The organism is Streptomyces sp. NBRC 110611 (genome assembly GCF_001590865.1).
In the GTDB taxonomy this organism is placed as follows: domain Bacteria; phylum Actinomycetota; class Actinomycetes; order Streptomycetales; family Streptomycetaceae; genus Streptomyces.
This window is the reverse complement of record NZ_BBUY01000011.1, coordinates 113,385-169,074: the sequence shown is the minus strand read 5'-3', so window position 1 is coordinate 169,074 and position 55,690 is coordinate 113,385. Positions and strand designations below refer to the sequence as shown.

56 protein-coding genes (2 of these 56 only partly in view) are annotated in these 55,690 nt (G+C 70.1%); 25 read left to right on the top strand and 31 right to left on the bottom strand.

The annotated features are described in order from the left end of the window. The 6 genes from AZE13_RS22685 to AZE13_RS22660 all read right to left on the bottom strand — a co-directional run. Positions 1–4,015 carry the 5' portion of a type I polyketide synthase gene (locus AZE13_RS22685; RefSeq protein WP_066934967.1) on the bottom strand. Its footprint begins 1,349 nt before the window's first position, so 4,015 of the gene's 5,364 nt are visible here — the first part of the coding sequence; its start codon is at positions 4,013–4,015; its stop codon lies off the left edge, out of view. Between the two features lie 83 nt (positions 4,016–4,098). After that, a complete protein-coding gene (locus tag AZE13_RS22680) occupies positions 4,099–4,290 on the bottom strand; it encodes a ferredoxin (protein ID WP_066934965.1) in 192 nt (63 codons plus the stop codon). Between the two features lie 55 nt (positions 4,291–4,345). Beyond that, entirely contained in the window at positions 4,346–5,560 is a 1,215-nt protein-coding gene (locus tag AZE13_RS22675; RefSeq protein ID WP_066934962.1) for a cytochrome P450, read from the bottom strand. Positions 5,561–5,589: 29 nt separating this feature from the next. After that, positions 5,590–6,648, bottom strand: a complete 1,059-nt coding sequence (locus tag AZE13_RS22670; protein WP_066934958.1) for a DegT/DnrJ/EryC1/StrS family aminotransferase — start codon at positions 6,646–6,648, stop codon at positions 5,590–5,592. A gap of 122 nt (positions 6,649–6,770) precedes the next feature. Beyond that, on the bottom strand, positions 6,771–8,147 hold the full coding sequence (locus AZE13_RS22665; RefSeq protein ID WP_066934955.1) for a glycosyltransferase: 1,377 nt from the start codon (positions 8,145–8,147) through the stop codon (positions 6,771–6,773). Positions 8,148–8,243: 96 nt separating this feature from the next. Further along, positions 8,244–9,821 carry a GMC oxidoreductase gene (locus AZE13_RS22660; RefSeq protein WP_398780200.1) on the bottom strand — a complete coding sequence of 526 codons (1,578 nt, stop codon included), beginning with the start codon at positions 9,819–9,821 and terminating at the stop codon, positions 8,244–8,246. Between the two features lie 444 nt (positions 9,822–10,265). On the opposite strand from AZE13_RS22660, the gene AZE13_RS22655 reads away from it, so the two are divergent. After that, on the top strand, positions 10,266–10,871 hold the full coding sequence (locus AZE13_RS22655) for a carbonic anhydrase (RefSeq protein ID WP_066934951.1): 606 nt from the start codon (positions 10,266–10,268) through the stop codon (positions 10,869–10,871). Positions 10,872–11,044: 173 nt separating this feature from the next. Further along, positions 11,045–11,515, top strand: a complete 471-nt coding sequence (cynS, locus tag AZE13_RS22650; protein ID WP_066934948.1) for a cyanase — start codon at positions 11,045–11,047, stop codon at positions 11,513–11,515. Positions 11,516–11,571: 56 nt separating this feature from the next. Here the strand turns inward: cynS and AZE13_RS22645 are convergent, their stop codons facing one another. The 11 genes from AZE13_RS22645 to AZE13_RS22595 form a co-directional block, all read right to left on the bottom strand. Further along, positions 11,572–12,570 carry a phosphotriesterase gene (locus AZE13_RS22645; protein ID WP_066934946.1) on the bottom strand — a complete coding sequence of 333 codons (999 nt, stop codon included), beginning with the start codon at positions 12,568–12,570 and terminating at the stop codon, positions 11,572–11,574. A gap of 135 nt (positions 12,571–12,705) precedes the next feature. Then, positions 12,706–13,266, bottom strand: coding sequence for a carboxymuconolactone decarboxylase family protein (locus tag AZE13_RS22640; RefSeq protein ID WP_066934944.1), 561 nt, complete (start codon positions 13,264–13,266; stop codon positions 12,706–12,708). An 85-nt stretch (positions 13,267–13,351) separates the two neighbouring features. Further along, the gene (locus AZE13_RS22635) at positions 13,352–13,786 is read right to left on the bottom strand and encodes a hypothetical protein (RefSeq protein ID WP_066934941.1); all 435 of its coding nucleotides are present in this window, start codon (positions 13,784–13,786) and stop codon (positions 13,352–13,354) included. Between the two features lie 36 nt (positions 13,787–13,822). Beyond that, positions 13,823–14,179, bottom strand: a complete 357-nt coding sequence (locus tag AZE13_RS22630; protein ID WP_066935057.1) for a hypothetical protein — start codon at positions 14,177–14,179, stop codon at positions 13,823–13,825. Between the two features lie 168 nt (positions 14,180–14,347). Beyond that, positions 14,348–14,617: a DUF6343 family protein gene (locus AZE13_RS22625; RefSeq protein WP_066934938.1), complete on the bottom strand. Its 270-nt coding sequence runs from the start codon at positions 14,615–14,617 to the stop codon at positions 14,348–14,350. 118 nt (positions 14,618–14,735) lie between these two features. Then, complete coding sequence (locus tag AZE13_RS22620) at positions 14,736–16,130, bottom strand: hypothetical protein (protein WP_066934936.1); 1,395 nt, start codon at positions 16,128–16,130, stop codon at positions 14,736–14,738. Beyond that, positions 16,127–16,918: an alpha/beta fold hydrolase gene (locus tag AZE13_RS22615; protein ID WP_066934933.1), complete on the bottom strand. Its 792-nt coding sequence runs from the start codon at positions 16,916–16,918 to the stop codon at positions 16,127–16,129. Before AZE13_RS22615 ends, AZE13_RS22620 begins: the two co-directional genes overlap by 4 nt. An 85-nt stretch (positions 16,919–17,003) precedes the next feature. Beyond that, positions 17,004–17,747: a UdgX family uracil-DNA binding protein gene (locus AZE13_RS22610; protein WP_079124279.1), complete on the bottom strand. Its 744-nt coding sequence runs from the start codon at positions 17,745–17,747 to the stop codon at positions 17,004–17,006. A 180-nt stretch (positions 17,748–17,927) separates the two neighbouring features. Then, positions 17,928–18,854 (bottom strand): non-homologous end-joining DNA ligase, encoded by a 927-nt coding sequence (gene ligD, locus AZE13_RS22605; protein ID WP_066934930.1) that lies wholly within the window; start codon positions 18,852–18,854, stop codon positions 17,928–17,930. Next, positions 18,851–19,870: a non-homologous end-joining DNA ligase gene (gene ligD / locus AZE13_RS22600; RefSeq protein WP_066934927.1), complete on the bottom strand. Its 1,020-nt coding sequence runs from the start codon at positions 19,868–19,870 to the stop codon at positions 18,851–18,853. The genes ligD (AZE13_RS22605) and ligD (AZE13_RS22600) overlap by 4 nt, the downstream gene beginning before the upstream one ends. Then, the gene (locus AZE13_RS22595; protein ID WP_066934923.1) at positions 19,867–20,487 is read right to left on the bottom strand and encodes a DNA polymerase ligase N-terminal domain-containing protein; all 621 of its coding nucleotides are present in this window, start codon (positions 20,485–20,487) and stop codon (positions 19,867–19,869) included. Before AZE13_RS22595 ends, ligD (AZE13_RS22600) begins: the two co-directional genes overlap by 4 nt. A gap of 317 nt (positions 20,488–20,804) precedes the next feature. Here AZE13_RS22595 and AZE13_RS22590 point away from each other — a divergent pair, with 317 nt between their 5' ends. Next, the gene (locus AZE13_RS22590) at positions 20,805–21,302 is read left to right on the top strand and encodes a DUF488 family protein (protein WP_258527928.1); all 498 of its coding nucleotides are present in this window, start codon (positions 20,805–20,807) and stop codon (positions 21,300–21,302) included. Between the two features lie 92 nt (positions 21,303–21,394). Here the strand turns inward: AZE13_RS22590 and AZE13_RS22585 are convergent, their stop codons facing one another. Continuing rightward, the gene (locus AZE13_RS22585; protein WP_066934919.1) at positions 21,395–22,861 is read right to left on the bottom strand and encodes an aminotransferase class I/II-fold pyridoxal phosphate-dependent enzyme; all 1,467 of its coding nucleotides are present in this window, start codon (positions 22,859–22,861) and stop codon (positions 21,395–21,397) included. Positions 22,862–22,989: 128 nt separating this feature from the next. On the opposite strand from AZE13_RS22585, the gene AZE13_RS22580 reads away from it, so the two are divergent. Next, positions 22,990–23,664, top strand: a complete 675-nt coding sequence (locus AZE13_RS22580; protein WP_066934916.1) for a DNA alkylation repair protein — start codon at positions 22,990–22,992, stop codon at positions 23,662–23,664. A 12-nt stretch (positions 23,665–23,676) separates the two neighbouring features. Here the strand turns inward: AZE13_RS22580 and AZE13_RS22575 are convergent, their stop codons facing one another. Continuing rightward, positions 23,677–24,084: a hypothetical protein gene (locus AZE13_RS22575; RefSeq protein WP_066934914.1), complete on the bottom strand. Its 408-nt coding sequence runs from the start codon at positions 24,082–24,084 to the stop codon at positions 23,677–23,679. Positions 24,085–24,206: 122 nt separating this feature from the next. Here AZE13_RS22575 and AZE13_RS37045 point away from each other — a divergent pair, with 122 nt between their 5' ends. From AZE13_RS37045 to AZE13_RS22560, 4 genes are all read left to right on the top strand, one after another. Continuing rightward, the gene (locus AZE13_RS37045) at positions 24,207–24,362 is read left to right on the top strand and encodes a DUF6131 family protein (RefSeq protein ID WP_181690418.1); all 156 of its coding nucleotides are present in this window, start codon (positions 24,207–24,209) and stop codon (positions 24,360–24,362) included. 93 nt (positions 24,363–24,455) lie between these two features. Beyond that, positions 24,456–25,268 (top strand): Fpg/Nei family DNA glycosylase, encoded by an 813-nt coding sequence (locus AZE13_RS22570; protein ID WP_066934912.1) that lies wholly within the window; start codon positions 24,456–24,458, stop codon positions 25,266–25,268. Between the two features lie 157 nt (positions 25,269–25,425). Continuing rightward, positions 25,426–25,752, top strand: coding sequence for a plasmid stabilization protein (locus AZE13_RS22565; RefSeq protein ID WP_066934909.1), 327 nt, complete (start codon positions 25,426–25,428; stop codon positions 25,750–25,752). A 278-nt stretch (positions 25,753–26,030) separates the two neighbouring features. Then, positions 26,031–26,234, top strand: coding sequence for a cold-shock protein (locus AZE13_RS22560; RefSeq protein WP_066934906.1), 204 nt, complete (start codon positions 26,031–26,033; stop codon positions 26,232–26,234). 38 nt (positions 26,235–26,272) lie between these two features. On the opposite strand, the gene AZE13_RS39070 is transcribed toward AZE13_RS22560, so the two are convergent. Then, positions 26,273–26,458, bottom strand: a complete 186-nt coding sequence (locus AZE13_RS39070) for a hypothetical protein (protein ID WP_309302208.1) — start codon at positions 26,456–26,458, stop codon at positions 26,273–26,275. Here AZE13_RS39070 and AZE13_RS22555 point away from each other — a divergent pair. The 4 genes from AZE13_RS22555 (at position 26,451) to AZE13_RS22540 (ending at position 31,163) form a co-directional block, all read left to right on the top strand. Beyond that, positions 26,451–27,965 (top strand): DEAD/DEAH box helicase, encoded by a 1,515-nt coding sequence (locus AZE13_RS22555; protein WP_398780198.1) that lies wholly within the window; start codon positions 26,451–26,453, stop codon positions 27,963–27,965. The two genes, AZE13_RS39070 and AZE13_RS22555, sit on opposite strands and share 8 nt — an antisense overlap. A gap of 224 nt (positions 27,966–28,189) precedes the next feature. Further along, positions 28,190–28,930, top strand: coding sequence for a hypothetical protein (locus tag AZE13_RS22550; protein ID WP_079124271.1), 741 nt, complete (start codon positions 28,190–28,192; stop codon positions 28,928–28,930). Between the two features lie 8 nt (positions 28,931–28,938). After that, positions 28,939–30,246, top strand: a complete 1,308-nt coding sequence (locus AZE13_RS22545) for a sensor histidine kinase (protein ID WP_066934901.1) — start codon at positions 28,939–28,941, stop codon at positions 30,244–30,246. Beyond that, positions 30,243–31,163: a polysaccharide deacetylase family protein gene (locus tag AZE13_RS22540; RefSeq protein ID WP_066934897.1), complete on the top strand. Its 921-nt coding sequence runs from the start codon at positions 30,243–30,245 to the stop codon at positions 31,161–31,163. The genes AZE13_RS22545 and AZE13_RS22540 overlap by 4 nt, the downstream gene beginning before the upstream one ends. A gap of 4 nt (positions 31,164–31,167) precedes the next feature. Here the strand turns inward: AZE13_RS22540 and AZE13_RS22535 are convergent, their stop codons facing one another. Next, on the bottom strand, positions 31,168–32,433 hold the full coding sequence (locus AZE13_RS22535) for an MFS transporter (protein WP_398780195.1): 1,266 nt from the start codon (positions 32,431–32,433) through the stop codon (positions 31,168–31,170). Between the two features lie 64 nt (positions 32,434–32,497). Between AZE13_RS22535 and AZE13_RS22530 the strand changes: the two genes are divergently transcribed. Further along, a complete protein-coding gene (locus tag AZE13_RS22530) occupies positions 32,498–32,950 on the top strand; it encodes a winged helix-turn-helix transcriptional regulator (protein WP_066934894.1) in 453 nt (150 codons plus the stop codon). A gap of 36 nt (positions 32,951–32,986) precedes the next feature. Here AZE13_RS22530 and AZE13_RS22525 read toward each other — a convergent pair whose 3' ends face one another. Then, positions 32,987–33,910 carry a 4-hydroxy-tetrahydrodipicolinate synthase family protein gene (locus tag AZE13_RS22525; protein WP_066934891.1) on the bottom strand — a complete coding sequence of 308 codons (924 nt, stop codon included), beginning with the start codon at positions 33,908–33,910 and terminating at the stop codon, positions 32,987–32,989. 71 nt (positions 33,911–33,981) lie between these two features. On the opposite strand from AZE13_RS22525, the gene AZE13_RS22520 reads away from it, so the two are divergent. Beyond that, positions 33,982–34,890, top strand: coding sequence for a LysR family transcriptional regulator (locus tag AZE13_RS22520; RefSeq protein ID WP_066934888.1), 909 nt, complete (start codon positions 33,982–33,984; stop codon positions 34,888–34,890). A gap of 39 nt (positions 34,891–34,929) precedes the next feature. Here the strand turns inward: AZE13_RS22520 and AZE13_RS22515 are convergent, their stop codons facing one another. From AZE13_RS22515 to AZE13_RS34290, 5 genes are all read right to left on the bottom strand, one after another. Then, on the bottom strand, positions 34,930–35,793 hold the full coding sequence (locus AZE13_RS22515; RefSeq protein WP_066934885.1) for a geranyl diphosphate 2-C-methyltransferase: 864 nt from the start codon (positions 35,791–35,793) through the stop codon (positions 34,930–34,932). A 27-nt stretch (positions 35,794–35,820) separates the two neighbouring features. After that, complete coding sequence (locus AZE13_RS22510; RefSeq protein WP_066934881.1) at positions 35,821–37,125, bottom strand: family 2 encapsulin nanocompartment cargo protein terpene cyclase; 1,305 nt, start codon at positions 37,123–37,125, stop codon at positions 35,821–35,823. Between the two features lie 13 nt (positions 37,126–37,138). Next, positions 37,139–38,548: a family 2B encapsulin nanocompartment shell protein gene (locus AZE13_RS22505; RefSeq protein WP_066934877.1), complete on the bottom strand. Its 1,410-nt coding sequence runs from the start codon at positions 38,546–38,548 to the stop codon at positions 37,139–37,141. Positions 38,549–38,975: 427 nt separating this feature from the next. Beyond that, complete coding sequence (locus AZE13_RS22500) at positions 38,976–39,386, bottom strand: flavodoxin domain-containing protein (RefSeq protein WP_258527927.1); 411 nt, start codon at positions 39,384–39,386, stop codon at positions 38,976–38,978. Then, positions 39,349–40,686, bottom strand: a complete 1,338-nt coding sequence (locus AZE13_RS34290; protein ID WP_107288403.1) for an NAD(P)/FAD-dependent oxidoreductase — start codon at positions 40,684–40,686, stop codon at positions 39,349–39,351. The genes AZE13_RS22500 and AZE13_RS34290 overlap by 38 nt, the downstream gene beginning before the upstream one ends. Positions 40,687–40,935: 249 nt before the next feature. On the opposite strand from AZE13_RS34290, the gene AZE13_RS22495 reads away from it, so the two are divergent. The 3 genes from AZE13_RS22495 (at position 40,936) to AZE13_RS22485 (ending at position 42,915) form a co-directional block, all read left to right on the top strand. Next, entirely contained in the window at positions 40,936–41,331 is a 396-nt protein-coding gene (locus AZE13_RS22495; RefSeq protein WP_066934872.1) for a hypothetical protein, read from the top strand. Positions 41,332–41,349: 18 nt separating this feature from the next. Next, on the top strand, positions 41,350–42,084 hold the full coding sequence (locus AZE13_RS22490; RefSeq protein ID WP_066934869.1) for a hypothetical protein: 735 nt from the start codon (positions 41,350–41,352) through the stop codon (positions 42,082–42,084). A 78-nt stretch (positions 42,085–42,162) separates the two neighbouring features. Continuing rightward, positions 42,163–42,915, top strand: coding sequence for a VOC family protein (locus AZE13_RS22485; RefSeq protein ID WP_066934865.1), 753 nt, complete (start codon positions 42,163–42,165; stop codon positions 42,913–42,915). 108 nt (positions 42,916–43,023) lie between these two features. On the opposite strand, the gene AZE13_RS22480 is transcribed toward AZE13_RS22485, so the two are convergent. Further along, on the bottom strand, positions 43,024–43,872 hold the full coding sequence (locus AZE13_RS22480; protein ID WP_066934862.1) for an LPXTG cell wall anchor domain-containing protein: 849 nt from the start codon (positions 43,870–43,872) through the stop codon (positions 43,024–43,026). Between the two features lie 198 nt (positions 43,873–44,070). Between AZE13_RS22480 and cpt the strand changes: the two genes are divergently transcribed. Further along, entirely contained in the window at positions 44,071–44,592 is a 522-nt protein-coding gene (gene cpt / locus AZE13_RS22475; RefSeq protein ID WP_066935044.1) for a chloramphenicol phosphotransferase CPT, read from the top strand. A 26-nt stretch (positions 44,593–44,618) separates the two neighbouring features. Here the strand turns inward: cpt and AZE13_RS22470 are convergent, their stop codons facing one another. Beyond that, positions 44,619–45,410, bottom strand: a complete 792-nt coding sequence (locus tag AZE13_RS22470; RefSeq protein ID WP_066934860.1) for an alpha/beta fold hydrolase — start codon at positions 45,408–45,410, stop codon at positions 44,619–44,621. 235 nt (positions 45,411–45,645) lie between these two features. Here AZE13_RS22470 and AZE13_RS22465 point away from each other — a divergent pair, with 235 nt between their 5' ends. Both AZE13_RS22465 and AZE13_RS22460 read left to right on the top strand, forming a co-directional pair. Further along, entirely contained in the window at positions 45,646–46,530 is an 885-nt protein-coding gene (locus AZE13_RS22465) for a LysR family transcriptional regulator (protein ID WP_066934857.1), read from the top strand. Between the two features lie 103 nt (positions 46,531–46,633). Further along, positions 46,634–48,181, top strand: a complete 1,548-nt coding sequence (locus AZE13_RS22460) for a cellulase family glycosylhydrolase (RefSeq protein ID WP_079124269.1) — start codon at positions 46,634–46,636, stop codon at positions 48,179–48,181. Between the two features lie 20 nt (positions 48,182–48,201). Here the strand turns inward: AZE13_RS22460 and AZE13_RS22455 are convergent, their stop codons facing one another. Beyond that, positions 48,202–48,897, bottom strand: a complete 696-nt coding sequence (locus AZE13_RS22455) for an AAA family ATPase (protein WP_079124268.1) — start codon at positions 48,895–48,897, stop codon at positions 48,202–48,204. Between the two features lie 666 nt (positions 48,898–49,563). Here AZE13_RS22455 and AZE13_RS22450 point away from each other — a divergent pair. The 5 genes from AZE13_RS22450 (at position 49,564) to AZE13_RS22435 (ending at position 53,453) form a co-directional block, all read left to right on the top strand. Next, on the top strand, positions 49,564–50,424 hold the full coding sequence (locus tag AZE13_RS22450) for a phosphatidylserine decarboxylase (RefSeq protein WP_258527926.1): 861 nt from the start codon (positions 49,564–49,566) through the stop codon (positions 50,422–50,424). A gap of 38 nt (positions 50,425–50,462) precedes the next feature. Beyond that, the gene (locus AZE13_RS22445) at positions 50,463–51,143 is read left to right on the top strand and encodes a S10 family serine carboxypeptidase-like protein (protein WP_066934854.1); all 681 of its coding nucleotides are present in this window, start codon (positions 50,463–50,465) and stop codon (positions 51,141–51,143) included. Between the two features lie 98 nt (positions 51,144–51,241). Further along, a complete protein-coding gene (locus AZE13_RS37040) occupies positions 51,242–51,382 on the top strand; it encodes a hypothetical protein (protein ID WP_181690416.1) in 141 nt (46 codons plus the stop codon). Beyond that, the gene (locus tag AZE13_RS22440; protein WP_066934851.1) at positions 51,379–51,867 is read left to right on the top strand and encodes a S10 family serine carboxypeptidase-like protein; all 489 of its coding nucleotides are present in this window, start codon (positions 51,379–51,381) and stop codon (positions 51,865–51,867) included. Before AZE13_RS37040 ends, AZE13_RS22440 begins: the two co-directional genes overlap by 4 nt. Positions 51,868–52,070: 203 nt before the next feature. Continuing rightward, on the top strand, positions 52,071–53,453 hold the full coding sequence (locus AZE13_RS22435; protein ID WP_066934848.1) for an alkaline phosphatase: 1,383 nt from the start codon (positions 52,071–52,073) through the stop codon (positions 53,451–53,453). Positions 53,454–53,569: 116 nt separating this feature from the next. Here AZE13_RS22435 and AZE13_RS22430 read toward each other — a convergent pair whose 3' ends face one another. Beyond that, positions 53,570–55,690: the 3' portion of a hypothetical protein gene (locus AZE13_RS22430; protein ID WP_066934846.1), read on the bottom strand. Its footprint extends 261 nt past the window's final position; the window shows 2,121 of its 2,382 coding nt (coding positions 262–2,382); its start codon lies beyond the right edge, outside the window; its stop codon occupies positions 53,570–53,572.

The window sequence follows — 55,690 nt, the reverse complement described above, 5'->3', positions numbered from 1 at the left end:
CCGAATGCCCCACCAGGTGGTCCGGCACCACGCCCCAGGACTCGAACAGCCGGTACAGGGCGACCTGGACGGCGAACAGTGCGGGCTGCGTGTAGGTGGTGTCGTCGAGGAGAGCCGCCTCCTCGGAGCCGGGAGCCGCCCACATCACCGAGGTCAGCGAGCGCTCCAGCAGCGGATCCAGCGCGGCGCACACCTCGCGCAGCGCCCGCCCGAAGACGGGGAACGCCTCGGCCGCCTCGCGCCCCATGCCGGTGCGCTGGCTGCCCTGTCCGGGGAAGACGAAGGCCAGCCCGCCGGGCGCAGAATCGTGCAGGGCAACGCCCGCGGCACGCCTGCCGCGCCCGAACTCGGCGGTCAGGGAGACCAGTTGTGACCGGTCGGAGCCGCTGACGACGACCCGGTGCCGGTGCCGGGTGCGGGTGGTGGCCAGGGCATGGGCGACGTCCTGGGCCCGTGGACCGGGGTCGGCGGTCATGTCCTCGGCCAGCCGCCGGGCCTGCGCCCGCAGCGCCGCCCGGCTGTGGGCGGACAGCACCCAGGGCACCGCCACGTCACCGGACGGCTCCGGGCCCCGAGCCGCCCCGGACGCACACCGCGCTGCCGCCGGCGCCCCTTCCGGCTCCTCTTGCGGCTCCTCTCCCGTCGCCCCGCCCGGCGCCTCCTCCAGGATCACGTGCGCGTTGGTGCCGGTGAGTCCGAACGAGGACACCCCCGCCCGGCGCGTGCGTCCGCTCTCCCGTGGCCAGGGCCGGGGCTCGGTCAGCAGCCGTACCGAACCAGCGGACCAGTCCACCTTGGCCGAGGGAGCGTCCACGTGCAGCGTCCGCGGCAGTACGCCGTGGCACAGCGCGAGAACCGTCTTGATGACCCCGACGGCCCCGGCGGCGGCCTGCGTATGCCCGATGTTCGACTTCACCGACCCCAGCCACAACGGCCGTCCCTCAGCCCGCTGTTGGCCATATGTGGCCAGCAGGGCCTGGGCCTCGATGGGGTCACCGAGCGGCGTCCCGGTGCCGTGCCCTTCCACGGCGTCCACGTCCTGCGGCGTCAGTCGGGCGTCGGCCAGTGCCTGGCGGATGACGCGCTGCTGTGCGGGCCCGCTCGGCGCGGTGAGCCCGTTGGAGGCGCCGTCCTGATTCACGGCGGTGCCCCGTACGAGTGCCAGGACACGGTGTCCGTTGCGCCGGGCGTCGCTCAGCCGCTCCAGGAGCAGCAGCCCCGCGCCCTCAGACCATGCGGAGCCGTTCGCGGCGTCGGCGTACGCCATCGAGCGGGAGTCGGGGGAGAGCGCGCGCAGCCGGGAGAAGTGCGCGAAGGGTGCCGGGGTCGCCATGACGGTGACGCCGCCGGCCAGCGCCAGGTCGGTCTCGCCCGACCGCAGGGACCGGCAGGCCAGATGCAGGGCGACGAGAGCGGACGAGGAGGCGGTGTCCACCGTCATCGCGGGGCCTTCGAGGCCGTAGGTGTAGGCGATGCGCCCCGAGATCGCGCTGGCCGCGGCCCCGGTGATGAGCATGCTCTCCCACGCGCTGGGCGTGGCGGACGCATGGGCGCCGTGGCCGCGGTCCATCGCGCCCGTGAACACGCCCGTACGGCTGCCCCGCAGGGACTTCGGGTCGATGCCCGCCCGCTCGAAGGTCTCCCAGGCCGCCTCCAGGAGCAGCCGCTGCTGCGGATCGGTCGCCGTCGCCTCCTGGTCGGACAGTCCGAAGAAGCCCGCGTCGAAGTCCCCCGCGTCGTACAGGAAGCCGCCTTCGCGCGCGTAGGAGGCACCAGGACGGTCGGGGTCCTCGTCGAAGAGCCGGTCCAGGTCCCAGCCGCGGTCCTCCGGGAAGTGGGACATGGCGTCGGTCCCGTCGGCGAGCAGCTGCCACAGGGCCTCGGGGGAGTCGGCTCCGCCCGGCAGCCGACAGGCCATGCCGACAATGGCCACCGGATCGGCACCGTCCACCGGGGTACGACACGACTCGACGTGCGAGGGCTCCACGGGGGACGACTCCACGTGCGACGGCTTTACGCGAGACGACGCCACGTGAGCCGGCTCTACGCGAGACGACTCCTCCCGGGACGGCTCCTCCTGCTCGGCCAGTACGTGTGCGACGGCCCGCGGGGTCGGGAAGTCGAAAGCCAGCGTGGCCGGGAGCGGCAGCCCGGTCTCCTCCCGCAGCAGGTTTCGCAGCCGCACCGCGCGGATGGAGTCCAGGCCGAGCTGGCGAAAGTCCGTGTCGGGAAAGTCCGCGTCGGGTGAGAAGGGGACGGCCGTGCCGCCGGTCCCGAGCAGCCGGCCGACGCCGTCGCGTACGAGCTCCAGCGCCTCCTCGACCGTGTACGGCGGGAGCGCGCCGAGCCGGGCCGGAACGGACACCTCCGAGAGGCCGCCGAGCAGCCGCTGGAGCGCCCGGCGGTCGAGCTTCCCGGCCGGAGAGACGGGCAGCTCGCGCAGGTGGACCAGTTCGAGGGGGATCTTGTGGTCGGCGAGCCCCAGCCGACGCAGGTACGCGGTCACTTCGGTCAGCCCGATCGTGCGGTCCGCGCGGTCGGTGACGACCAGGCACGGGTACTCCCCCAGCCGGTCGTCCGGTGCGCCGGCCACGGCCAGCGGGCCCAGGTCCGCAAGGCCCGCGAGCAGCCCCTCGACCTCGGTGGCGCTGAACTTCCGGCCGCCCGTGTTGATCAGTTCGGCCGCCCGGCCGTGCAGTACCACCACGCCGTTCCCGCCGATGGCCGCGAGATCGCCGGTCCGCAGCCAGCCGTCCTCGGTGAGGGCCGACCGCGTCAGCTCCGGCTCGCCGAAATAGCCGCGGAACAGCCCCGGCCCGCGGTACTGGAGTTCGCCCCTCTCCCCCGCCGCGCACACCTCGCCGCGCTCGTCGACGACCCGCACGGCCACGCCTCGGACCGGCCTTCCCACACTGCCGTCGGGGTCGTGGGCCCGGGTGCAGGTGCCGGCGCCGATCTCGGACATCCCCCAGACCACGGCCAGTTCGCAGTCGAGGACGGCGCGTACCCGGGCGGCGAGCGCGGGCGCGACGGCGGCCCCCGCCGTACGGACCTGGTACGGCGCGAAGCCCGCCGGTTCGTCCTTCCTGGCCAGCCGCGCGACGACGTCCCGCAGTTGCGCGGGCACGGCGAAGACGACACGGGGTGCGTGCTCCCGCGCCAGTTCCAGGAAACGGTCCACGTCCCAGCCGGTGAGCAGGACCTGCCCGTGTGCGGCGAACAGCGCCGCGTGCATGGCCTGGAGGCCGAACAGATGGGTCATCGGGCAGGCCACGAGGACCGTACCGCCGAAGGCGTCAGCGGCCCCGGCGGTGACGGCGGCGGTGTTCGACAGCAGACCGTCGTGGCTGTGCAGACAGAGCTTGGGCCGTGCCGAGGCCGTCCCGGAGGAAGAGATCAGGACGAGCGGCAGGTCGGGGGTGACGTCCACCGGCGCGGGCCGGTGGCCCGCCCAGGCCGCCAACAGCCCGTCCAGCGACCCGGTCCCCGGATCCTCGCACCCCGGCTCCTCGCACCCCGCCGCCTCCCACGCACCGGCCGCCAGCACGTCACGCAACGACGGCACGCTCTCCAGAAGCGAACGAGCCGTCGCCGCACTCTCGTTCCCGGCGCTCGCGGCGCTCCCGGCTGCCGACCGGACGAGGAGGACGGGTTCCGCCCGGGTCAGCAGCGCGTGGAGCTCCGGGGCGGTGGTGCCCTCGTGGACGGGCAGCAGCACCGCCCCGACAGCGGCGACGGCCAGGTGCAGGGTCTGAAGCTCCCAGCAGTTCGGCAGCTGCACCGCCACCACATCGCCGGGCGCGACGCCCGACTCCTGAAGGCCGCGGGCCAGCGCGGCGACGTCCGCGCGCCATTGCGCCCACGTCCACGAGCGGTCCCCGTCGACGACGGCCACCGTGTCGGGGGCGGACTCCACCGCGGCCTCGAACACCTCGGGCAGCGTGTAACCGCCCAGGAATTCCGCCACGTCGGCGGGCGGCGTCAGCACGTAGTCATCTGTGTGGACGGGCACCATCACTCCCGGATCGTTCTCGAGCACTCTCGTCGGTTGCGGGGACGGGCCGGGGTTCGGACACCAGCTCCTGCCCAGGTCGTGGCTCAGTTCTCGTGCACGGTGATCGCCCGGGACGGGCACAGGGCGCCCGCCAGCCGGGCCGTGGACTCCTGGTCGGCCCCGGGCTCGGCGAGGAGGGTGACGAGCCCGTCGTCGTCCTGGTCGAAGAGGGCGGGCGCGTTCAGCACGCACTGGCCCGCCCCCACGCAGCGGTCGGCGTCAACGGTGATACGCATGTCGTTATCTCTCCTGCGGTGGAATCTGTCCTGCGGTGGAGTGGCCGCCCGGCGGCTACCAGCGGACCGGCAGTTCCTTCAGGCCGTAGAGCACGCCGTCGTACTTGATGTCCAACCCGTCGACAGGGACGGCGAGTTCGAGATCAGGGATGCGCTCGAAGAGCTTGCGGTAGGCGACCTCCATCTCGACCCGCACCAGGTTCTGCCCCAGGCACTGGTGCACGCCGTAGCCGAAGGCCACATGGTGGCGGGCGGACCGGGAGGGGTCGAAAGCGTGCGGGCACGCGAAGGTGTTCTCGTCGTGGTTGGCGGCGGCGACCAGCGGCACGATGCCCTCGCCCGCCTTGATGAGCTGGCCGGCGATCTCCACGTCCTCGACCGCCACCCGCAGGGACACCAGGTCGGCGACCGAGTGGAAGCGCAGCGTCTCCTCCACGGCCCGGTCGTCGCCGATCCACTGGGGGTTCGTCAGCAGCGTGACCACGCCGAGCGCGATGTTGTTGGCCGTGGTCTCGTGGCCGGCGATGAGCAGCAGCATCAGCACGCCGGACATCTCGTGGGGGGCGATGGCGCCGGTGGCCAGAAGCCGTGTGATGAGGTCGTCGCCGCCCCACTTCTGTTTGATGTCCACCAGTCGGTTGATATAGCGCAGGAGGTCCCGGCCGGCGGCCATCCGGTCCTCGTCGGTGGAGGTGCGGAGGGAGACCAGGACCCGGGTCCTGGACTCGAAGAACTCGCGGTCGGCGGGTGGTACGCCGAGCAGTGCGGAGATCACCAGGGACGGGATGGGCAGGGCGAAGTCCGCGACGAGGTCGGCGGTGTTGCCCGCGGCCAGCATGGCGTCCAGTTGCGCTTCCACCGTGCGCTCGATCGCGGGCTTCATCGCGCGGACCCGCCGGACGGTGAACTCCGGGATGAGGGCCTTGCGGAACCGGTCGTGCTCGGGGGAGTCCATTCCCACGAACCAGCCCGGGATCTGGTCCTGCTTGGGCACGCCCAGGGTCTCCCCGACGTTGGGGAATCCCTCGTGTGCGGGGTTGGAGCTGATGCCCGGGTTGGTCAGGACGGCGCGTACGTCCTCGTGCCGGGTGACCAGCCACACCCGTTTGCCGTCGGGCAGGTGCGACAGGACCAGCCCTTTTCGGTCGCGGTAGTCGGCGTAGTCGGGCGGCGGGAACGGCACGCCGGGCTTGCGCACCGGGAAGTCGACTACCAGCGGATCCGTCTCGGCAACGGCCGGGTCCGGGTCCGTGTCCGTGTGGTGCGTCATGAGTGGTTCTCCCCTCTCGGACGAGCCGGTCAGCCGGCCCCGTAGAACGCCCGGACCCGGTCGATCACGAACTCCTGGTCCGCTGCGGTCAGTTCGGTGTGGGTGGGCAGGTACAGCCCGTCCTCGGCGAAGGTGCTCGCCCTGAGCGAGGGCCAGTCGGGGTGGAAGTACATGGGCTGCCGGCTCATCGGCTTGAAGAACAGCCGGGTCTCGATGGACTCCCCGGCCAGGAACTCCCGCAGCTCCTCGCGGCGTTCGGCCCGCAGGTCGTACATCCACAGCACGTCCCGCGGCGGCATCAGCGTGACGCCGGGAACACCGGCGAGCCCCTCGTCATAGCGCCGCTCGATCTCACGCCGCGTTGCGAGGATGTCGTCCAGGCGCTCGGTCTGGGCGAGCGCGACGGCGGCCTGCATCGCCGTCATACGGAAGTTGTAGGCGACCTTCTTGTGCAGGAAACTGTGGTCCTTGGTGAAGGCCATGGCCCGCAGATGCGCCAACTGCCCGGCCAGCTCCGGGTTGCCGGTGAGGCAGATGCCGCCCTCACCGGCCGTAATAATCTTGTTGGCGAACAGGGAATAGCACGCGATGTCGCCGACCGGGCGGATGCCGTGGGCCTCGGCGCTGTCCTCCACGACCCGCAGATTGTACTGGTACGCGATGTCCATGATCGCGTCCATGTCACAGCGGCGGCCGTAGATGTGGACGGGCATGATGGCCTTGGTCCGTGCGGTGATCTTCTCCTCGATGCCGGTGACATCGATGTTGAGGTCGTCCCCGCAGTCGACGAACACGGGCGTCGCGCCGGTGTAGGTGACCGCCCACGCCGAGGCGATCATGGTGAACTCCGGGACGATCACCTCGTCACCGGGACCGATACCCAAGGCCCGCAGGGCCAGCGTGAGCGCTGCGGTCCCGGAGGAACAGGACACGCCATGCGCGACGCCGTTGTAATCCGCGAAGGCGCGCTCGAAACGCTGGACCATCGGGCCCTGGGACGATATCCAGCCGTCGCTGACGGCACTGGTCAGATACTCCAGCTCGCTGCCGTCCAGAGCGGGCCTGGACACTGGGTACTTGAACGACATCCGCTGCCTCTCCCTTGTCTTCCTCGTAGTCCTCGTACGTGCGTGTACGTTCGCGTGTACGTCCATGTACGTCTGCCTACGTCCGTGTACGTCCCCGCACGGACGTGAATGCCGGTGCGTCCTTACGCCAGGGCCGGATGTCCGAGGATCAGCCCGGCAGCGGTCTCCCGCCCGCCGGCCGCACGCTGCAGGGCACCGAGCCGCTCCGCGTTCTCGCGGAAGGAAGGGGTCTCCAGCACCCGCGTGAGCTTGTCGAGCACGTCATCGACGTTCATGTCGCGCGGCCGGTCGAGGGTCAGGCTGATGCCGAAGTCCCGGCCCCGTACGGCCTGGTCGTAACAGTCCACCCACAACGGCCGTACCACGAGCGGCTTTCCGAAGTACACGCCCTCGTTGTAGCCATTGCCGCCGGCATGGGTGAAGAACACCTTCACGTTCGGATGGGCCAGCACGTCCAGTTGCGACGGAACCCAGCTCTCGATCCGGAGGTTCTCCGGCAACGACTCCTTCGGCGGCAGCAGATGCTGCTGTTCCGAGGGCAGCTTCCACAGCACCTGATGCCGCCCCTCGAGCCGACGGGCGACCTCCACCATGGAGCGGACCTGCTCCCGGGTGAGCCGGGTGATCGTTCCGAACCCCGCGTAGACGACCGAGGGCTGTTCGTCCAGCCATCGCGAAAGATCGTCGTCCTGCCGGCCCTCCGGCAGCGGCGGCACCATCGCACCGACCAGCCGCACCTTCTCCGGAATGTCAAAGGGGTAGTCGAGCTCGGCGATCGAATTGCACAGCACCAGATCGGCGTACTCGATCCTTGCCATCAGACTGAGCTTTCCGAGCCCGTGCGCCTGACGCCGCCGGTTCTCCTCCGCCACCGCCTTGCTCATCTCGGGCGTGCAGAACATCGCCACGTTCCACCACTTGAAGAGCGTATTGGTCACCCGCTGCGCGAAAGTCATCGGATACGGCAGCCCCGTGTGCGGCACCGGGAAGTCCCGCGGGGTGTAACCCTTGGAAAAGGGGATGAACGACGTCAGCACATTGCTCGGCACAAACGGAACGCTCAGTACGAACGGAATCCTGCGGGCCATCGCCAGCTCGATCGCGAAGGAGCTGATGCAGTCGATGACCATCAGCGCCGGCCGCACCTCGTCGACAACGGCCGCCAGCTTGCGGAATTTCTCCTCGTGCCGTCCGGGCTTGAAGGAATGCCGGACCACCGCACGATGCGCCTTGAAGCGCGAGGACTGCGTGACCTCGCGATAGACCGCGTCATCCCACGTCACCGCCGATAACTCGGTGACCACCTCACCCAGCGAGGCGAACTCCACCGGGGACCCCACCCCGATCTTCTTCACGTCCCCGCGCCGCGGCTCATCGGTGGCGAACCAGAGATCCGGCACCTTCTGGCGGGAGAGCTCCTCGGCGAGCACCAGCAACGGATTGACCAGACCGCTCTCCGGAAGACTGACGAAGAGGATCGGCCGTCGGGCGGCGTCCATTGATGTCCTTTCAGCGATGACAGACGGAGTCCGGCAAGCACGCACCGGAACGGCGGAAGCGGCGGGCGGCGGAGGCCGGGATAGCGGCAGCGGCCGCTATTGCGCGGCCCTGACGTCCTCCGCGATGATCCGCTCGATATTCCGCTCGGCCAGCGCTGTGATGGTCACGAAGGGGTTGACTCCGATGGACCCCGGTACGAGTGCGCCGTCCGTGACATAGAGGTTGCGGTAACCAGCGACCCGGCCATAGAGGTCGGTGGCCTTGCCAAGGACGCAGCCACCGAGCGGGTGGTAGCTGAAGTCGTCGGAGAAGTTCTTCAGCTGCGGCCCGAACAAGTCGTAGCGGTACATCGTCGTGTTGGCCTTGTTGATGCGGTCGAAGAGCGACTTCGCGGCGTTGACCGCGGGTGTGTTCTGGTCCCGGGTCCAGCGCAGCGCGACCCGGTCGGCGGCCTTGTCGTAGACGAAGGTGCCGCGCTCGGGGTTCTTGGTGATCGCCAGATAGAGGCTGACCCAGGTCTCCAGGCCGGCCGGCATCGGCGCGATCTCCGCGAAGACCGGGGCGGCGGGGTTGTCCCAGTCGTCGATGCCCAGGGCGGGGATCGACGACTGGTGGGCCCCGGTGGGGTGCCAGAGGTGATTGGCCCGGCCGGTCATGATGTTGCCGTTGGGGCCCCAGCCCGCGCCGACCTCGGCATTGAGGTCGGGCAGTGTTCCGGTGTCCCGGGCGCGGACCAGCAGCTCGGTGGAGCCGAGGCTGCCGGCTCCGAGGAACAGGTGACGGCAGGCGATCTCCTTGTGTCCGACGGTCTTGCCGTCGGCGTCGATCTGGTCCACGGACAGCACATAGCTGCCGTCCGGCTGCTGACGGATCGCCTTGACCTGGTGCAGGGTCTCGATGGTGACCTTGCCGGTGCCGAGCGCGGCGGCCAAGTAGGTCTTGTCCAGGCTCTGTTTGCCGTGGTTGTTGCCGTAGATGACCTCGCCCGCCAGCGCGGACTTGGGCACCTCACCGGCCGCCTCGCGCCGCATGTAGCCGAAGTCGTAGACATTGGGGACGAAGGCGGTGCCCAGCCCCGCCTTGCCCGCCTGTTCGCGCGAGACCCGCGCGAACTTGTACCACTCCGTCTCCTCGAACCAGCCCTTGTCGATGTGGTTCACCTTGAGCATGGAGTTGGCGCGCGGGAAGTACCGGTCGTACATCTCCGCGGCGTCCACCCGCGGGAGGACCTCCTCGAAGTACGAGCGCTTCGGCACGACGGCCATACCGCCGTTGACCAGCGAGCCGCCGCCCACTCCCCGCCCCACGTACACCGACATCTGGTCGAAGTGCACCTTGTCCAGCACGCCCGCGTACGGGTCGATGTCCCGGTTGATCAGATCCAGCCACAGGAACGAGCCCAGCGGGGCCTCGGTGCGCGACTTGAACCAGCTGGAGCGGCGGTCGGGCGCGAGCATTCCGCAGAAGACGTTGCCGTCGTCGGCGGGCTTGTTCCACAACTGGCCCATTTCCAGCATGAGCGTGGGAATTCCGGCCTCGCCGAGCCGCAGCGCGGACACCGCGGCGCCGTATCCCGTACCGATCACCACGGCCGGTACGAACGAGCCGCTGCCGGCCTGTGGAGCGCGCCGGTCGGCGGCCGCGGCTCGCGGGGCAGCGGAAATCGTGGTCATTCCGGCGACGGCGGCGCCGCCGAGCGCGGCCAGTCCGAGCAGGCGTCGCCGTGACAGATGCTGATTCTGTGGGTTCTGCTGGTTGTTGAACACGCTGCTCGTACCCCGACCTTCGCCGACAGGATTCTTCCCCGCAGGGCTGTTCCACGACGACGTCCCCGTGGGGATCGCAGGCCCTTTCCTTCAGCCCCAGCCGCCGCGCGCCACCATCCTGAGCGAGAAAGACTGGGGGAAATGCCAGAGATACCGGAGGCCGCGGCGAGCAGACAGCGCGGGTGACGCAGCTCCGGACGGACCAGCGAGCCGCATCAGAAACCCGAAGCTCCGAAGCTATAGATGTCAGCAATAGGAATCATGGCCAGTAACTGTTGGACACTATAGGCACAGGTCATGCACCGTTGACTGTGTTGGCCCCAGAGCCGGCAGCCACCGAAGGAGTGACCCATGCCCGACCTCGCCGACGGCATCGCCCGTTTCCAGCAGGACGTCTTCCCGGCCAAGGCGGACCTCTTCGCCCGCCTGGCCGCGCACCACAGGCCGCACACGCTGTTCATCGGCTGCTCGGACGCCCGGGTCGTACCGGAGCTGATCACCCAGGGCGAGCCGGGTGAGCTCTTCGTCATCCGGACCGCCGGAAACCTCGTCCCCGCCTACACCCCCTGCGCCAACGGGGTCACGGCGAGCATCGAATACGCCGTCGCCGTGCTCGGCGTGACCGACATCGTCGTCTGCGGGCACTCCGCCTGCGGCGCGATGACCGCCCTGGCCGAAGGCCACGACCTCAGCGGCGCGCCGGTGGTCGCCGACTGGCTGCGGCACGCGGACGCCGCCCTGGCCCGCACCGCCGGCCTGGCAGCAGGCCCGGAGAAGACCGGGGCCCTGGTACTCCAGAACGTGTACGCGCAGCTGGCGAACCTGGCCACCCACCCTTCTGTCGCCCAAGCGCTGGCGGAGCGGAAAGTGACACTGCACGGCTGGGTCTTCGACATCGCCACCGGGCACGTCGAAGCGCTCGATGCGCCCGGCACGGTCACCGCCCTCGCGTCCTGACCGAAGTCCGGCCCGAGCCCCCGCCCGGGCGCTGCCCGAGGCGTTGACACAGCCCACCCGCAGCACGGCACGCCGGGGCCATCGCCCCTGCCCCAAGAACCCGCCGTTCCGCCTCTTCCCACGCGGAACGGCACCCCCGGAAAGAACGACACTCCCCGAAAAGGAGCCCTCTCATGGTGCATGCCCAGTTCGACCCCGCCGCCCGCCAGGCCCTGGCCGCGCAGGCCGTGGAAGCCAAGACCCGCAAGGACCTCACCTGGCAGCAGATCGCCGACACGGCCGGCCTGTCGGTCGCCTTCACCACCGCCGCCGTCCTCGGCCAGCACCCCCTGCCCGAGCAGTCCGCGAAGGCCGTCGCCGAGCTGCTGAGCCTCGACGAGGACGCGGCGATGCTGCTCCAGACCATCCCCTCCCGCGGCTCGATCCCCGGCGGCATCCCCACCGACCCGACCATCTACCGCTTCTACGAGATACTCCAGGTCTACGGCACCACCCTCAAGGCCCTGGTCCACGAGCAGTTCGGCGACGGCATCATCTCCGCGATCAACTTCAAGCTCGATGTGAAGAAGGTCGCCGACCCCGACGGCGGCGAGCGCGCCGTCATCACCCTCGACGGCAAGTACCTGCCCACCAAGCCCTTCTGACCCACACCACCGGGGCGGGCCGCACCGGCCCGCCCCTCCCCCAGTCCAGCGTGACGTCAAGTCCCTTCGAAGATGCGGCGTGGGTTGTCGACGAGCATCGTGTTGATCTGCTCGTCGGTCACGCCGCCTCTGCGGATGTCCGGCAGTACCTGGTTGCCGAGGTGCAGGAAGTTCCAGTCGGGCAGCAGCGCGTGGCGCAGCTTCTCGTCGATCCAGTCGATGTAGCAGTTCACGTCGTGGGACAGGACGATGCGATCGGCGTACCCCAAGTCGCACATCTCGATCAGGGTCTTGTTGCGGGACTCGTACGTCGGAAGCCCATGGCCAGGAGGGAGGTTGACGCCGAAACGGTCGAAGCCGAGCCAGAAGCCGTGGTCGGCCAGCTCGCGCAGGTGGTCCAGCGAGGTGGTGTCCCCACTGTGTCCGAGCACCACGCGGTGCGGAACGACTCCCTCTTCGTCGCAGATCACCCTCTTGACCTCCAGCCCGGTCTTGGAGTCGGGGTGGGTGTGCACGGTGATCGGGACGCCCGTCTGGTGGTGCACTGCGGCCATGGCACGCATCACCCGCTCGATGTCCTCGGTCAGGCCGAATTCGTCGATGGCGCACTTGAGGTGTCCGGCCTTGACGCCGCCGGTGCCGGCGATGCCCTCCTTGATGTCACGGACGCAGTTGTCGATGAGCGGTTCGGGTTGGTCGATCCCCAGGCGCTGGAGCGCCGGGCGCGCGGAGAACGTGAGCGGCAGGTCACGGATGGTGTACAGGCCGGTCGAGACGATGATGGTGAGTTCGGGCACCTGCCTGGCGACCTTCTGCATGAGCGGAACGTTGCGGCCGTTGCCCGGCGCCGTACATTCGACGATCGTCTTCACGCCCTGCTGGGCGAGTTCACGCAACTGCCCGACCGCATCCGCGACCCGGTCGTCGGTGTTGCCCCACGCCTGCGGCCAGTTCTGCTGGATGTCGGGGTTGAAGACGAAGATGTGCTCGTGCATGTAGGTGCGTCCGAGGCCGGCCGTGTCCACCGGGCCGCCGATGGCATTTACCGTGGTCATCGCAGTACTCCCTTGCGGTCGTGGAACCTGCGGCGACACGTCGGGTCCGACCGCGCGCTGGTGTTTCCAGGCTGCATCGGTGACGACCGACCGGCAAGCCAAACCGCCGCGACGAGGCGTGGCGACTGCGACGCCTCACCTCTCCTCTCGCCGCGCGCGGCCCGTGTTGTCAGCGGCGGACCAGTCGGGTGGCCGCTGGTCGACGTCGACTTCGAGGTTCTCCGCAAAGATCGCGTTCAGGACGTAGTGGCCGATGAGCATGGTGGCGATCGCCGTACCTTCCTCACCCAGCGCGGCGCGGGCGGCCTCGAAGGTCGCGGCGTCGGCCTTCTGCTGGGTCACGCACTCCTCGGCGTAGCGCAACAGCGCGGCCTGCGTGGGGTCGAGGGCGGAGAGATCGCCGGTCGTGGCCGCGGCGATGTCCTGGTCGGGGACGCCCACCTGTTTCGCCCGCGGCTCGTGGTGGTGGCGCTCATAGTCGCAGCCGGTGAGGGCGGCGACCCGCAGGATCGTGAGTTCCCGCAGGGCGGGGCTCAGTGCCGCATTCTGCAGTGCGTTGCCCTGGCGCAGGAAAGCCTCGGTGATATCGGGGTCCGCGACGAGCATGGCCCGTACCAGGTTGATGGGGAACAGGTCGTAGAGCTCCCGCTCGCGCGGGGTCATCGTGGCGGGGTCACGAAGCGCGATCCGAGCCATCGTGGGCCTCCTCCGTCGAGTCTGCGCGGCCCCCACACAACCCGGGGCACACCTGCTCCCCCGGCGCCCGGCTCCTGCGTATTTCTCACGTTACATTCCCCGCTTCCGGCGACTCCTCGGGCACGGGCAGCGACCGCCACAGCCCACCGCCGGCAGCGGCGACGAGGTTCGGTGCGACACTGCGCAGCCAGGCCGCCGTGGCGTCGGGATCCGGTACGGAGACGACGAGGAGCCGGAAGGGCGAGGGCGCCAGCAGCCCGATGCACAGCACCGGCGCACCGGGCCGTACCGCCACAAAATCCCTTCCGGCCACGTGCCGGCGTACGCCGACGCAGACCACTCCGGGCGCCCAGACGCCTCGTCCGCACCTCCCCCGGAGGGCACGCCACCAGTCCGGTTCGATCACCGCGGTGCGCACAGCGGAGAGCGGCACACGCACCCGGCCGCGCCTCGCGGCCACCTTCTCCGACCACGTCAGACGGAGGATGAGCTGATCCCCCTTGATCGTCGGCTGTGCCATCACCCAACAGCCCCCAGTGACGTCCGGCAGGCCCCGCTACGACACGAGCGTGACCCACTGGCCGCTGTCGGCCGTGTTGACACATCTCTGGTACGGATTCGGATCGCCCTGCCGCTCCTGGCATCTCCACGTGGCATCCCCGACACGGACCAGGACACCTGAGTCACCGGCGCTCTTCCACACCTTGGTGTAGGCACTCGCCACCTGGAGCGCGGTGGAACACGGCACGGCTTCGTCGGCCATCACAGCGAGCCCGGAGACACGCTCCGTTCCGCAGACCACGCTGGGGGCCGCGGCCGCGCTCTGTTCGGCGGGCACCACGGCCGGAGCCGAAAACACCAGTGCGGCGACGCCCATCAGACCTACCGCCACTGCTGTCCTGGTCGTATACATCTTGAGCCTCCAAGACATGAACGACTCAACCCACTGGGCGGGACGAGGCTGTCTGTCGAAGCAGGTGTCCCGAAGCGCGGACACGTGCCGTCCGCCTTCGCGCGGACGCACACGTCTTCGTACTCCATCATCGCCCGACGAGCCCGGCCCTGCCGCTCGAACAGCCCCTCATCCGCCCGGACGCTGCTCGCGGCGGCAGCGGCGCAGGATGACGACGAGGTCCAGTGCCGCGACGAGGGCGAGCACACCGCAGACGACGGAGAGGGCGAGAAGGACGGTGGGACCGGGTGAATCGTTCGGCTGGGAGGCGCGCGCCCAGCTCGCGAAGCGGATGGTTCCCGTGGCGAAGACCACCAGGGCGCCGGACGCGAGGATCAGCCGGAGCCGTAGCGCACTGCGGGCAGTGACCGGTTCGGTTCCCGTGCGTGAGCGTTTCATGACCGCACTCCCTCAGGCACGGCTCGCCACGAGGCCTCCCTTTCACTCTGGTCCTCCACTACGAGCGGGGCAAGTGCTGCTGCCCGCACCCGAGCCGGCGCGCACCTGGGTCCGGCGGTCACCTGGCCGGCCGCCAGATGACCTCGTCACGGTTCGTCAGAACGGCGGCGGCGTCTGCCGTGTCCAGCGGCAACGGCATCGGATAGCGGGTGCGGATCTTGCGCAGCTCGCGATGCGCGCGGACCAGGCTGGCGAAGTCGCGTGGGTAGGCGGTGGCGTCCATGCCGGTCAGCACACCGATCTTGCGGGCCCGAGCGGCCGTGCGCCGCCAGTCGTCCGCACTGGCCAGGCCGATGGATTCGGTGCCGTGGTTGAACAGCAGGACGCGGATCTCGTCATACGGATCGGTGGAATCCAAGTACGCCTCGAGGCCCGCGCGGAACGTCTCGGTGCCGAAGACGGCCCAGTACGGCACCGAGCCGGTGCGCAGCGCCTGCCAGGGGTCGAGCAGCAGGAACGACTCGACGAGGAGGCGGTCGGCGGGCAGGTTCCGGCCCGCGTACCAGGAGCGGTAGAGGTCGGCGACGGCAGGGCTGAGACGTTGTGGGGTGTCGAAGCGCAGGAGGTCCAGGTCGAGCCGGTGCCGCTCGGCGAAGGAGGAGAGGTCGTCGAGCAGCGCCGGCTGCATGCCCCACTCCGCCTCGGGACTCTCGCCGTCGGCGGCGGGCGGGTCCCAGCGGCGCGCTGTGGCGCCGTAGCGGGCGAGCAGGTCGGTGACGCGAGGACCGCCCCGGCGGTACTCCTCCGGTGTCGCGTCGCCGAGCGCACCGAACTGGAACACATACCGGTCATCGACCCTGGTGGTGGGCCAGGTCAAGGTGCAGTCGACGGCGACGATCCTGCCGCCGGGGGCGAGGTGGTGGCGGATGAACCGGCGGTACGCCTCGGGCAGCCGGCACCACTTGGCCCGGAAGTACGTCATTCCGGCGATCATGAGCCGGTCCTGGTTGGGGTCGTGCATGTGATGCAGTACGAAGTCGGGGTTGGCGGCGAGCAGCGCTCGGCCTGCCCCCTCCACCGCGGCGAGGTCGCCACATGGATCGTCCGGGGAAACGCCACGGCGGCGCACGGGCAGCAGAAGCGTCTGCGGCAGCCACGCCGCGTCGAGCGCGGCGGCGAGGTGGACCAGTGCGCCGTTGGCGGACCCGACGAAGATCACGGGATAGCGGCGGCGGGGGTAGTGACGGGTGACCCATGTGGCGAGATCATCCGCACGCACATCGCCGACCCTGCGCAGCGGGATGGCCTCGGCCCAGCCGCTCGCCGCGTACACCCACTCCCTGGCCTTGACCGGCAGCCGGTTCACAGCGCCGAGCAGTCCGGACATCGGCAGCTCGAGTGCGGCCGGGACCTGGCCGATGGCCGGCACGTCCCGGCCCGTGTGGAAACGGGACAGGGCGCGCAGCATGCCGGTGGCCGAGTCGAACGCGGCGACGGCGCTGGACGCCTTCATCCCGCTGCCCTCCTGTCCCCCGGCCGTGTTCCGTCGCCCGCCCCGCCGCCCTCGCATTCGTGGGTGAGGAAATCGTCGACGAGGCCTGCCAGCGCATGCGGCCGCCGGTAGGGAACCATGTGGCCGGCGTCGGGTACCACCGCCAGCCGGCCTGCGGGAAGCAGCCGGGTCACCTCCTCCGCCCAGTCCTGGGGGACCATCCGGTCCCTCGCCCCTCGGACCACCAACGTCGGCACGGTGACACTCGGCAGCTTGTCCTCCATACGGTCACGCAGCGTTTCGACGAAGGCGCCGACGACGCGGCGCAGGCCCGCGTCGCGGTAGTCGGCGAGGTTGAGCGGTGCCATCGAGAGCCGCTCGTGCGGGGAATTGCGCATCCAGCGCAGCAGTTGGCGGGCGAAGCTGCGCGCCGCGGGGTCGACGGTCGGTCCCACCAGCACCAGGCCCGCGATACGGTCCGGGTGCCGGACAGCGGCGTCGACGGCCACCTGACAGCCGAACGAACCCCCGAGAAGTACGGCCTGGTCCAGGTCGACAGCGGCCAGCCACTCGACGACCGCGTCGGCCAGCGCCCGCAGGACGAGCGGGTGCGGAGGCCTGCCACTGGCGCCGAACCCGGGGAGATCGACGGTCCACGCGTCACGGTCACGGCCCAGCACCTCGACGAACGGCTGGAACTCCCTGCTGGACACTCCGGCGCCGTGGAGGCAGACCACCGAGGGACGCCGCCCGGCACGTCGCCAGGCCACCATCGGGCAGCCGCCCACCATCGCCGTGATGCGTTGCATGTTCCCTCCGTACCCCGATTCCCCGACAGGCGCGCGCGGAGCCGCGACGAAGCCCCACGGACGGGGCACCGGAAGCAGAGGCCGGCTACCGGGCCAGTGCCCCGGCAGCCACCCGCAGATCCGACACCAACCCCTCATACGGTTTCCTCCGGTCCTCGGCACGCAGAATCGCCGCCGGGTGGACCGTCGCCACGACATACCCCCCTTCGCCTGCCTGACCTGTCCTCCTGCCTCCCGGTTCGTGCTCCTCCGGCAGGGGGATGAGCGCGCCCCGGTCCTTCGTCACCCGGAACGACGGCCCCAGCAGCGCCTTGCCGGCGGTAGCCCCGAGCGCCACCACCACCTCCGGGCCGACCAGGCGCAACTCGGCAGTCAGCCAAGGACGGCAGGCCGACATCTCCCGCAGGCTGGGGGGCTTGTGGATCCGACGCTTGCCCTTCGTCGCGAGGGTGAACTTGAAATGCTTCACCGCGTTGGTGAAGTACGCCTGATCCACGTCGAGGCCGGCCTCCCGCATCGCCTTCTTCAGCAGACCGCCGGCCGGCCCGACGAACGGCTCGCCCTGGCGGTCCTCCTGGTCACCCGGCTGCTCGCCGACGAACATGGCGCGGGCCGAGGCATCGCCCGCTCCGAACACGGTTTGCGAAGCGTCCTGGTACAGCGGGCAGCCCTGGCAGTCCTCCGCGGCACGCCGAAGAGCCGCGATTCCTCCGCGCCGGGGCACGTAGGGGCCCGCGTCGTACCGCTGCCCGGCGGAGCCGGGACGTGCCTCGTCGCGCCGTGAGAAGCGTTCGGCGGCTGCCCTGCGGTCCGAGGTCGGCTCTGGCATGACGTCCCTGCCGTATCCCGAGCTGTGCGGCTGTCCTGTGGTGATGGTGCCTCCGATTCCCTGTGCGGGACGCGCGCCACGCGGCAGCAGACCGTGGTCTGCCCCCAAGGTCTGCCCCAACAGCCTCATGTCCGCCGACACCGGACGGCCGTTCGGCCGCACTTCCCATGGGGCAGGCGGTCACCCGGCGCGGCACAGGCGCGCCAGGCGGCGGCGGGCGGGGGTGAGGGAACGGCCGCGCCGCAGGCTGTCCCGCCAAGGGTTGTCGTGCAGGCGCTCGCCGATCGTCTCCAGCGTCCACCGTTGCGCGGCGAGGCCGGGTTCATCCAGTTCCGGCCAGGCCAGTGGTGTGGCGATGGGGGCGCCCGGCAGTGCGCGCACGGCGTACGGTGCGACGGCGGTCTGGGCGTAGGCGTTGCGCTGTACGTCGAGGTAGAGCCGGTGGCGCCGGGCGTCCTTCCTGGGTTCGGTGGTGAGGCGGTCGGGGTGCCGGCCGGCGAGCAGCTCGGCGGCATCGCGGGCGAAGGCACGGACATCGTCGAAGGGCGTGCGACGGTCCAGCGGGACCAGGACGTGCAGGCCCCGGGATCCGGTGGTCATCAGGGCGCTGGGCAGGCGCAGTTCGTCCAGGAGGTCATGCAGCAGGCCGGCGGCCTCCCGTACCGGGGCGAAGTCGTCGGCGGGCGGGTCCAGGTCGAACACCAGGCGGTCGGGGCAGTCGGGGCGGTCGGCCTTCGCCAGCCAGCGGTGCGGTGTGATGCACGCCTGGTCGGCGAGGTAGAGCAGGGTGGCCGTGTCGTCGCAGAGTACGTGGGTGACACTGCCGTCCTCCTTGGGCAGCTCGGCCGTGTGCACCCAGTCGGGGAAGTAGTCCGGCACGTCCTTCTGCATGAAGCCCTCGCCGTCGATTCCGTCGGGGTGGCGCTCCAGCATCAGCGGGCGGCCGCGCAGGTGCGGCAGCATCGCCCGGGCGGCGCTGCGGTAGTACTCGGCCAGGTCGGCCTTGGTGAGGCCGTCCCGGGGGAAGAGCACCTTGTCCGGGCGGTTGATCTCCACGGTGCGGCGTCCGGCCCGCAACTTCCGTGCGGGGCTCGTTGCGGCGCTCATGACGTCCCTCCGGCCGGCCGCTCGCGGATCACGTCGGTGGCGTGCTTGTCGTCGCGCAGCCCCAGGAAGCGCGGGTGACGCAGCCGGCCGGCCCGGGTCCACTCGGTGAAGTCGAACTGGCCGACCAGCCTGGGCCGCACCCAGTGCGCCGTCCGTTCGCCGACCTCGTCGACGAACGGACAGCGGGACCGGACCAGGCCGTCGAGGCGGCGGCGCAGCTCGACGAGGGTGGCGGTGTCGTAGCCGGTGCCGACCTTGCCCGCATACCGCAGCCGGCCGTCCTGGTAGTAGCCCACCAGCAGGGCCCCGAACCCCACACGGCTGCCGGCCGGTTCGGTGAAGCCGCCGATGACGAACTCCTGCCCTGCGCTGCATTTGAGCTTCAGCCAGCTGGTGGAGCGCTTGCGGACGTAGGCGTCGCCGGCGCGTTTGGCGATCAGCCCCTCCCAGTCACGGGCACATGCCTGGTCCAGCAGGTCCTGGCCGCCCTGATTGCGGTGCGGCGTGAACCGCAACGGAGCGCGGAATTCCAGGGCGTCACGCAGCAGCGCCTTGCGGGTGCGCAGCGGCAGCCCGGTGATGTCGTAACCGTCCAGGCGGAGGAGGTCGAAGAGGTAGTAGTGGACCGCGACGCGGCTGGCCCGGACAGCGGCCGGATCCGTCAGCCCCATCCGCTGCTGCAGCAGGGAGAAGTCCGTGCGGCCGTGGCTCAGCGCGACGATCTCACCGTCCACGGTGAAGTCCTCGCAGTCCTGTGCGGCCAGCGCGTCGACGAGTTCGGGGTAGGTGGCGTTCAGCGGCTTGCCGCTCCGGGACGTCAGGCGCACCTTGTCGGTGTCGCGCCGGGCCAGGGCCCGGACACCGTCCAGCTTCCGCTCGAAGAGCCAACCGTCGTCGAAGGCGCGGCGGTCGCTGAGGACGGCCAGCATCGGCGGCCCGGTCGACCGGGCGCGCGGTGCGTGGCGGAGCAGCTGCCGTTGCCGCTCCGGCACGCGGTCGAGGAATCCCGCCCTCACGTGCGGTCTCCCGGAGCTTCGGCCGCGAGCTGTTTCAGCGTGCGCCCGCTGCGCACCGACCGCGCGCGGCGGGGGTCGGGCGTGCCGTGGGCGGCGGCGCGCTTGCCGTCGTGCTTCACCAGCAGCCAGGCGGCACGGTCGCCGGCCTGGCCCGTTCGGATCCTGGTGAGCGCGTAGTCGCCGTGCAGCTTGGATCCGTCGAGCCGGAACGACGCGTGCCCCTTCTCCAGGGCGTCGGCGAGGCCGACCTCCTCGCCGTGACGGTCGGTGGTGAGGTTTCGGTAGGTGCCCTCGTCCCAGATGATGACGGTGCCGGCGCCGTACTCGCCCTCGGCGATGATCCCTTCGAAGTCCCGGTACGCCAGCGGGTGGTCCTCCGTCGGCACGGCCAGTCGCTTGTCGTGCGGATCGTCCGAGGGCCCCTTGGGCACCGACCACGACTTCAGTACTCCGTCCGCCTCCAGGCGGAAGTCGAAGTGGAGTGTGCTGGCATCGTGGATCTGCACCACGAAGCACGGACGGTCACGAGAGGTGCCGGCCCGGTCACCCTTCGGCTCCCCGGTCTTCGCGAAGTCACGTTTACGGTGGTACTCCGCCAACGCCCTGGTCGCTGCCATGGTCACCGTCCCGCCGGAAACGCCCGGGCCGCAGCGAGCAGCAGAATCCCCGGAACGCACATGGTCAGCCCCTTCGACGACATCACACTTCCCACTGTGACACCGGACGGATCCGCCGTCCTGGGCGCGTCCTGGTGGACCCGCAGGGGAACGTGGCACAGGACGGAGAGGAGCCACTGTCCATGGCTCGGTGTGAAGACCAAGACCGGCCTGCCGATGCCCCTGATGCCGCTGGTGCCGCGTCGCGGCGCACTGCCGGGGCCGGTGCTCCCGTGCACCTGCTGACGTTCGGCCATGGCACGGCCGATGCCACAGAGATGACGCGCTTGCTGCGGTCGGCCGAGGTGCACCGCCTGGTAGACGTGCGCAGGGCACCCGGCAGCCGGTACAACCCTGACGCCGGACGCCACCTCATGGAGCAGTGGCTGCCGCAGGCCGGTATCGCCTACCGATGGGAGCAGCGGCTCGGCGGACGGCGGACGGCGCGGCCGGACACGCCCGACACCGCGCTGCGCAACCGGGCCTTCGCCGGATACGCCGCACATATGCGCTCCCCGGAGTTCCTCACCGCGGTCGACGACCTGCTCGCCGACGCCGCCGCGGAGCGCACCGCGGTGATGTGCGCCGAGTCCGTGTGGTGGCGCTGCCACCGCAAAATGATCGCCGACTTCCTGGTCCTCGCCCGTCAGGTCCGGGTGCTGCACCTGATGCACGACGGCACCCTGCGCCCGCACCTGATCAGCCCGGAGGCACGGCTGTGGCCCGAACGCCGCCTGCTGATCTACGACGCGGGCCAGCAGTTCCTGCCCGGCTGACGCCGACTCCCCGTGGGGCAGCTGTCCGTCCAGGGACCGGCCGGGCGCAGGCGCACTCCTGCCCGGCCGGGCACACGGAAACGGCCTGCGTTTCAGGCGACGACTCTGACCGTCCGCAGCTCGGTGTCGGCAGCGTCGGGGATGTTCATGCCCGCGGCGATTCCCGTACGGAGGTAGCGGATCACGGGCGCGGTGATGAGTTCACCGGGAAGCACCACCGGAATCCCCGGCGGGTACGGAGTCAGCATCTCCGCAGCCACCCGGCCGACGGCCTGGCCGGCCTCCACATCCTCCACGTCACCGAAACATGCGTCCCTCGGCAGGCATGTCTGCCGCATCCGGAGCTCCGACGGTGCGGGGACCTCCACCCGCCGGGCGCGGCGCAGGCCCGGCGCCGCGGACGACAACGCCCGCAGCGCTTCGACCAAGGCGTCCGCGGTCTCCTGGTCGTCGGCATGGGTGAGCTGCGTGTTGATCCGGCGGTGGTCGGAGAGATGGACGTCGATGTCGCGGTGGGCTCGCAGCCAGTCCGCCGCCTGGTATCCCGTTGTTCCGAGCCCGCTGACGTCGATGACCACGGGCAGCGGATCGAAGTCGTCCGCCAGCCCCGGTCCGCAGAAGTCCGCGCGATCGTGCACGTGGACTCCCCCGATGCTCTCGATGGCCGTCCGGACGCGCGCCGCCAGGTCGAGGGCGCGGGTGAGGAGGTCCCGACCGTGCTGAACCATCTGCCGACGCCAGCCGTCGAGTCCGGCATAGATCAGGACGGAGGGGCTGGTGGTACCGAGCAGGTCGGCCCGGGAACGCAGAACGGTCGGATCGATCAGGTCACCCCGCAGGTGGAAGACGGATCCCTGCTCCAGGCCGCTGCCCACCTTGTGGATGCTGGTGACGCAGACGTCGGCGCCGGCGTCCATCGCCCAGGACGGCAGCGCATCGTGAAAGGGCAGATGCGCGCCCCAGGCTTCGTCGACGACGAGTGGCCGTCCCCTGCGGTGGCAGACGTCAGCGATGGCCCGCAGGTCCGCACAGCTTCCGTACGGTGTCGGGCTGGTCACGAGCGCTCCCCTGGCATCCGGGTGCGCCCGGAACGTCTCCTCGAAGTCTTCGGCGGACGGAGGGTGCGCCAGATGCAGGTCGGCGTCCCATCGCGGATCGACCCACACGGGTTCGATGCCGGAGAGAATCAGCCCGGAGACCACGGATTTGTGCGCGTCCCTGCCGATGAGCAGTTTCTCGTGGGGCCCCGCGACGGCGAGCATGGCGGCCTTCACCGACAACGAGCTGCCACATGTGGAGAAGAAGGTGTGGGAGGCGCGTACCGCGTCCGCCATCAGGCTCTCGGCACGTTCGAGCACCCTGCTGCGGGTACGCCTGTCGTCCAGGCCTCCGGACGCCAGGACGTCCCCGAGGAAGACGGCGTCACCCAGTACCTCACGTACGCGGGGATCGGCGCCCCTCGCCTGCTTGTGACCAGGCGGGCTGAACGAGAGGCGGCCCGTTGCGTGGTACTCGGCCAGCGCTTCCAGCACCGGAGCCTGACTGTGGTCGACCGACATGGCACACCATTTCCCGACGGACCCGCGGCTTAACCGGCTGTCGGCGGCCGCCGCCGAACGGCGTGTCGCGGAAGGGGGCCGGCTTCCGCCGTAGGCTGCATCTCGCACCCGAGGGACAGGAGGCTGAGATGGCCGGGACGACGGTGTCCGAGGTGATGGCAGAGCTGGCCGAGCTCGAGGATCCGAAGACCCGCGCGGTGAACGAGAAACACGGTGACGATCACGGGGTGAACCTCGGCAAGCTGCGCGCGCTCGCGAAACGGCTCAAGACCCAGCAGGAACTCGCATGCCGGCTCTGGGAGACGAAGGACACCGCGGCGAGACTGCTGGCGATCCTGATCTGCCGCCCGAAGGCGTTCGAGCGTGACGAGCTGGACGTCATGCTGCGCGAGGCGCGCACGCCCAAGGTGCACGACTGGCTCGTGAACTACGTCGTGAAGAAGAACCCGCACGCCGAGGAGCTGCGCGTGGCCTGGTCCGCCGATCCGGATCCGGTGGTCGCGAGTGCCGGCTGGGCGCTGACCACCGAACGCGTGGCGAAGCGGCCCGAGGGCCTCGACCTCGCAGGACTGCTCGACGTCATCGAGGTGAAGATGCAGGGCGCCCCGGACCGCCTGCAGTGGGCGATGAACCACTGCCTGGCCCAGATCGGTATCGAGCACGCTGAGCACCGCACCCGTGCCATCGGCATCGGTGAGCGCTTGGAGGTGCTCAAGGACTACCCGGCTTCCCCGGGCTGCACCTCTCCGTTCGCGCCCATCTGGATCACCGAAATGGTGCGCCGGAAGCACAGCAAAACCTGATCCCAGCAGTCGTCAGCCGGGAAGTTCGACGGTGTAGTCCTCGTAAGCGATGGTGACCACCTCGGTTGCCGGCTCGGCGTTGGATGCGTCTTCCTCCAACGGCTTCCGGCTCGAAGCCCGTGCATGGATGAAGCAGTGCCGCGCTACGAACTCGTGGTATTCGCTGTCGTACTCAAGGACGGTGATGACTTCCTGGTGGGTGGATCCGCGATCCGTCCGCCTCTTCCTCTTGAGGCTCTTTGTCTGGAGGCCGGCATCGACCCAGGCCGTGAAGAGCGGGCTGCGGTCCAGGCCACGGATGATCGTGAACTCGCCCGGTTGAGAGTGCGTCGGAAGGGTCACGTTCTGGACCGTCTCCACCTCCCAACCACCGAGCTCGATACTGAAGACGCCGGATGGATTTACGTCGCCGGTGGCCATGACGGGCTCCTCACCTCTGAAGCAAGCCTAGGGTCACGGGAGCGTGCGCGATCCGCTGTTGCCCAGGGGGCCGGAGCGGATCACAGTGTGAGTAGGGCATTCTCGCGAGAACGGAGAATGTTGTGATCATTCTTGGCATCGTCCTGCTTCTGATCGGCTTCGTGCTCAAGATCTCCATACTGTGGACCATCGGGGTCATCCTGGTCCTTGTCGGAGCTGCTCTGTGGGTCCTCGGCGCCGTCGGCCACGCCGTCGGCGGACGGCGGCACTACTGGTAGCCGGCGAGCCGCGCCCGTCGGCGGGCCGGGCAGCCGGGCAGCCGGGCGGCGGGGCGGCGAATGGGGTGGACGGGGTGGATGGGGGGATGACGCATGCCCGAACTGCCCGATGTCGAGGCGTTCCGCAGGATCCTGGCATCCTGCGCGCAGGGCCGCGTGATCCGGCGGATCGAGGTCCGCGACCCGGGCGTCCTCCACGGGATCGGCGCCACTCGGCTGCGGCGTGCGCTGGAGGGCCGCAGGTTCGGCCGCCCCGAGCGGCACGGGAAGTGGCTGATCGCCCGCACCGGCGGCCCCACCCTGCTGCTGCACTTCGGCATGACCGGAGAGCTGGTGTGCGCCACCCCGGGTGACCCGGTCCACGCCCATGACCGGGTGGTGTTCACAGTCCGCAAGGACCGTCAGCTCCGCTACCGCGACCAGCGCAAACTCCAGGGCCTGTGGCTGGTCGACGACGACGGACTGACCCGGATGCTGGGTGACCAGGGGCCGGACGCGGCGACGGCGACCGCTGCGGACCTCCGGGGCGCGGTCGCCGGACGGCACGGCACCGTCAAGTCCGTCCTCATGGACCAGTCGGCGCTGGCCGGGCTGGGCAATCTGCTCGCCGACGAGATTCTCTGGCGCGCCCGGCTGCACCCCGCCCGCCGGGCCCGCGGCCTGACCGACGACGAGTGCACGCGCCTCCACGCGGAGCTGCGCCGGACCCTGCGTGCGGCCGTGCGGGCCGGACGCGTACCGCCGCGCAGGTCCTGGCTGACCGGACACCGCGACGACCCCAACCCGGCCTGTCCGCGCTGCGCCGCCCGGTTGCACCGGGGGCGCAGCGCCGGACGCGGCACGGTGTGGTGTCCCCGGTGCCAGCCCGACCCGACCGCTCGTCACCGCCCTCAGCGGTCGCGGTGAAGACCAGGGCAGCCGGGCCGTCCCGCACGGTCGGGCCGCTCGTGTCGCACGTACGCGTCATCAGCGGTGAACTGGAGAAGTGACCGGCGGTCGCGCCATCGTGCGCGCCTCCCGGTGACATGTCATCGCCGACCGGTCAGGCACGTCAGGAGTCGTCATGCCCGCAGGGTCCAGCAAGAAGCGTGAGCGTCAGTACGAGCACATCAAGGAGAGCGCCGAGCAACGGGGCGAGTCCACCAAGCGGGCGAAGGAGATCGCCGCCCGCACCGTGAACAAGGAACGTGCCCGCTCCGGCGAGTCCAGGACCTCCAGCAGGGTCTCCACCCAGGACCGCAAGTCCGCCTCGCAGCGGGGCGGCGAACGCTCCCACAGCGGTTCCCAGGGCCCGACGAAGGACCAGCTGTACGAGGAGGCCAAGAAGAAGAACGTCGAAGGCCGCTCCCAGATGAACAAACAGCAGCTCCGCAACGCCCTCGGCCGCTGATCTCCGCCGACCTGCGCTGACCTGCGCTGATCTCCGCTGGCCTCCGCTGGCCTGCGCGCCGTGGCGGCCAGGTGACCATCACGATCACCGAGAGGCTCTGGGCTCTGGGCTCTGGGGAGCCCCCCCGGGCGCGGGTCGGCGTGCTGTGCTACGGTTCCGAGGTTGCAGTTGTGGTACCCATGAACCTATGTGCGCCTGACGGGAATGTTTCTCCTTCAGGCGCATTATTTGTTTCCGGCATCTCCGGATGGGGCCTCTGCCTACAGAAGGAGAACGTCATGGCACAGGGAACCGTGAAGTGGTTCAACGCCGAAAAGGGTTTCGGCTTCATCCAGCAGGACGGCGGCGGCCCCGACGTCTTCGCCCACTACTCGAACATCCAGGCCCAGGGCTTCCGTGAGCTCCAGGAGGGCCAGCGGGTCTCCTTCGACGTCACGCAGGGCCAGAAGGGCCCGCAGGCGGAGAACATCGTTCCCGCCTGATCGCCGGACACGTAATCCACTCGCCGGGGTCCGCACTGTCAAGGTGCAGACCCCGGTTTGCGCTGTTCCAGGAAGGCAGATAACCGCATGTCCCGCAGGCCCCAGAAGTCGAACCGGCGCTCCTCGTCGCCCTCGCCGTCCCCCTCGTCGCCGAGGGAATTCCGGCTCCCGCACAGCACGACACCCGCACTTCCCGCCGTCGAGGACTTCGCTGATCTGGACATGCCCGCGGGGCTTCTGAAGACCCTCACGGCACAAGGCCTGACCGCCCCTTTCCCCATCCAGGCCGCCACGCTCCCCAATTCACTCGCCGGCCGTGACCTGCTGGGACGGGGACGCACCGGCTCCGGCAAGACCCTGGCGTTCGGGCTGCCGCTGCTGGCCCGCACGGCCGGACTGCGCGCGGAGTCCAAAGCCCCCCTCGCCCTCGTCCTGGTGCCCACCCGTGAACTCGCCCAGCAGGTGACGGACGCCCTCACCCCCTACGCGACGGCGGTGAACCTCCGGCTGACCACCGTGGTCGGCGGGCTGTCCCTCACCAAGCAGGCCGCTGCGCTCCGACGCGGCGCCGAGGTACTCGTCGCGACGCCCGGCCGGCTCAACGACCTCGTGGAACGCGGGGACTGCGTACTCACCGACATACGCATCACCGTGCTGGACGAAGCCGACCAGATGACCGACATGGGCTTCCTGCCGCAGATCACCAAGCTGATCCAGCACGTACGGCCCGACGGACAGCGCATGCTCTTCTCGGCCACCCTGGACCGCAATATCGACCGCCTGGTGCAGCGGTTCCTCACCGACCCCGTGGTGCACTCCGTGGATCCGTCCGCGGGAGCGGTGACCACCATGGAGCACCATGTGCTCCACGTCCTGGACGAGACCGACAAGAAGGCCGTCACCACGCGCATCGCGGCCCGTGACGGCCGGGTGATCCTCTTCCTCGACACCAAGAGGTCCGCCGACCGGCTCGCCAAGCGACTCCTGGCCGCCGGTGTCCGGGCGGCGGCGCTGCACGGCGGCCGCTCCCAGCCGCAGCGCAACCGCACCCTGGAACACTTCAAGAACGGCCAGGTCACCGCCCTGGTGGCGACGAACGTCGCGGCCCGGGGCATCCACATCGACGACCTCGACCTCGTCGTGAACGTCGATCCCCCCACCGACCACAAGGACTACCTCCACCGGGGCGGCCGAACGGCCCGCGCCGGCGGCTCCGGCAGTGTGGTCACGCTGGTCCTGCCCGACCAGAAGCGAGCCGTCACCCAGCTCATGTCGCACGCGGGCATCCGTCCGCGGACCGCCCGCGTCACGTCGAGCGACCCGCAGCTGGCCACCATCACCGGCGCCCGCGAGCCGTCCGGCGTGGCCGTCACCATCGAGGTCCCCCAGCCGACGGCGCCGGCCTCGTCCCGCCCCGGCCGGAAGGCCGGCACCCAGCCCGGTAAGCGGTCCGGCCGCCGACGCCGCAACGGCGGCGAGGCCACGGGTGGTGCTGCCGGCGCGGGCGGCCGCAATGCCGACCGGCGGGCCGCGTCCGATGCGGCGGACGGCGGCCGACGAGCAAGCGGCAACCGGCGAGGCACGGACGGCGGCCGACAAGCCACCGGCGGCAACCGGAGAGCCACGGGAGGCGACCGGCGGGCCACGGGAGGCGACCGGCGGGCCAGGGGCAGCGCTGCCACCGGAGGCCGCGGCTCGGACCGAGGGAGCCGCCGCACCTCTGCGAGCTGATGCCGAACGTCGACGCGGCCCGCGAGCGGGGCGGCCCCACGCACCGGTGATCGCGCGCGACGACCGGGCGGGCAGCCGACCGGGCAGGCGACCGGGCAGGCGACCGGTGGTGTGACGGATCACACCACTGGTTCCCTACAACCGCTGGGTTACCGTGTGCAGACCTGTCGAACAGCCGCAGAGCGTCGCGGAGAAGGTGTTTGCCCCCGTACGTCCCAGCCGCCATGCCTCCCGAGAACAGCGCCGTCCCCCTTGTCCGTGGCCTGCGCTCGCGCCGTGCCGCCGTACGGGCGGTGGCGCTGGTGACCGCGGTGGCGGGCACGGCGGCCCTGCTGGGCGGGTGTGCGGAGGCCGGTGCGCCGCAGGGTGCGGGACACGCGTCCGCCGTGACCGGTCCGGAACAACTGTGGCCCGACCACAAGCCCGCGCCGCCGAGCTCACCGCCTCCCGGAGGGGAGGAGTCGCCCCAGCCGCTGACCGCGCTGCCGCGGGTGCCGTCCGGGGACATCCGGAAGGTGTCCGCGCGCTCCGTCCTCCTGGCGCAGATCGACGCGGACAAGCGCCGCGACATCGAGGTCTTCGAGCAGGACGAGGAGCGCACGATCCGCGCCTGTGCCGGCAGGCCGGGCCCGCGGTCCTGTCCGGTGCGGGCCCCTGAGTACCACGACCTGACCGGCGACGGGAAGGACGAGCTGATCGTCGGCATCGACAGTGCGGACCATCTCCTGATCACCTACGCCTACACGCTCAAGAACGGGGTGGTGAACTCGATCCTGGACGCCACCAGCTACCCGCAGTCGGTGGAGGTCGCCGACCGCAAACTGGTCTTTCATGAGCCCGGGGACGCGCCCGGCTACGAGAGCCGCACGGTCTACGCGTGGGATGCGCGGCACCAGCGCATGACGATCGAGGACGTCGGCTACGCACGGCGCATCCCGTCCCCGGCAACCCCCTCGGGCGGGTGAGCCGGGCCGTGCGCACTCTCCGGCTGCGTCCGCCGCGGTGGCTGCCCGCCTGGACGGCGACGCTCTACTGGAAGACCGCCGTCTTCATCACCGTCATGTGCTGCCTACTCGCCACGGTGATCGGCATCCTGGTGCACGTCCTGGTCGACCGGCAGACCCAGGACCGTGCCCGCAACACCGCGCTGTCGGAACTGGACCGCAGCATGTCCGCGTACGTCGCCGGGGACCCCCTCGACCGCAACGTCGCGGTGGACCCGCCGGACCTTCCCGTACCGCTCCGTGAGATGACCGTGCGGCGGCACGAGCGCGGGACCCAGCTCGCCACCCACCGGGGCCACCCCGTGATGTGGGCCACCACGCCCGTCGCCGGGGGCAAAGTGCTGGCGGTACGGCTGGACTACAGCGAACAGGCGGCGTCCCTGCGCGGCCTGGACGGGGCCATCATCGGCTCCTCCGCCGCGGCGATCGTCGTCACCCTGGGGGCCGGACTGGTCTCGGTCTCCCGTATCACCCGCCGGCTGCACCACACCGCCCGCGTCGCCCGGCGCATCAGCACCGGCGATCTCGACGCCCGTGTGCACGACCCCCGCGCCCGGTGCCCCGACCGCGCCCAGGACGAGGCCGCCGCCGTGGCGACCGCGCTCGACGCGATGGCCGCCAGTCTGCAGACCAGGCTGCACAGCGAACAGCGCTTCACCGCCGACGTCTCCCACGAGCTGCGCACCCCGCTGGCCGGACTGCACTCGGCGGCCGAGCTGCTGCCCCCCGGCCGTCCGACCGACATGGTGCGTGACCGCGTCCGGACCCTGCGCGGGCTGACCGAGGATCTGCTGGAGATCTCCCGGCTCGACGCACAGGTCGAGAGCGCGGACCTGGACATACACCAGCTGGGCCCGCTGGCCGAACGCGCAGTCCGGGCAACGGGCACGGCGACCGAGGTCCGCGTCGTACGCGACGCCTGCGTGGAGACCGACCGGCGCAGGCTCGAACGCGTCCTGGGCAACCTCGTCGCCAACGCCCACAAACACGGCCGCCCGCCCGTCGTGGTCACCGTCGACGCGCCCGTCATCACCGTGCGGGACCACGGCGACGGCTACCCGGCCTACCTCCTCGACCAGGGCCCCCAGCGCTTCCGGAGCCAGTCGGGCGGGTCCGACGTCGGCAGGCGGACCGGCCACGGCCTGGGCCTGACCATCGCCACCGGCCAGGCCCACGTCCTCGGCGCCACGCTCCGCTTCGCCAACGCCCCCGACGGTGGAGCCATCGCCGAACTCCGCCTTCCCATTTCGAGGAGCAGAGGAGCAGAGCAGCAGTGACCCTGCCCACCCACGGGCGCTTCGGGTACTCCCCGATCGTCTCCCGCCCGCACTTCACCTGGCCCGGCGGAGCGCGGCTCGCCGTGTACGTCGCCGTCAACACCGAGCACTTCGCCTACGGGGAGAGCGGTCTCGGCCTCTCGTACTCCCCCGGGCTGCCGCACCCCAACACGTACAACTGGGCCTGGCGGGAGTACGGCAACCGGGTCGGCGGCTTCCGCATCGCCGACGCCCTCGCGCAGTACGACATCCGCCCCACGGTTCTGCTGAACACGGCGGATTACGACCACGCTCCCGAGCTGATCGGCACGTTCCGGGACGCCGGCGGCGAATTCGTCGCGCACGGCCGTACCAACTCGGTGCATCCGAACGAGCTCGACGAGACCGCCGAGAGACGCGTCGTCGACGAGGCCTACCGGGCGATCGCGACACATGAGGGCACCGGCCCGGCCGGCTGGATGAGCCCGGGCGCCAACCCCAGCGCGGTCACCGAGGACCTCCTCGCCGAACGCGGCTTCCTCTACACCATGGACTGGCCGATGGACGACCAGCCGGTATGGCTGAGCACCCGTGGCGGCCCGCTGTTGAGCCTGCCGTACCCCCACGAGGTCAACGACGTCCCGATGATCGTGTTCCACCATGGGACGGCCGCCGCCTTCGCCGACATGATCAGGGATTCGTTCGACGAAATGCTGGAGCAGTCCCGCCGGCAGCCGCTGGTGCTGGGGATCTCCGTCCACACCTTCATCGTCGGACAGCCGTTCCGGCTGAGGCACTTCAGGGCTGCACTGGACCATATCCGGCGGAACGCCGACGGCGTCTGGTTCACCACGGCCGGGGACATCGCGCGCCACTACCGCGACCAGGTCGCCCCGCCCCCCGCTCCGGCGCCACCAGGTGGTGACGGTTCGCCATGACACCTCAACTTCCGCTGCGGGACGGCACTTTGGCGGTCGGATCCGGGGTGCTGCGTCGCGTGACCGCCCACAGTACGAGCCCAAAGCAGCTGAACGCGGCACCCAGTGCGCATACGGCGCCCCAGCCGGCCGCCGTGTAGAGGGAGGTCGCGGCGAGGGCGCCGGTGCCGCTGCCGATCGAGTAGAAGACCATGTATCCGCCGATGAGCCGGCTGCCCGCGTCCGGGTGCAGTGCGTAGATCAGAGTCTGGTTGGTGACGTGCACCGCCTGCACGGCGAGGTCGAGCAGGATCACCCCGACGAACAGGGCCCAGAGCGAGCTGCGGGTGTAGGCCAGGGGCAGCCACGAGGCGGCGAGCAGCGCCAGGGCGATGCCGGTGGTCCGCCGGGAGTGTCCGCGGTCGTTCAGGCGGCCCGCCACGGTCGCGGCCAGGGCGCCGGCGACACCGATCAGCCCCAGCGCCCCGATCGCGCTGTGGGAGAGGAGGTACGGGGCCTCGCTGAGCGGCAGCGCGACGCTGCTCCACAGGGTGCTGAAGGCGGCGAAGACCAGCAGACCGAACAGGGCCCGGAGCCGCAGCAGTCTTTCCCGTGCGAACAGGGTGATCGTGGAGCGGAGGAGCTGTCCGTAGCGCAGGGTTGTCGGCGGAGCGTCACTGTGGCGCGGCAGGATGCGGTACAGGACCACGGCGAGCAGGGCGGTGAGCGACGCCGAAGCGAGGTAGACGGAACGCCAGCCCGCGAGATCGGCCAGGAGTCCGGATGCGGTGCGGGCGAGCAGGATTCCGGTGACCACGCCGCTGGTGACCAGACCGACGACCCGTCCGCGCCGGGCGGGCGGGGCCAGTGCCGCCGCGAAGGCCACCAAGGTCTGGGTGACGACCGCGAGAAGCCCCGTCGCGGCCATGCCCGCGAGCAGGACGGCCGCCGTGCGGGCGGTGGCCACCACGGTCAGCGCCACCAGCAGGAGCAGCAACTGGGCCACGATGAGGCGTCTGCGGTCGGCCACGTCGCCCAGCGGCACGAGGAAGAAGAGGCCCAGTCCGTATCCGACATGCGTGAGGGTGACCACGCTGCCGACAAGCGCCGGGCTCATGGCGAGGTCGTGGCCCATGGTCACCAGGAGCGGCTGGGAGAAGTAGACATTGGCTACCGCGGCCCCGCAGGCGACGGCGAACAAGATGACGACGCCACGGGAGAGGACGAGCCCGGGGCTCTCCCCGCTGCGGGCCCCGGTCCGTCGTGTCACGGCCTCACTGTTGCCGGGCATCGGCACTCCCCTTCCGAATTTGGTTGCAACATGCCACCAAGCGCTGACGGTAGTGAGGGACACCATGGTGACCAGGACGCGCTTCGACGACAGCGCATGTCCCGTTGCCCGGTCCGTGGACGCGATCGGCGACTGGTGGTCCCTGCTGATCGTGCGGGACGCCTTCGACGGAAGCCGGCGCTTCGGCGAGTTCCAGCGCAGCCTCGGCGTGGCCAAGAACATCCTCACCGCGCGTCTGCGCACCCTGGTCGCCGGCGGTGTTCTCGAATCCGTCCCCGCCTCGGACGGCAGCGCCTACCGCGAGTACGTACTGACACCGAAGGGCGAGGCGCTCTTCCCCGTCATCGTGGCGCTTCGGCAGTGGGGCGAACAGAACTTCTTCGCCCCCGGCGAACCGCACTCAGAGCTGGTCGATCGCCGGCAGGGACACCGCCTCCGCGCTCTGGAAGTGCTGTCCGCGGACGGGCGACGGCTGAACCCCGACGACACCACCGTCCACAAGGTCTCCGCCCGGTGATCCGAGCCGGAGCCCCGGTACCGCCCGGCCTCCGGATCAGGCTGCGGACCCGTGGCGTGCGCGGCCGCCGGCCAGAAGCGCTGCTCGGCGGACGGAACTGGTGGCGGCGGCCAGCAGCGGCATCCGGACGGCCGGGCTGGGGATCCGTCCCTGAGCGTGCAGCACTCCCTTGATCACCGTCGGGTTGGGCTCGGCGAAGAGCACGGCGGACAACCGGGCCAGCTCGGCTCCGAGCCTGCGGGCGGGGGCACCGGAACCGCGACGCCACAGCGAGATCAGTTCGGCGTAGTCGGCGGTACGGATATTGGCCGATGCCAGGATTCCGCCGTGGGCGCCCGCCGCGACGAGCGGTGAGATGACGACGTCGTCGCCGCCGAGCACGGCGAATCCGGGCGGTGGGCAGCCGAGCAACTCGACCGTGGTCGCGTCGATCGCGCCGGTCGCGTGCTTGACCCCGACGACCTCCGGCAGGCGGCCGAGTGCGGCGAGGGTGCCGGCGCTGAGGGTCTGCCCGGTGCGGTAGGGGATATCGTACACGATCAGCGGTACGCCGCCGTGCTCGGCCAGCGCGGCGAAGTGCGCCAGTGTCCCCGCTTCACCGGGGCGGATGTAGGGCGGCGCGGGTACCAGCGCCGCGGCTACGTCACCGGTGGCCGCCAGCTCGCGCAACGACTCGATGGCGGCGGCGGTGTCGTTGGTGCCGACGCCGACGATCAGTGGGGCGCCGTGCGCCCGGCAGGCGGCCGCACAGACTCGCACCACGGTCTGCTGCTCCTCCGCGGTCAGCGTGGCCACTTCCGCGGTGGTGCCGAGGGCGACGAGCCCGGCGGCACCGGCCGACAGCGCCTCATCGGCGAGCCGGGCCAGCGCGTCGGGGGCCAGGCGCAGGTCGTCGGTGAACGGAGTCACCAAGGGGACGTACAGGCCGGTGAACTTCGGATCGGATGTCTGGGATGCCATGGCCCCACCCTGGCCCACAACGACCCTGTAGATCCATTTCCGATTTCTTCTCTTATACCTAAGCTCACCTTATGCTCGATCTTCGTCGTCTCTACCTGCTTCGCGAACTGGACCGGCGGGGCACGATCGCGGCCGTGGCCGAGGCGCTGACCTTCACCGCATCCGCCGTCTCCCAACAACTGGGGGTGCTGGAACGCGAGGCAGGCGTGGCCTTGCTGGAACGCAGCGGCCGGCGGGTGGTCCTCACGCCCGCCGGCCGGTCCCTCGTCGCACACGCCGACGCCGTACTGCAACGCCTTGAGCTGGCGGTCGCCGAACTGGCCGGCGCGCGGGAGGGTATCGGCGGGCCGCTCCGCATCGGGACCTTCCCCTCCGCCGGCCACACCATCGTGCCCGCCGCGCTGGCCGAGCTGGCCGAACGGCATCCCGCGCTGGAACCGATGGTGCAGGAGATCGACTCGGCGCGCGTCTCCGACGGCCTGCGCGCCGGCGAACTCGACGTGGCCCTGGTCCACGACTACGACTTCGTACCCGCGTCACCGGACACCACCGTGGAGGAAGTGCCCCTGCTGGAGGAGCCGATGTACCTCGCCGCCACCACCACGGCCGAGGCCACCAGCGGCAGCGGCACACTGGCCGAGTTGCTCGGCCCCTATGACGAGGTCCCGTGGATCACCGCTCGCGAGGGCACAACCGGTCACGCGATGGCCGTACGCGCCTGCCAGGCGGCCGGGTTCCAACCGAGAATTCGCCACCAGGTCAACGACTTCCGCACCGTGCTGGCCCTGGCCGCCGCCGGACAAGGGGCCGGGTTCATACCGGAAACGGCCACCGCGCACAGCCCCGCAGGCGTGGTGTTGACCAAGTTGCCGCTGTTCCGCCGGTCAAAGGTCGCCTTCCGCGCGGGCGGTGGTACGCATCCGGCGATCGCCGCCTTCGTGACCGCGGCAAGAGCAGCGGCGGGCCGGCCGCATGATTGATGCCACCCGGCCTTGTCTTTGGCCGACTCGCGCGGTCGCTCAGACCCGGTCCGCGGCGATCAGCAGGTAGTGGAAGCTGCCCTCCTTGTACGCCGTCAGGAACGGGTCCTCGACGCCCGTGGCCAGCGAGGACTGGGCGCGCAGCTCCCAGTAGGGGATGGTCGCGTCCGTCAGGTCGACGACGTTCATCGGGACCAGGCCGTTGGCGGCCATGGCCTTGAAGTAGGCGCTGCGCGGGTGGATGTTGCAGGTGTAGTGCTCGTCGATGCGGCTGACGGCCTTGGAGCGGCCGCCGGTCACGTCGTTGTAGCAGCCCGTGATGACGACATAGCGGCCGCCGAAAGCCAGTTGGCGGGCGTGCTCGGCGAAGAGGTCGAACAGGTCGACGTACATGGTGGATTCGTTGTTCCAGATGGCCTGGAACGCGCCGGTCGGCAGGCCGGTGTCCAGCATGTTGCGGAAGTGGTAGCGCACCTTGTCGTCCACACTCCGCTTGCGGGCCTGGCCGTTGGCGAACTCGACCTGGGCCTCGGAGATGGAGACGCCGTCGACCTGGCAGCCGAAGCGGGCGTTGGCCATGATGCTGGAGCCACCGCGGCCGCAGCCGGCGTCCAGCAGGCGGTGGCCGGGGGCTATCGGGCCGAGGTGGTCGAGCAGGACGTCGGCCTGGGCCGATTCCAGGCGGTGGAGTTCGGCGATGATGCGCTCGTCGCGGGTGTCCTCGGGGCCGTCCAGGACGGCGGGGTCGTAGTCGCCGATCCCGTAGTGGTGGTGGTAGAGGCCGTCGACGTCACCCAGGCGCAGGTTGACCGGGTCCTTCTCGGCGTTCCAGTAGTCCGCCACGGACTTCTGGTACGCGGTGCGCAGGACGGGGGCGGGGGCGGAGGCGGGGGTGGTGGTCATGTAGGGGGCTCCTTGCAGTGTGCGAAATCAGGAAAGGGGGCCGGAGGACGTGCCGGAGGGGGTGTTGGAGGATGTGTTGGAGGGGGTATCGGCAGGGTTGGAGGTGTAGCGCCGGCTGCCGCTGTGCCAGGCGCGGTTGCCGCCCAGCCAGGCCCACACCCCCGTGAGGAAGCGGCGCAGCTGGGGTGAGCCGGTCAGGGCCAGAGCGGCCGCCTCGGCCTCGAAGGTGCGGACCAGTTCGTCGTGGATCGCCGCACTCCGCTGGACCGCCTCGCGCGGTGTGCAGCGCTCTTCGGCGGCGATCACCGTCGGCAGGTTGAACTCCACACCGTCCGAGTGGTGTTCCTTCGCCATCGAGTACAGGTCGTTGACGAGGGTGGCGGCCGTGGATGCCATGGTCACGGCGCGGCGGACGCGCGGCTCGGCGTACTCGGCGGCGGGCAGTACGTAACCGCCCACCATGTCGGTCATCGCGACGCAGGGGACGAAGCTGTTGAACTGACGGTGCGCCAGGTACTCCCAGACGGCGGGCATCCGGTCCTGGGAGCGCCAGGACCCCTCCTGTCCGTAGCCCACGAACAGCACCGCGACCTCGTGGCGCAGCCGGGCCAGCTGGGACGAGTCCGCGTAGCGGGCCATATGCGCGAAGCCGGAGCGCAGGGCGGTCCGCACCGGGTCGTCCTGCATGGCCCGCTCGACGGCGGGAACGTAGCGGAGCGGAGGGTGGGCGGGGTCGATGGCCGCATAAGCGACACCGAGTTGCGCGCCGAGCAGCACCGGCGCGGATCCCATCGTCTCGTCGTCGCAGTAGTAGTCGTCCGTGGCCCACTCCGCCAGGGCGCACTTGCCGGCCGCCAGCAGCCGGTCCGGATCGTCGGTGTCGGGGTGCGCCAGCATCATCAGGCGCCCGAAGTCCGCCGCACGGACGCGGTTGAGGCGGCCGGCGTAGAGGCCGATCTCCTCGGCCCACGCCAGCAGACGGGTGTTGACCTCCTCGGCGAGCGCCGGGTCGTCGCGGAGCGCGGGCGGGCAGTACAGCTCGGGGACACCGGCCCCGCCCTCGACGCCCTGGCGGCGCCCGATGTCTTCCACCTCCTTGCGGCGCCCGGTGCCCTCAACCTCCTTGCGCCTGGCCGCGATACGGGCGGCCGACGTGCCCAGGCCCGTCGGCCCGGTGGGCAGGACGGGCCCCCGCGGCGGCCCGGTCCGCGAGACGAATTCCTCGGCCGGCCCTTCCGGGCGGACACCCGAGTGCTCGGCGAGCAGGGCGGCCACGAGCCGCGCCACGTCGTGACGAGCCGTGGGCGCCACGAGCCGGGACAGCAATGACACGGACTGCTCCTCCTTACGACGGCGTGCCGAAGACCTCGACGTTCTCCAGAACGCCGAGTGCGTCGGGCACGAGAACGGCCGCCGAGTAGTAGGCGCTGACCAGGTAGGAGATGATCGCCTGGTCGTTGATGCCCATGAACCGGACGTTCAGGCCCGGCTCGTACTCGTCCGGTATCCCGGTCTGCCGCAGGCCGACGACCCCCTGCTCGCCCTCGCCCAGCCGCATCGCGAGGATCGCGGAGGTGCCCTGCTCGGAGACCGGGATCTTGCCGCAGGGAAGGATGGGGACGCCACGCCAGGCGGGCACCGGGTGTCCGCCGACCTCGGCGGTGTCGAAGGCGAGTCCCCGCTTGTTGCACTCGCGGCCGAAGGCGGAGATCACCCGCGGGTGGGCGAAGAACACCTTGGTCCCGCGTCGCATGCTGAGCAGCTCGTCCATATCGTCCGGGGTGGGCGGGCCGGAGTGGGTGGAGATGCGCTGGCTGTAGTCGGCGTTGTGCAGCAACCCGAACTCGGGGTTGTTGACCAGCTCGGACTCCTGGCGCTCGCGCAGGGCCTCGATGGTCAGCCGCAGCTGCTGCTCGACCTGGTCCATCGGTTCGTTGTAGAGGTCCGCGACCCGGCTGTGCACCCGCAGGATCGTCTGCGCGACGCTCAGTTCGTACTCGCGGGGCCGGAGGTCGTAGTCGACGAACGTGCCCGGCAGCACCGGCTCGCCGGTGTGGCCGGAGGCGAGGGTGATGGCCGCCTCGCCCTTCTTGTTGCGCGGCTGCGCCTGTTCGGCCTGGCGCTGCCGGACGTGGGCCCGCAGCCCCTCGTTCCGGCTCGCGATCTCCTCGTACGCGGCCCTGGGGAGCGCCAGCACCGTGCACGCCGTCATCGCGCGCACGGTGAACTCCCAGGTGCCCGGTTCCTCGGCGACCATCTGCCCGCCGAGGAACCCGCCGTCGGACAGCACGCCGCGCCGGGTCTCCTCGCCGTACTGGCCGGGCGCGAGCTTCTCGACCTTGCCGTGCGCGATCAGGTAGACGTGGCCGACGGCCCGACCCTGCCTGGCGATCACCTGGCCGGGTTCGTACTCCTGCTGCTCACACCGCTCGGCCAGGGCCCGCAGCACCGCCTCGTCGTCGAAGCCGCGCAGCAGCGGCAGTTCGCCCAGCTCGGCGGGGACGACCCGGACCGCGGTCCCCTCCTGGACGAACGTCACCCGGCCGTCGCCTATCTCGTACACCAGCCGCCGGTTGACCCGGTACGTACCGCCCTTCACCTCTACCCAGGGCAGCATCCGCAGCAGCCACCGTGAGCTGAGGCCCTGCATCTGCGGCACGGTCTTGGTGGTGGTCGACAGGTTCCGCGCGGCGGCGATCCCGAGGCTGAGCTGTGCCCGGCCCGCTGAGTGGTCGGGCTGCTCCGGCTGCGTCATCCTGGCCCCTTCCGTATGAGCGCATGCATCAAGAAGGAGCCCCGTGACGGGCCGGCCGACCCATGAGGCTCCTGTGGCGCAAGTGAATCAACGTCAGATGATGTTGGTCGAGGCGGCCGGAAGAAGACCATCGAATTTGGGCCACCGAACGGGCGGGGGGCGGTCGGCCCATCCGGCCGCCCTGACCGGCCAGACATGATCGCCATGCCTGCCATGTCTCAATAATTAACCTTTCGAGCAGGAGGATCCGGTGTGGCGAATGAGCCCTGACACCCAGCCACCCCGTGTGCGAGGTGGCCGATAACCTCCGCCCGCAACGGCGGTCTCCCGCTCGCAGTGCCGAAGAAAACAGGCGGCCACTCGGGTGGAGTGGCCGCCTACTGCTCTGTCGCCGCCTGCCGGTCGGCTATCGCCTCGTCTTCCCCGGTCAGGACATCGCACCGATCCGCGCTCGTAGCCCTTCGCTGAACGTGCGCGCGGCCTCCAGGTCGGTGGCGCCGGGCCGTTCCTTGTTGATACCGCCGACGAGCCTGAACGGCAGCCAGGTGTCGAACCCGCGGCACGAGAAGGTCGCGCTCACCTCGAAGCCCTTCTGCTCGAGGAGCCGCACAAGGGGGCGGGTGATGGGCTGGAACGGCGGTTCCGGCAGTCCGCTGGTGGAGAACACAAACGCCCTGCCTCGTTCCTCCTCCGGGAGTGACCGTACGAACTGGCGCAGCCGTGGGTGGAACCTGCCCGAGAAGATCCCCGATCCGAATCCCACGAGGTCACAGCTGGACAGCTCTGCCCTATCGACCTGTTCAGGGGCGACCACAGTCGCCTTGAGGACGTGGCCCATGACGTCGGCGATCCTCTTCGTATTGCCATGCGACACGGAGGCGCACACGATGACGGCCTTCATGCTGATGCTCCTTTCGCTTCCACGTTGTCGGTGTAGTACCGGCCGGATCGGGCCGGCTGCTCTTGTCTCTCCGGAACGCGCTTCGCTGCTCGTCGGGCTGCGGGCGGGGCGGCGCGGACCCTGTCGGTACCGCCCCGGGAAGCCACCGGTAGGCACGCGGAAACCGCATCGCGGCGACGGTGAAGCGGCACACTCTTTCCTTGACCACCGCCGCCGCCCGTCCGGACAACACGAACCCCCGAGGGGTGTCATCCCGGTGTGTGGCCTGGACGAATCCGTCCCGCCGTCCGAGGCTGATCCCCTGTCCGACCATGCCGATCGACACCGGCGCCGGTCGTTCGCCCCGTATCAACGCGAGCACGGTGTCAGCGCCGTGGGCACCCAGGGGCATCGCTGCCTGACAACTCATCCGCAGGTGGCCCCCGACATGTGCGGGTGGCGCGACAGCGTCCCCGACGCCGACGATCCGTCGATGCCCTGTGCACACCAGAGTCTCGTCGGTGCGCAGGCGGCCGTCCGACGTTACGGGCAGACCGCTGCGCAGCGCCAGGTCCGGCACGTCGAACGAGCCTGCCCATACCGTGCAGTCGCTGGGCAGCCGGCCGGCGGCGGTGTCGACACCATCCGGGCGGACTCCTGTGACCCGCAGGCCGGTGCGCACCAGAACCCCGGCCTGCACAAGCTTGCGTTCAAGAGCCGCTCGGCTCGTATCGGGCAGCCCTGCGGCAACCGACCGCGAAACCAACTCGACGTGCAAAGTCGGGTACCGGTAGGCGATTTCGGCCGCACTCTCGATCCCCGTCAAGCCGCCACCGACCACCACGACACGCGCCCCCGCAGCCAGGTGCCGCAATCGCGTACGCAACGACTCCGCGCCATCGAGGTCGGCGATGCTCCACGCGTTCTCGGCCCCGGCCACGCCTCGGGCAGCCGTGCTGCCCACCGCGTAGAGCAGATAGTCGAAGTCGAGTGCCCCACCGTCATCGAGCCGCACCGATCGCTCGTCGATCGCCTCCACTGCCGCCACCCGCAGTCGCACATCACGGTGCAGCAGACCGCTCAACGGCCGCACCGCATTCGTCACACCCACGGCGTGCTCGTGCAACCGGACGCGTTCCACGAACTCCGGCCGGGGGTTCACCACCGTCACACTCGCGGCCGACCGTCCGACCGTCGCCAGCCGATTCGCGGCCATCACACCTGCGTATCCGGCGCCGACCACTACCACTCGCGCCATCACCACCACCTCCGACCAGATCGACCTGACCCTGACGCCTTGAGGACACGTCCCGGGCCGCGACTGTGACAGCCGAGGAATGTGATGACGGCCACATGGGTCTCCGAAGCCTCCCGCCCCACCCTCACCAGGGCTTCACCATCCGGGTTTCATCGGCATTTCAACGCGTCACGCGATGGTGGTCCGGCAACCTGCCGAACGTAGGCAGCAGTAAGTAGCAGTAAGCAGCAGCAAGTAAACGAGGACCCGATGGATGATCTGTTGCACAAGCTGGTTTCCGCCGTCATCACAGGCGCGCTGATCGCCCTGGTGGGAGCCCTCAGCGTGGCCGTACGCAGGCGGAGGGTGGCCCGAGAGGAGGCCGCCGCGCCGGCTCCGACGGAAGACCGCAGCCAGACACTGCTGCGTCAGGCCCAGCAGTTGGATGACAGCCGCGATGAGCTGGCCGCTCAGGGGCGGCAGGCGGAAGCGCTGGCACGAGCCAGGGAGGCCGCCGATGCCTGGCGTGAGCTCACCCGGGTCCGGCCGGGGCGATTCCATGCGGAACGGCGGGCGGCGCTGGGGCGTCTGAGTGAACTGCTGGCACTCATGGGGCACGAGGAACAGGCTACGCAGGTACGCCTGGAAGCCTCCGGACTCTCCTGACCGACCGAGGGGACTGCCATGCCCGCCGCCGTCTGGACCGGCCGCAACGCATCTCCGGAGAAGGTTGCCTCCGGCATCGCCGCAGCCTTGGGGAGCGAACTCGGTCTCGCCGAGCCGCCCTTGACCGAACCCCTGCCGGCCGAGAGCACCGGCGTACCGGCCGGGAGCCTGCTCCCGCCGCGCGAGCGGTTCAGCGGAATGCCCGCGCCCACACACTGCTTCGCCTACGTCGATGCCCCTACGCCCAGAGCCTTCGAACTGCGCGCTTCGGTCATGAGTGGGCGCGCAGGCATCCGCCGCAGCCTCGGACTGGGTCACCTCGTCTACGCGGTGCCCCTGGAGCCGCAGGTTCCGTCGCGCATCCAACTGAGTGCGGCCCCGGCCCGCGGTTCAGTGAACGCCGGCCCTGCGATCTCCGGCTCGGCGAGCGCCGGCCCTGCGATCTCCGGCTCAGCGAACTCCGGCTCGGCGAACGCGCTCTTCGAAGGAGACGCCGTACTCGCGAACCGCCTGAATTCGGACGCCCAGCTGCTCGACCTGGCTCAAGCACTGACCCCCGCCACCGCCGGACCGGACCAGTACCACACCTGGCAAGTGGCTCAACGGCTGACAATCGATCCGCTCCCCCACGGTTCGGTTCTGATCATCCAGACCCTGCACCGTCCCACCGCCCGGGGCTGGTCTCTCGGCGCCCGCACCGTGCTGGACTTCGCCGCCCGCGCGGAAGCGGCGCTCCGCCGGCACCACGTATGAGCATCACCGACGTATCGCATGGACCCACCGATCACCCAAGTGAGTTAGGGTTACCTAACTTACTTGGGGAGGGTAACTGTGCCCACAGAGTCCAACCTGCGTGTTCTGGCGGCGGAGTCGCCGCGATTCGACCATCTGCTGCATGTGGTGCCCGACGTCGAGCAGGCCGCGCGGCAGTACAGCGCGGCCGGGCTGCCGGCACACGCCAACGAGCCGTTCGAGGGGTTTCAGAACGGCGGGTGGCGGCCGGATGAGCGGTATATCGAGATTCTGACGATCGTGGACCGGGAGGTGTTTCCCGATTCGCCGTTCGGGCGGGCCACGGCCTCATGGATGCAGTACATCGACCCCCTTCTGGCGGGCGGGGGCGGGGCACTGAACTTCGCGGTGCAGGTGACCGATACGGCCGCCACCGCCGAACGGCTGCGGCGAGCCGGGCACCGGATCGAGGTGCACACCTGCGAATTCCAGGAAGGGAAGGTGTGGTTCCAGGAGGTGATGCTCCTGGACGCGCCGGCCTGGGCGCCGTTCTTCATCACGTACCGGATCGACCCCGAGGTGATGAATGGTCTGAAGGAGTCGGGGCTGATCACACGCGGGGAGCACGACCTGGCCGGCTTCGTCATCGAGACGCCGGACCCGGAGAAGGCCGCGGCCTGGGTGGAAACGCTGACGGCGGTGCCGCTGGACGCGTCCGGGACCGTGGTGCGGCTTCCCGGCGGGGAGGTTCGGTTCGTGGCCGGGGAGTCGGACCGGATCACCGCACTGGAGCTGACGGGCGGCACGCCACCGGAGGCGGTGATCAACGGACTGCGGATGCAGGGGGTTTGAGGGATACCGCTACGGCGCGCGCGTCGGCAGGCGCGACCGCAGGCGCGTTGGAGTGGCCGAGGCCGGGTCCCGAACTGCCGCCGGGGCCCGGGCTCGGCCCTCAGATCCTTACGCTGTGGCTCCCGTGCCATCGCCGGGTCCGGCAGCGGCCTTTCGGCGGCGTACGGTGATGATCGCGCCCGCTCCTACGGCCATCGCCACGCCGCCCGCCAGAGCGATCGTCGGCAGCGCGGAAGACGCGCCGGTCGCGGCCAGTTGCTCCTGTCCCCGGCTCTGCCCCTGTCCCTGTCCCTCAGCCGAGGTGTTCTTGACACCGCCCTGCGGCGGCTTACCAGGCTTGCCGCGCGCCGGGAGGATCTTGAAGTCGTACTGCTCGTGGTGGGAGAAGCCGCAGGAGCCGTCCTGGTTGGAGAACATCCCCTCCATGATCGCGTAACCGCGGCCGGGCTTGGCCGGGTCGATCGCGCGGACACGCAGCGGCAGCGTGACGGTGCTGTGCGCGGCGACGGGGAATCCGGTGAACGCGGTGTCATGCGTGGCGTCTTCGAAGCTCAGCCACTTGCCCGTCACCGGATTGCGGAACTCCGCCTCCAGCTCTTCGTACGGACGGTCGACGATCTCGGCGGAGGAGATATAGGGCTTGGGCCTGACCTTCTCCATGGCCTTGTCGGATGTGTTGGTGACCGTTATGGAGGACAGACTCCAGTCGGCACCGGCGATGAACTCGGACTGCAGACCCTCGATCGCCATCTGCAAGTACTTCGGCGCGCTCGCGCACTCCGCACCCGGGGGCCTCTCCTCGGACATGGACCCGCCGGACGTGCTGTCCCGCGTGGTGTCGGGCGCCGACGGGTTCGGGGCTTCCGTGGCGAACGCGGCGATGGGCGCGGCCAGTACGGCGGTGGGCACGATGACGGCTGCCGCTGCGGCGGCCGTCAGGGCTTGGCGGAACTTCATCAAGGAGACCTTCCCGAGACGTTGCCTGAGTTACCTGAGTTGCCTGAGCTGTCAGGTGCGTGCGCATACGTGACTACTGGCGGAGCGAATGGTTGTACAAAAATGCGTTGCGGGTGCCCTGAGGGGTGCCTCTACTGGTGCGGTGACAACTCAGGTGGCTCAGTGGCTCGGGTGGTTCAGGTGACTCAGAAGACTCAGGTGATCGTGCTGAACGGCGGTTCCAGCTCGGGCAAATCCGGGATTGTCCGGTGTCTGCAGGCGGTTCTGCCGGATCCATGGCTCGCCGTCGGGGTCGATTCGCTGATCGAGGCCATGCCCGCGTCCATGCAGACCTCGGATGCCGGAATCGAGATCGCCGCAGACGGCGGAGTGCGCGTCGGGCCGGAGTTCCGGATGCTTCAAGCAGCGTGGAGCGAAGGGATCGCCGCGACGGTCCGTGCGGGCGCCCGGGTCATCATCGATGAGGTATTCCTCGATGGAGCGACGTCCCAGCAGCGGTGGCGGAAGGTTCTTGCCGGACTGGACGTCCTCTGGGTGGGTGTCAGGTGTGAGAGCACGGTCGCCGCAGGCCGCGAGGTAGCCCGCGGGGACCGGGTCCGGGGCATGGCTGCCTTGCAGGCGGAGGTGGTCCACCAAGGCATGCTCTATGACCTGGAGGTGGACACCACCCGTACCGAGTCGTGGGAATGCGCCCGGGCCATCGCCGCTCGGATCGAGTGATCGACTCCCCCGACGGAGTCCTGCCGTCAGTTCTGTCGAAGTCCTGCCAGTCGGGCGAGTACGGCGCGGATCAGGGCGTTGACCATGGCGGGCTGTTCCTGATGCGGCAGATGGCCCGCCCGTTCGATCACGTGGTACTCGCCGTACGGGGCCAGCTCGGCCAGCGTCCGGGACACCTCCAGGGGGATCTGCGAATCGAGTCGGCCGTGCGCGAAGACCGCGGGCACGGCCAGCCGGGCGAGTGACTCGCGCGGGTCGTAGACCGCGAGGTCCGCGAACAACTCGTCGATGAACAGGCCCGATTGAAGGACCTGTCGCACCGTCTGCCGCGCCAGGTCCGGGTCCGCTTCGGGGCCGAACCACTGCGGCACCCAATCGGCCAGAGCCGCGGCACGATCGGTGGAGAGTGCCGTCCGCAGCAAGGGCAGAGTGTCGGACATGCCCTGGCTCGGCCAGTAGCCGGGCCCGTCGATGGACACCACGCCTGTCACCCGCTCCGGCGACATGAGCGCCGCCTCCAGGGCGAAGGCCGCACCCATCGAGTTGCCCACCAACAGGGCCCGGTCCAGAGCGATGACATCCATCAGCCCCAGGACGTCGGCGGCGTTGCCGGCGATGGTGTTTCCGTCGGCCGGATGGTCGCTGCGGCCACAACCCCGCCAGTCCAAGGTCACCACCCGGTGGTCGGCGCCCAGATCGGCGACCTGGGCGTCCCAGGCCCGGCCACTGGTGCCCCAGCCGTGCAGGAACAGCACCGGCGTTCCGGTCCCCTCGTCGGTGTAGTGCATCCGGATCCCGTTCACAGTGGCGTACGCCATGGTCATCCTCCTGTCTCGTCCGCACCGCTCCGTTCGGCCGCGGTGTTGAGCAGAGCCAGTTCACCGTGGTGACGCATTCCGACCAAGACGCAGTTCGCTCGTACACTCATCATGGAACGCAATGAATCAAGCGCAATGAATCAAGCGCCACGAAACAAGCGCGATGGCTCAGAAGCGGAATCAGAAGCCGAATCAGCGGCGGAACAGTCAGAGGCGGAATGAAGGGGACGTGGGAATGGAACTGCGCCAGGTCCGCTACTTCGTAGCCGTCGCCGAGGAGCTGCACTTCGGCCGGGCCGCCGAGCGACTGCATATCGCCCAGCCGACCGTCAGCCAGCACATCCGGCGACTGGAACGCGAACTCCGGCTGGAGCTGTTCCACCGCACCACCCGCCAGGTCACCCTCACCCCCGCCGGTGCGGCCTTCCTGCCGCACGCCCGCACCCTCCTGGCCGCGGAGCACGCCGCGCTGCACGCCATGGCCGACATCCGGGCCAGGGAGGCCACGGTGCTGCGCATCGGCACCAGCGTCGGCCTCGGAGTACGGCTCGAACGCGTCCTCACGTCCCTGGCGGACCGTTCTCCCGAGCTCACCGTGGAATTGGTGAGCGCCACACCCACCGCCCGGTTGCAGGCGGTACGCGACGGCACGCTGGACGCGGCCTTCGTCCGCGGGCTGCCGCACAGCCCCGGCCTGGATCTCCTGCCGCTCTGGACGGACCCGCTCGTGGTGGCGCTTCCCGCGGCGCACCCGCTGGCCGTCCGCGCCTCGGTGCCCCTCGCCGGCCTCGCCGGCATCCCGCTGCGCCTCGTCTCCCGCGAAGCCAACCCACAGCTCGTCGACCTGGTCCTGGGAGCGTGCCAGGACGCCGGGTTCGAACCCGTCCTCGGCCCCGCTTTCACCACCGACCAGGACACCCTCGCCGCCATCGCGACCGGCAGTCCCAGCTGGACTGTGTTCTACGCCGCCCAGGCCCGGTTCCTGCCGACCGGCCGCACCGTCTTCCGCCCGGTCGACCCGCCCGGCCTGACCGCCGAGACCTACCTGGCCGTCCACCCCGCCACCCCCGCACGCCGGCTGGCCCCGCTCCTCGACGTCTGCCGCGCCGTCGGGGACTGACGGCACAGCGGGAGCCCCCCCCCGGGCGACGCACCAGGTTTCAGGGGCGGGGCAGGCGGCCATCTGTTCGGAAGGTGGTGTCGCCGGGAAACCTGGGGGAACCATGGGCACGTGCGGATTCGTCATCAAGGCGGTCACGGCACTCAAGGTGGCCAAGGCGCACAAGACGCATAAGACTTACAAGACGGTCAAGGCGGGAGCGGCGCTGGCCATCGTCGTCGCGTTGCTGGCACCGGGCGCGGCGCGGGCGGGCGGGCCGCCATCACCGTCACCGCGGTCGTCACCCTCGCTGTCTCCGCCGCCGCTCACCGATGACCGCGGGCGCACGCTCACGCTGCGCGGCTGGAACGTCGAGGACAAGACACACCGCGGCGCCGACGCACTCAGCGCCGTCACCGAGCGGCACTTCCGCGATCTGCACGGCCAGGGTTTCAACTTCGCGCGGCTGCTGGTCTTCTGGGACGACCTGGAGCCGCGGCCCGGCCATTACAGCCCGCGCTATCTCCGGAAGATCGAACGGATCCTGGACTGGGCCCACCGCTGGCACGTCCAGGTCGTGATCGACGCCCACCAGGACGTCTTCGGCCCGCGGTTCGGCCACCGCGGCGTCCCCGAGTGGGCGACCCGCACCGACGGGCTGCCCTTCACCCCGCACCCGGAGGACTGGTTCGCGGAGTACTTCGAACCGGCCGTGCAGGCCGCCTTCGAGCACCTCTACCAGGACCGGGACCTCCAGCGGGCACAGGCCCGTATGTGGCAGGTGCTCGCCGGGCGCTTCGCCGGCCACCCCGCCGTGTTCGGCTACGACCTGATCAATGAACCCATGGGGCGGCTGCGCGCGGGCGAGGACCTTCCGACGGCCGCCCACCGCATCGAATCCGAGCAACTGACGCCGATGTACAACCGGATCGCGGGGGCGATCCGCACGGTCGACCGCCACAGCAGGCTGTTCGTCGAACCGACCCCGATCGTCGGCGAGGGGCTGCCCACCGGGCTCGGCCGTATCCACGACTCCAAGGTCGTCTACGCACCGCACTTCTACCACGCCACCATGGAGGCGGGCGGCGACTACGACCCCTCGGCGCGCTGGATCGAGACCTACGAGAACGCCGTCACCCGCTACCCGAGCGCCCAGCGCATCCCGGTCGTGGTCGGCGAATGGGGCCCCCGGGACAGTTCGCTGCCCAACATGCCGCGCTTCTACGGCGATGCCCTCGCCTCCCTCGACCGCTACAGCGCCGGCTGGGCGGGCTATGTGTGGTGCTACGGCGGCGGGTACTGCGCGGTCGGCGAGGACGGCCGATTCCAGGCCAACAAGCAACAGACCGCGCGTCCCTACGCCCCCGCCGTCGCCGGCACGGTGCGCGAGCAGCGCTACGCCCCTGCGGCGCGGACGTTCCGCCTCGTCTACGACCTGCCGGGGCGGTCCGGCGTCAGCGAACTGTCCGCGCCGCCCACGGCCGCGGGGTGGCGGGTGTCGGTGGAGGGCCCGGCAGTGGCCTGGCCACGTTCCGTACCGGCAGGGGAACGGGGCACGGTCCGGGTGTGGACACCGCCAGGGTCCGCCGGGCGGGTCACGGTGACGGTCTCGGCGCAGGGGGCGGCGAGTCGCGTCCCCGCACGTCCGGGACCTGCCGACGGCACACGCTGACGGTGCCGCCGGCGCGGTGATCAGGAGCGCCGTCCGCCGCCGGGGATGGCGACCGCGGCGGGACGGCGCTCCCGGCCGGGCCCGGCCAGCGGCGGCCGGGACCGGGCCGGCTCGGGACCGAATTCCACCGCCGCCACTCGCTCCCGCGACCCGCGGTCGAGCAGGACCACGGAGGCCGCCTCCGGCACCACGTCAGGGGCGGGGTCGGGCGCGGGGTCAGGCGCATCCGCGGCGCCGGGTGCGGACAGTGCGCGCAGCAGACGGTCCAGTCCCCTGCGGTGCCGGGCGAAGGCACGCCGGGGCGCCCATCGGCCCCGCGCCTCCTGGCCGGCCAGCGCCTCGGCCGCTCCCACGTCGAGCACGACCAGGTGCAGTTCCCGTCCCTGACGTCCGGCGCACCTGGCCAGCCATCGGCGCATCCACGGCCTGCCGCCGCAGTCGTGGACCAGCAACGGCCCGCCGCCGCGCACCGCGGCGCGCAGCCGGCGAAAGTGCGCCAACCGCACCCAGGGCCGGTACAGCGCATAGGGCAGCAAGGCGGGCATCACCGCTTCGTACGCGACATGGAGCGCCCGTGGATCGATGACCGGCGCTGCGCCGGCCAAGCGCCGCAGCAGGGTGCTCTTACCGCTTCCCGGCAATCCGGAGACCACCACCACTGCGCCGGTGGGATACGCCAGGACGGCAGGGGTGCCGCCCCGTCCCCGCATATCCATCAGCCCACGAGGCCGCAACAACGCCAACCCGTCGTGGGAATCGGCACACTTCTCCGGCACACCGGTCCAGTCTCCTGTCACGCCCCATACTCGCCCCTTGGTCAAAGTCCCCTTCACTTCCCCACATCTCGTGCGGCCGACCGACCATGGCACAGCGCGGTCATGCCGGTCCCCGTACATGACGTGTGCCGCGACCATCTGGTTCACCGGGAGCCCATATCGGGGTCTCTTAAGGGGGCGCGAGGCCGGGAAGAGACCGGCTTCGGCTTCGGGGAGCGTATGGCTGGAAAGCATCGGCACTTTGCGAGAGTTGGCGTAGCGGGGGCTCCTGGTGCGCGTGCCGTCCGGTGGCCGATTCGCGCGCTCGCGCCGGGGTCCGGGAACGCGGCACATTGGGCGGCGGCACCGCGCCGGGCCGAGCTGCCACCGGCGGACTTCACCATGCGGAAGCGGGAGGAGACAGGATAGTGCTGCAGAGCGACGCATCGTATTCGGAGAACCTCGACGAGTTCCTCAAGAAAATCACCATGTGGTACGAGACCGACCACCGGGGTTTCCGGACCCTGTACGACGCGGCGGTCGAGAATGTCGTGCCGTTCCCGGATGACACACCGGAAGAGGTGCGCTGCGACTGGAAGAACAGCCGACTTCACGAACCTGCAAGGTATGCAGATGGACGAGTCGGGGCCGCGGGCCCAGGAACTCATCCAGAAGTGGATCGACGAGCTCGGGCCGAAGCGCATGGCCGAATATGAGCACGAGGACTGGCAGACCTTCAACGAGTTCTTCATCCGGAAGATCAGGAAGGAGAAGCGGCCGATCGCCGCCAAGGAGGACGACAGTGTGGTGGTCGCCCCGGCCGACTGCGTCATCAACATGATCGTCGATGACCTCACCGAGAAGACGCCGATCCCGGTCAAGACGGTGACCATGAACGTCGCGCAGCTGCTCGGCAACTCCAGCTACGCCGAGAGGTTCATCGGCGGTACGGCGGTGTCGTGCATCCTGATGCCCGACAGCTATCACTGGTACCACTCCCCGGTGAAGGGGCATGTGGTGGAGGCCAGCGACAGCATCGGTGGCGTGTACTACGGAATGCGGGACTTCCCCGGCCTGCTGGACAAGGGGGACGTCGGCTACGGATACGACTACTCGATGTTCGATGACTTCCGCCGGGGATACGCGATCATCAGGACGGAGTACCTGGATCGCTGGGGAAAGCGGGACGGCGAAGGGTACGTCGGTCTGGTCCCCGTCGGCCTCAACTCCATCGCCTCCGTCAATTTCCGGCACAAGTTCAAGGGACCGCTCAAGGAACCGGTCAAGGTGGAAAAGGGCGAGAGGTTCGGGAACTTCAAGTACGGCGGCTCGCTGAACATCCTGCTGTTCGAGCCCGGCCGGTTCCCCGCCCTGCAACTGCTCCAGGGACAGCGCATAGGAGTTCTCGAGGATCCGGAGCGGACGGCCGGGCTGTTCACCCGCTCCTACCGCTCACCGTCCCACCTGCGCCGCCCCCTTGCCCCCTGATCCCCTGGTCCGTCTCGCTGCCGAACGGAGGGTGCACCATGTCCGCAGAAGACCTCGTCACCTCGATTCCGGCGAACATCCCCGACAGCCGGCGCATCGATCTCTACACCAAGGACACCAAGAAAGCGCGCTCCTACTCCGGGCATGTGCACCTCGACAGCACGGAGCATCCGGGTACCGAGAACCACCTCTTCTACTGGTTCTTCGAAAGTCAGACCTGCAACCCCCATGTCGCGGTCCACGACCAGCAGGAGCTGATCAGCCGGACGCCACTGCTGATCTGGCTCAACGGCGGACCAGGCGCCTCCTCACTGCTGGGGCTGTTCCTGGAGAACGGACCGCTGACCATCGGCGACGATGCGGCCGGGACGATATCGGTGACCCCCAACACCTGGAACCAGGAGGCGCATATCGTCTACTGGGACCAGCCCATCGGCACCGGATACAGCTACTCCGATGCCGGGGAGTACGTCCAGGACGAGAGCACCCTCAGCCGGATGTTCTGGGAAGGGCTGCAGAAGTTCTTCGGCGCGCACCCGGAGTACGCGCAGTGCCCGCAGTACGTCTGCGGTGAGAGCTACGCCGGAAAGTACGTGCCGGCGATCGCCCTGGAAATCGACCGGAAGAACCGTCAGCACGCGGGCGAACGGAACCTCGACCTGCGGGAATCGCCGTCGGCAACGGCTGGATCAAGCCCAAGCTGTCGCTCCGCACGCTGATCGACTACGCCTATACGGCCGGGTTCATCGGCCTCGGTCAGAAGAACTCCCTGTACCACTCCTACGCCGATTTCCGGGCCGCCCTCGATGCGGGAGAGATGAAGAAGGCCACCGGTCTCGGCAATGATCTGGTGGCCACGACCCTGGCGTACGGCGGGAACTTCGACCTCTACGATGTGCGGCGCTGGGACGACCTTCCCATGGGGGCCTGCGCGCGTACCTGGACACCGCGGAAGTGAAGAAGTCCCTGCACGTTCCGGCGGACGTCACCTGGCAGTGCGCCGACAACGAGGGTCCGGTGGCCGAATGGCTGGTCGAGGACAACATGGCGGACTGCTCCGGGCTGTACACCGACATCATCGACAAGGGCTACCAGACCCTGCTCTACACCGGGAACTTCGACACCGCCTGTGGGTACCAGAGCACCGAGGAGATCCTGGACGACCTCATGAAGCGGAAGGGCGAGCACGAGCACGCGGAGTGGCGCAACGCTCCCCGGCTGATCTGGACGCAGGCGCAGGGGAACCCGAAGGGATTCGTCCGCCGCCACCGGAACCTGACGCAGGTCAGCGTGCCGGACGCCGGACACCAGGTGCCGGCGTTCCAGCCGCAGATCTGCCGGGAGATGCTCTACAACTGGCTCTTCGACCGCCCCTTCCCCGGCTACGACCCGCAGCAGCAGCCCAAGCAGCGCCACGGCTACACCGGTATGCGGAAGGGGTGACCAGACCCGTACCGGAGTCCGGGCGGTGAGGACGCCCAGCGGGATCGCACCCTCCCCAGCGGACGACAGGCGGCCATCGCACCGGCTTCTGTCATGTCCCCGATGCGGCAACAGCGCCGGAATGTCACCTGCGGTTCACCGACGGCTGGTGAGCTGGCGCTCGTCTGCCCCGTGGGCCACCTGCGAATCGAGGAATCCCCGCCATGCACATACCGTCCCGCCGCCACCTCACGATCGCCGGCGCCGTGGTCGCCGCCACCACGGCCGCCGTGGCCGTGGCCTCCGCCGCCGGCGCCAGCTCCGGCGCCGGCGCGTCCGACACCACGGCGCAGGCCGAGCACGCGGTCAAGGGCGGGAAGGCGAAGAACGTCATCCTGCTGATCGGCGACGGTATGGGCGACTCGGAGATCACCCTGGCCCGTGACTACACCGTGGGCGCCAACGGCCGGCTGAACATGGACAAGTTCCCGCTGACCGGTACGTACACGACGTACTCGGTGCGCGCCGACGGCAGCCCGGACTACGTGACCGACTCCGCGGCGAGCGCCACCGGCTGGGCGACCGGCACCAAGACCGTCAACGGCCGCCTCTCCAAGACGCCCGGCACGGACAAGGCCGTGCCCACGATCCTGGAGCTGGCCCAGAAGAACGGCTACGCCACCGGCAGCGTCACCACCGCCGAGGTGACCGACGCGACTCCGGCGGCGCTCGCCTCGCACGTCTCCGACCGCTCGTGCCAGGGCCCGGCCGACATGGCCAAGTGCCCCAGCGACGCGGTCGCGGCCGGCGGGCCGGGCTCGATCGCCGAGCAGTCCGTCGACCACAAGGTGGACGTGCTGCTCGGCGGCGGCAAGCAGCGTTTCGACCAGAAGGTCACCAACGGCACGTACAAGGGGCTGACGGTCACCGAGCAGGCGCGGAAGCTGGGCTACCAGGTCGTCACCGACCGGGCCTCGCTCAAGGCGGCGAAGGCCGGGAAGCCGGTGCTCGGCCTGTTCGCCCCGGGCAATGTGCCGGTGGAGTGGACCGGCAAGGCGGCCGCGGTCGGCGGCACGGACCCGCAGCGGTGTGTGACCTCCAACCCGGAGCGGCCGCGCACCACACCGAGCCTCGCCGACTCCGCCACCAAGGCCCTCCAGCTCCTGGAGGCCAAGCAGCAGGCCAAGCAGTCCAAGAAGGGCTTCTTCCTGCAGATCGAGGGCGCCTCGATCGACAAGCGGGACCACGCGGCCGACCCGTGCGGGCAGATCGGCGAGACCGCGGCGTTCGACCGCGCGGTCAAGGTGGCCCGGGACTACGCGGCCAAGCACCCCGACACGCTCGTGGTGACCACCGCCGACCACGGCCACACCAGCCAGATCGTCCCGCTGGAGGCCACCCCGCCCGGCCTGTCCTCCACCCTGGTCACGAACGAGGGCCGGCAGCTGAAGGTCAACTACTCGACGAACACACCGGGTCAGGCCCAGGAGCACACCGGAACCCAGGTGCGGATCGCGGCCCAGGGCCCGCAGGCGTACCGGGTGCTCGGCGTGACGAACCAGACCGACCTGTTCACGACGGTCCGTAAGGCGCTGCGGCTGCACTGACCGGCAACGGGAGGAGGGGGAGACCGCCGGCCACCGCGGTCTCCCCCTCCTCAGCCGTGTGCCTGACCGGCAGCTCGCGAAAGCGCAGATCACAGTAACTGCGCAGGACGGAACGGCTACCGGCACCTGCCCACGCGTTCGGCGGCCAGGCAGGTGCGGACCATCGTCACCCGGATCGTCGGACCGCCGACGCCGCACTTGATGACGTAGAAGAGGAAGACATTGGTCGAGGTGACGGCGAGCGCGTACACATAGACGTCCTGGAGGAGCTGGAGGTAGAGACAGGTGCCGATGGTCAGCACGGCCATGGCGTAGAACAGCGAGGTCGGCACCCACTGGGCGAACGACGACAGGCCGGTGATCTTGCCGTCGTCGCCGGGGACCGTGCTGAGCCCGAGCCGGCGCGAGCGGGTGATGACCGCGCGGACGTAGGCGAGGGTCACGAAGTTCGCGAGCCACGTCAGGCACTGCCCGATCGCCGAGTTGATCGGCCACCAGCGGGGTTCGACAAGGGTGACCGCCAGCACGAGCGCACACGGCGCGACGGCCATCATCCGCATGACCACCTCGGTCACCAGGGCCAGCCGGGTCATCGCGCCGGCCCGCCACCCGATGGCGAGGGGGGTGAGCCCGGCGAAGAGCATCTGGTAGTACTTGGGCGCCGCGATGGCGTAGGAGAGCCCGACCATCCGGGCCGGCAGGTTGGCGCGCCAGTCCGGCAGGTGGTAGTCGCTGTGCCGCCAGGAGTCGACGATGGGGAGACCCTCGGGGGCGTTGCCGTCGCCGCCGATGTGCTGCACCAGTTCCACCAGCTTGTTTCCCCAGTCGAGGTCCAGGTCCCGCAGCAGCCAGGTGATCACGGTGGAGTTCGTCACCGCCCAGATCAGCGTCGACAGCAGCGACCAGGCGAGCAGCCAGTTGGTGAACAGCCGGCGGTGTGCGACCGGGTGCGTGCTGTGCCCCCTGCGCATCCGCCACAGCCGCCACTCGCGCCCCGGATCACCGGCCAGTGGGCGCAGCAGCTCGCGCAGTGCCCGCCAGCCGGTCTCGATCCGCAGATCGCACTCGCCCCGCTCGGCGGCCTGCACCATCTCGAGCTCCGCCAGGAAGCTGCTCCTCAGCTGGGCGAACGACACGGACGGCGCCGGACCGGTGGGGAAGATGAGCAGTCGCCGCGCCGGATCGGCGTCGACCAGGTCCTCCAGGAAGCGCGCGAGCAGATCGGCGCGCATATAGAAGATGTCCGGCACCACACCGTCGAGGCTCACGCTTCCGGTGCCGAAGAGGACCAGCAGCTGGCCGAGCGAGTAGAGGTCGGCCCGGGCGATCTCATGGTCGCCTGCCTTGACCTCGGGCGCGATGAAGGCGGACTCGGCTCCTGCCTTCCCGGTGATGGTGTGGGTGTAGAGGTAGTTCCGGCCCAGATCGATGAGCCGGAAGGCGCCGTCGGCGTCGGACACGATGATGTTGGACGGTGAGAGGTCCGCGTGTACGCCCATGCGCCGGCCGGGCGCCGGGGCTTCCCGCGCGATGCGCTGGAGGTCCTCCAGTGCGTCGAAGAGCAGGGACCCCTTCTCCCGGAGCCGGTCGAGCCGGAGGGAGAGCGGGCGGCCCGGGACGCCCGCTTCCCGCTGCCACTCCTCGCGGACGACTTCGGCGAGCGTCCTGCCTTTGATGAAGTCCATCAGGATCCAGCTGTCGTAGCTGGCCCAGATCCGCACCAGATGCCGTGAACCGGTGCCGGAGGTGCCGTACGTCTCCGCGTACTCGCGGGTGGCGCGCGTGAGGGTCCCGATCCTGGTGAACGGGTACAGGATCAGCTTGAGGGCGAATTCCGGGCGGGTCCCGTGAACGGTCCTCGCGGTGGCGCCGCGCAGGATCACCGAGGTGGTGCCGTGCCGGTGGAACCGCAACTTCCGTTGCATCGCCCGCCATTCGCCCTCGGCGGGGTCCGTGTCCGCGGCCGCACGGCGCCGACCGGGCTGCGGCTGCGGGCTGTAGACCTCGGCGATGACCTCCGCCACCGCGTCCTCCGTGACGAGTACTCCGCAGACGCCCGCGCAGTCATGGGTCAGCGCCCGGTCGCTCCCGCCCAGGTCGGCCGTGGCCTGCGGAAGCGAACGCTGCGCCTCGGATTCGGCGAGGCCGATCAGCGTCAGCAGGAAAAGGCTGACGAATCCGTACAGCGGAGCCAGGCTCGCGCGGCGCCGCTCGGGCTCCGCGCGGTAGCCGAGGCA

Bases quoted from the DNA above. Each gene is read 5' to 3' on its own strand.
- AZE13_RS22590 (WP_258527928.1), top strand. From the start codon at position 20,805: ATGACGCGCTTGCTGCGGTCGGCCGAGGTGCACCGCCTGGTAGACGTG.
- AZE13_RS22455 (WP_079124268.1), bottom strand. From the start codon at position 48,897: ATGGATATGCGGGGACGGGGCGGCACCCCTGCCGTCCTGGCGTATCCC.
- ligD (WP_066934930.1), bottom strand. From the start codon at position 18,854: ATGAGCGCCGCAACGAGCCCCGCACGGAAGTTGCGGGCCGGACGCCGC.
- AZE13_RS22675 (WP_066934962.1), bottom strand. From the start codon at position 5,560: ATGACGCACCACACGGACACGGACCCGGACCCGGCCGTTGCCGAGACG.
- AZE13_RS22560 (WP_066934906.1), top strand. From the start codon at position 26,031: ATGGCACAGGGAACCGTGAAGTGGTTCAACGCCGAAAAGGGTTTCGGC.
- AZE13_RS22670 (WP_066934958.1), bottom strand. From the start codon at position 6,648: ATGTCGTTCAAGTACCCAGTGTCCAGGCCCGCTCTGGACGGCAGCGAG.
- AZE13_RS22635 (WP_066934941.1), bottom strand. From the start codon at position 13,786: ATGGCACAGCCGACGATCAAGGGGGATCAGCTCATCCTCCGTCTGACG.
- AZE13_RS22595 (WP_066934923.1), bottom strand. From the start codon at position 20,487: ATGGCAGCGACCAGGGCGTTGGCGGAGTACCACCGTAAACGTGACTTC.
- AZE13_RS22680 (WP_066934965.1), bottom strand. From the start codon at position 4,290: ATGCGTATCACCGTTGACGCCGACCGCTGCGTGGGGGCGGGCCAGTGC.
- AZE13_RS22445 (WP_066934854.1), top strand. From the start codon at position 50,463: ATGTCCGCAGAAGACCTCGTCACCTCGATTCCGGCGAACATCCCCGAC.
- AZE13_RS39070 (WP_309302208.1), bottom strand. From the start codon at position 26,458: ATGTCCAGATCAGCGAAGTCCTCGACGGCGGGAAGTGCGGGTGTCGTG.
- AZE13_RS22490 (WP_066934869.1), top strand. From the start codon at position 41,350: ATGCCCGCCGCCGTCTGGACCGGCCGCAACGCATCTCCGGAGAAGGTT.
- AZE13_RS22620 (WP_066934936.1), bottom strand. From the start codon at position 16,130: ATGAAGGCGTCCAGCGCCGTCGCCGCGTTCGACTCGGCCACCGGCATG.
- AZE13_RS34290 (WP_107288403.1), bottom strand. From the start codon at position 40,686: ATGGCGCGAGTGGTAGTGGTCGGCGCCGGATACGCAGGTGTGATGGCC.
- AZE13_RS22470 (WP_066934860.1), bottom strand. From the start codon at position 45,410: ATGGCGTACGCCACTGTGAACGGGATCCGGATGCACTACACCGACGAG.
- AZE13_RS22615 (WP_066934933.1), bottom strand. From the start codon at position 16,918: ATGCAACGCATCACGGCGATGGTGGGCGGCTGCCCGATGGTGGCCTGG.
- AZE13_RS22625 (WP_066934938.1), bottom strand. From the start codon at position 14,617: ATGAAACGCTCACGCACGGGAACCGAACCGGTCACTGCCCGCAGTGCG.
- AZE13_RS22435 (WP_066934848.1), top strand. From the start codon at position 52,071: ATGCACATACCGTCCCGCCGCCACCTCACGATCGCCGGCGCCGTGGTC.
- AZE13_RS22550 (WP_079124271.1), top strand. From the start codon at position 28,190: ATGCCTCCCGAGAACAGCGCCGTCCCCCTTGTCCGTGGCCTGCGCTCG.
- AZE13_RS22570 (WP_066934912.1), top strand. From the start codon at position 24,456: ATGCCCGAACTGCCCGATGTCGAGGCGTTCCGCAGGATCCTGGCATCC.
- AZE13_RS22640 (WP_066934944.1), bottom strand. From the start codon at position 13,266: ATGGCTCGGATCGCGCTTCGTGACCCCGCCACGATGACCCCGCGCGAG.
- AZE13_RS22520 (WP_066934888.1), top strand. From the start codon at position 33,982: ATGCTCGATCTTCGTCGTCTCTACCTGCTTCGCGAACTGGACCGGCGG.
- AZE13_RS22480 (WP_066934862.1), bottom strand. From the start codon at position 43,872: ATGAAGTTCCGCCAAGCCCTGACGGCCGCCGCAGCGGCAGCCGTCATC.
- AZE13_RS22500 (WP_258527927.1), bottom strand. From the start codon at position 39,386: ATGGGCCACGTCCTCAAGGCGACTGTGGTCGCCCCTGAACAGGTCGAT.
- AZE13_RS22505 (WP_066934877.1), bottom strand. From the start codon at position 38,548: ATGACGCAGCCGGAGCAGCCCGACCACTCAGCGGGCCGGGCACAGCTC.
- AZE13_RS22580 (WP_066934916.1), top strand. From the start codon at position 22,990: ATGGCCGGGACGACGGTGTCCGAGGTGATGGCAGAGCTGGCCGAGCTC.
- AZE13_RS37040 (WP_181690416.1), top strand. From the start codon at position 51,242: ATGAAGAAGGCCACCGGTCTCGGCAATGATCTGGTGGCCACGACCCTG.
- AZE13_RS22575 (WP_066934914.1), bottom strand. From the start codon at position 24,084: ATGGCCACCGGCGACGTAAATCCATCCGGCGTCTTCAGTATCGAGCTC.
- AZE13_RS22465 (WP_066934857.1), top strand. From the start codon at position 45,646: ATGGAACTGCGCCAGGTCCGCTACTTCGTAGCCGTCGCCGAGGAGCTG.
- AZE13_RS22515 (WP_066934885.1), bottom strand. From the start codon at position 35,793: ATGACCACCACCCCCGCCTCCGCCCCCGCCCCCGTCCTGCGCACCGCG.
- AZE13_RS22460 (WP_079124269.1), top strand. From the start codon at position 46,634: ATGGGCACGTGCGGATTCGTCATCAAGGCGGTCACGGCACTCAAGGTG.
- AZE13_RS22665 (WP_066934955.1), bottom strand. From the start codon at position 8,147: ATGGACGCCGCCCGACGGCCGATCCTCTTCGTCAGTCTTCCGGAGAGC.
- AZE13_RS22530 (WP_066934894.1), top strand. From the start codon at position 32,498: ATGGTGACCAGGACGCGCTTCGACGACAGCGCATGTCCCGTTGCCCGG.
- AZE13_RS22565 (WP_066934909.1), top strand. From the start codon at position 25,426: ATGCCCGCAGGGTCCAGCAAGAAGCGTGAGCGTCAGTACGAGCACATC.
- AZE13_RS22610 (WP_079124279.1), bottom strand. From the start codon at position 17,747: ATGCCAGAGCCGACCTCGGACCGCAGGGCAGCCGCCGAACGCTTCTCA.
- AZE13_RS22645 (WP_066934946.1), bottom strand. From the start codon at position 12,570: ATGACCACGGTAAATGCCATCGGCGGCCCGGTGGACACGGCCGGCCTC.
- AZE13_RS22535 (WP_398780195.1), bottom strand. From the start codon at position 32,433: ATGCCCGGCAACAGTGAGGCCGTGACACGACGGACCGGGGCCCGCAGC.
- AZE13_RS22450 (WP_258527926.1), top strand. From the start codon at position 49,564: ATGCAGATGGACGAGTCGGGGCCGCGGGCCCAGGAACTCATCCAGAAG.
- AZE13_RS22630 (WP_066935057.1), bottom strand. From the start codon at position 14,179: ATGTATACGACCAGGACAGCAGTGGCGGTAGGTCTGATGGGCGTCGCC.
- AZE13_RS22495 (WP_066934872.1), top strand. From the start codon at position 40,936: ATGGATGATCTGTTGCACAAGCTGGTTTCCGCCGTCATCACAGGCGCG.
- AZE13_RS22525 (WP_066934891.1), bottom strand. From the start codon at position 33,910: ATGGCATCCCAGACATCCGATCCGAAGTTCACCGGCCTGTACGTCCCC.
- AZE13_RS22585 (WP_066934919.1), bottom strand. From the start codon at position 22,861: ATGTCGGTCGACCACAGTCAGGCTCCGGTGCTGGAAGCGCTGGCCGAG.
- AZE13_RS22655 (WP_066934951.1), top strand. From the start codon at position 10,266: ATGCCCGACCTCGCCGACGGCATCGCCCGTTTCCAGCAGGACGTCTTC.
- AZE13_RS22660 (WP_398780200.1), bottom strand. From the start codon at position 9,821: ATGACCACGATTTCCGCTGCCCCGCGAGCCGCGGCCGCCGACCGGCGC.
- cynS (WP_066934948.1), top strand. From the start codon at position 11,045: ATGGTGCATGCCCAGTTCGACCCCGCCGCCCGCCAGGCCCTGGCCGCG.